This is a genomic window from Pantoea sp. CTOTU50773, from assembly GCF_032082325.1.
Taxonomy (GTDB): domain Bacteria; phylum Pseudomonadota; class Gammaproteobacteria; order Enterobacterales; family Enterobacteriaceae; genus Pantoea; species Pantoea communis.
This window is the reverse complement of sequence record NZ_DAMDQC010000011.1, coordinates 1-52,436: the sequence shown is the minus strand read 5'-3', so window position 1 is coordinate 52,436 and position 52,436 is coordinate 1. Positions and strand designations below refer to the sequence as shown.

Here is a 52,436-nt window from a genome sequence, read left to right as displayed (position 1 = left end):
ACTGGTTCCAGCCGTAGATAAAGGTGATCACGAACAGCGCCGCGAGGTTGGTTTTGGACAGTGGCAAAACGATGTCCCAGAAGAAGCGCATCGGGCTGGCGCCATCAATGCGCGCCGCTTCAATCAGCTCATCCGGCAACGACATAAAGAACTGGCGGAACAGGAAGGTCGCAGTTGCTGAAGCCATGAGCGGCAGGGTTAAGCCACTGTAGCTGTCGAGCATGTGCAGGTTTGAAATCACTTCTACCGTCGGAAAGATACGCACTTCCACCGGCAGCATCAGGGTGATGAAGATCAGCCAGAAGAACAGCGAGCGCAACGGGAAACGGAACCACACCAGTGCAAACGCGGAGAGCATCGACACCGCGATTTTACCCACCGTGATGCCGAGTGCCATGATCAGGCTGTTGAGCATCATCATGCCAAAGGCCGGACCGCTGCCGTTGACGCCCTGGGTCCAGATGCGCGAAATGTTGTCCCACAGATGTGTGCCGGGCACTAAGGTCATCGGCACCTGATACACCGCTTCGTTATCCAGCGTGGCGGCGACTATCGCCACGTACAGTGGGAACAGAATGGTCAGGACACCGAGCACCAGCAGGGTATGGCTGAAGATGTCCAGCCCGCGTCGATTCTCAATCATTGGTATTGCACCTTACGCTCGCTAAAGCGGAATTGCAGGATCGTCAGGCCAATCACCAGCAGCATCAGCACCACGGATTGCGCGGCAGAGGACGAGAGATCCAGACCGGTAAAGCCTTCGCGATAAATTTTGTAGATCAGCGTGGTAGTGGCCTGCACCGGACCGCCGCCGGTCGCGGCATCGATCACCGGGAAGGTGTCGAAGAAGGCATACACCAGGTTGACCACCAGCAGGAAGAAACTCACCGGGGTGATCAGCGGCAGTGACAGATTGAAGAAGCGACGCACCGGTCCAGCACCGTCTATCGCCGCCGCTTCCACCAGCGATTTGGGGATCGACTGCAGTGCGGCAAAGAAGAACAGGAAGTTGTAGCTCATCTGCTGCCAGATGGATGCCAGCACGATCAGGAACATCGCCTGACCGCTGTTTTGCGCGTAGTTCCAGTTATAGCCAATCTGGTTCAGCAGATGGCTGAACAGGCCGAGGCCAGGGTTGAACAGGAACATCCACAGCACGGCAGCGACCACCGGTGCAACGGCGTAAGGCAGCAGCAATAGCGTTTGGTACAGTTTTTTCAGACGCATCACGTAGTCGACCAGAGCCGCCAGCAGCAGCGAGAAGGTCATGCCGCACACCGTAACCAGTGCGCTGAATTCGATGGTGGTCCAGAAAGAGTCGAGGTAATAGCTGTCGCTGAACAGGCGTTTGAAGTTATCCAGCCCGACGAAGGTGCTGGAAATACCAAAGGGATCGATGCTTTGCAGCGAATACCACAGCGCTTCACCGGCCGGCCACAGGAAGAAAATAGCGGTAATCACCAGTTGTGGTGCCACCAGCAAATAGGGCAAAAAACGGGAGCGAAAAACAGGGCGTGATGAGGACATAGCAGACTCGCCAAAAGAGAAATCGGGGCTGACGCCATGCGCCAGCCCCGAGACAACGGAATTACTTCACTTGCTGTTCAAAACGACGCAGCAGTTCGTTTCCGCGCTTCACAGCGTTATCTAGTGCAGCTTGTGGCGCCTGTTTGCCCGTCCACACGCCTTCCAGCTCTTCGTCCACAATGGTACGAATCTGTGGCATGTTGCCCAGACGCATGCCTTTGGTGAACGGCAGTGGATCTTTGTTCAGCATCTGACGTGTGGCGATGTCTGCGCCTGGGTTCTTGTCATAGAAGCCCTGTTGCTTGGTCAGCTCATATGCAGCAGTGGTGATTGGCAGGTAACCGGTCTTCTGGTGCCATTCTGCGGCGATTTCTGGCTGAGCCAGGAACTTCATGAACTCGGCTACGCCCTTGTAGGTGTCGGCATCTTTGCCTTTCATCACCCACAGGCTTGCGCCGCCGATGATGGCGTTCTGCGGTGCGTTAGGCACAGTTGAGTCGTAAGGCATCATGCCAACGCCGAAGTTGAATTTCGCGTAATGCTTGATATCCGCCAGTGAACCGGATGAGGCCGTGGTGATGCCGCAGTCGCCGTTATAGAACTTCGCGGTGGATTCATCTTTACGACCGAAGTAGGTGAAATCACCCTTCTTGTTCATGTCTTCCAGCATCTGGATGTGGCGCACCTGAACCGGCTTGTTGAATTCCAATACCGCATCGGTACCGTCAAAGCCGTTGTTTTTGGTGGCAACCGGCAGTGCATGCCAGGCGCTGAAGTTTTCGATTTGAATCCAACCCTGCCAGCCGCTGGCGTAACCACAAGTCATGCCCGCTTTACGCAGTGCGTCGGCGTCTTTTGCCAGTTCCTGCCAGGTTTTAGGCGGCTGGTCTGGGTTCAGACCGGCTTTCTTGAAGGCATCTTTGTTGTAGTACAGCACTGGGGTTGAGCTGTTGAACGGCTGAGAGATCAGCTGGCCATTGCTGTCGCTGTAATAACCTGCAACCGCTGGCACGAACTGTTTTGGATCCATCTGCACGCCCGCGTCTTTAAACACGTCATGCACAGGCACGATAGCTTTTGAAGCCATCATGGTCGCCGTACCCACTTCGTAAACCTGCAGAATCGCCGGTGCTTTACCGGTACGCACAGCAGCGATACCCGCTGCCAGGCTCTGCTCGTAGTTACCTTTGTAAGTCGGTACGATTTTGTATTCTGGGTGAGCCTGGTTAAAACGTTGTGCCAGAGAATCGACTTCTTTGCCTAACTCGCCTTCCATTGAGTGCCAGAAAGGAATGTCAGTGGCAGCCAGCGCGTTACCACTGAGCGCCAGACCAAGCAAAACACTCATCAGGCGGGGACGAAGCGTAAAAGCGGACATAAGTTTTTTCCTGTGCTGTTAGGTACGCGCGATATCACGCATTTTTTTGTTCGCGAAGTAACATGACACGGGGAAATGACGGATTAATAACAGGTTTATGACGGGAATGTGACGGAGATTGCGCGTATTAGAAAGTTTAAAGTGGCACAAGTTATCTCAAACTTGAGCCACTGTTTAGACCGCCAGCGTTGCAGTCAGACCGCACCTTCTATCAGACCGTCGGCGGCGCAGCCAGATTGCGGGCGGACAGCGCGCAGCCACCGGAACGTACACGTAGTACGTGAGGATAGCGAGCACTGCCCAACCGCAAGCTGGCAAGTAAGCCAGGTCAGGCACCGAGGTAAGCGCTGCGTACCGCTTCGTTGGACAGCAACGCTTCACCACTGTCTTCCAGCACCACATGACCGTTCTCCAGCACGTAGCCGCGATCGGCGAGCTTCAGCGCCTGGTTGGCGTTTTGCTCCACCAGGAAAATGGTCATGCCCTCTTTACGCAACTGTTCAATCGTATCGAAAATCTGCTGAATAATAATCGGTGCTAAACCTAAAGAAGGTTCGTCGAGTAACAGCAAACGCGGCTGACTCATTAGCGCACGACCGATCGCCAGCATCTGCTGTTCACCACCGGACATGGTGCCCGCGCGCTGCACTTTACGTTCAGCCAGACGCGGGAACAGCTGATAAACCCGCTCAATGCGCTCCTGATACTGCTGGCGCGTGGCAAAGAAACCGCCCATCGCCAGGTTCTCTTCCACCGTCATCCGGGAAAACACGCGGCGGCCTTCCGGCACAATCGCAATCGCTTCACGCATGATTTTGGCGGTTTGCCAGTCAGTGATCTCTTTGCCGTCGAAGATAATAGTGCCACTGGTGGCACGCGGTTCACCGCACAGGGTGCCGAGCAACGTGGTTTTACCTGCGCCGTTAGCCCCAATCAGGGTGACAATTTCACCCTGACTGATGTGCAGGTTGATGTTGTGCAGTGCCTGAATCGGGCCGTAATGGGCACTCACCCCTTGCAACGTTAAAATTGGGTTTGCCATATTACGCCTCACCTAAATAAGCACGGATCACATCCGGATTGTTACGCACTTCTTCCGGCGTACCGTTAGCCAGCGGTGTGCCCTGGTTCACCACATAAATGCGGTCAGAAATGCCCATCACCAGCTTCATATCGTGTTCGATTAACAGTACCGAGACCTTATGCTCACCGCGCAGTTCGGCAATCAGTTCGTCCAGTTCGTGGGTTTCGCGTGGGTTAAGTCCTGCGGCAGGCTCATCCAGCATCAGGATTTCCGGACGCGTCACCATGCAGCGCGCAATCTCCAGACGACGCTGCTGGCCGTAAGCGAGGTTGCCCGCCTGGCGATTGGCCAGCTCCAGCAGGCCGATGCGATCCAGCCAGGTGGCAGCACGATCCAGCGCTTCACTCTCCCCGCGACGGAACGCCGGGGTTTTGAACAGGCCGGAGAACACGCCACTTTTCAGATGCTGATGCTGCGCGACCAGCAGGTTTTCAATCACCGTCATCTCACGGAACAGTCGCACGTGCTGGAAAGTACGCACGATGCCCATACGCGCAATCTTCTGGCCTGGCTGGCCCTGCAACTCCTGATCGCGCAGTTTGATGGTACCGCCGGTCGGCTTGTAAAAACCGGTCAGGCAGTTGAACACCGTGGTTTTACCGGCACCGTTCGGCCCGATCAGTGACACGATTTCCTGGGGATGCAGTTCCAGCGCCACATTGTTGACGGCCAACAGCCCGCCAAAGCGCATCATCAAGCCTTCAACGGCTAACAAAGGCTGACTCATGCCTGCTCTCCTTGTTTACTGCTTTTCAACTTCAGGTGTGGACGTTTCATCGGCAACAATCCTTGCGGACGCCAAATCATCATCAGCACCATCAAACCACCCAACACCAGCATGCTGTACTCGTTCAGATCACGCATCAATTCGCGCGACACCACCAGCAGCACGGCCGCGAGGATCACCGCAAACTGCGAACCCATGCCGCCCAGTACCACAATCGCCAGCACAAAGGCTGATTCGACGAAGGTGAAGGATTCCGGGCTAACAAAACCCTGACGTGCGGCAAACAGCGTGCCAGCAAAACCGGCGAACACGGCGCTGATGGTGAAAGCGGTCAGCTTGATGCGTGTTGGGCTGAGTCCCAATGAACGACAGGCGATCTCATCTTCACGCAGCGCTTCCCACGCGCGACCCAATGGCATACGCAGCAAACGGTTAATCACGAACAAGGTCAGCACCACCAGCAGCAGCGCCACCAGATAGAGGAAGATTACACGGTGGTTAGGATCGTACTGCAGGCCCGTTAGCTCATGGAAAGTAGTCCAGCCGCCTTCACTGACGCGACGCCCAAACTCAATGCCAAACAGGCTCGGTTTAGGGATCTGCGCAATACCGTTTGGACCACCAGTGATCGAAGTGCTGTTGAGCAGCAGAATACGCACGATTTCACCGAAGCCGAGCGTCACAATCGCCAGATAGTCACCGCGCAGGCGCAGTACCGGGAAGCCGAGCATCAGGCCAAACGCACCTGCGACAATCCCCGCCAGCGGCAGGCTTTCCCAGAAACCAAAACCGTAATAGTGATTGAGCAGCGCGAAGGTGTAAGCGCCGATGGCATAGAAACCACCGTAGCCCAGCACCAGCAAACCAGACAGGCCGACCACCACGTTGAGGCCGAGACCGAGCATCACGTAGATCAGCGTTAATGTGGCGATATCGACACTGCCGCGCGACACCAGAAACGGCCACAGCACCGCAGCAGCAATCAACAGCGCCATCACCAGCTTTTGCTTTGGCGTCGAACCATCGAAGCCCGGCAGCACAAAGCCTTTACCGCTGCGTTTGAACTTTCCATGGAACACCGGGCGCAGCAGCTGGAAGACAAAAACCACCGCACAGCCGATGAAAATCCAGTTCCAGCGCGCCGCGCCAGCGTTAGCCACCACCAGTTTGGTGCCATCAAGATCAAGACGGACGCCCATAAAGAAGGTGGCGAGAATCAGTAACATCACCGTTGAAATCACGGCGTTGACCAGACCGAGGCGTTTCATACTTTCTCTACCTCCGGACGGCCCAGAATGCCGGTAGGCATCACCAGCAGCACTACAATCAGCAGTGCGAATGACACCACATCTTTGTATTCAGTCGACAGATACGCCGAGGTCAGCGCTTCAGCGATACCGAGCACCAGACCACCAATCATCGCGCCCGGAATACTGCCGATGCCGCCCAGTACCGCAGCGGTAAACGCCTTCATCCCGGCCATAAAGCCGATGAACGGGTTAATAGAGCCGTAGAACTGGCCGAGCAGCACGCCCGCCACCGCCGCCATCGCCGCACCAATAATGAAGGTCAGTGAGATCACGCGGTCAGTGTTAATCCCCAGCAGACTGGCCATTTTCAGGTCTTCCGCACAGGCGCGGCAGGCGCGGCCCATACGTGAATAACGAATAAACAGCGTCAGAGCCAGCATCGACAGGAAGGTCACGACCCAAATCACCAGCTGCATGGTGGAGAGCGTGGCAGCAAAGCCGTTGCTCTCGCCCAGCGTCCACTGGCCGGTAATCAGGCTTGGCAACGCCAGATCGCGCGAACCTTGCGTCAGACTGACGTAGTTCTGCAGGAAGATCGACATCCCGATAGCCGAGATGAGGGCGATCAAACGCTTAGAGGAGCGCACGGGTTTGTACGCCACGCGCTCAATGCTCCAGCCGTAAGCGCTGGAGATGATCACCGCCATCACAAAACCGGCGGCGATCATCAGCCACGTGGTATCGATGCCCATCATCATCAGGGCGGCAATCACAATAAAGGAGACATAGCTGCCGATCATATACACCTCGCCATGGGCGAAGTTGATCATGCCGATGATGCCGTAAACCATGGTGTAACCAATGGCGATCAGCGCGTAAGTGCTCCCGAGGGTGACCCCGTTGAACATCTGCTGAATGAAATAGAGAAACTGCTCGGACATAGTGAGGACCTGCATGTGGACTAAAAATCCCCTCTCCCTTTTGGCAGAGGGTTAGGGTGAGGGAACAGGCGCGCGGGATCCCATCAAGACGGTACGCGCTGTCCCTCCCCCAGCCCTCTCCGGCAAAAGAGAGGGCCAAACTATTTAAGGTTGGGAATTACTTAACAGCGGTAGAGGAACCGTCTTTGTGCCATTTGAAGACACCAAATTCGAAGCCCTTCAGGTCGCCTTTCTGATCCCAGTTCAGGTTGCCCATCACCGTTGGAACCGCTGCGCCCTCTTTCAGGTTTTTAGCAATGGCATCTGGCTCAGCGCTCTTGCTACGTTCAATACCGGCCACCAGCGACTGAATGGCCGCATAGGTGGTCCAGACGAACGGACCGGTTGGATCTTTACGGTTAGACGCGGTATTGGCTTTGATGGCTTCAACAATCGCCTTGTTCTCTGGCAACTGGTCATAACGTTTCGGCAAGGTGACGTACAGGCCTTCAGATGCATCACCGGCGATGTTAGACAGTGAGGCGTTGCCTACACCTTCTGGACCCATGAAGCCAGCAGTCAGACCGGCTGCTTTTGCCTGACGCAGAATCTGGCCCAGCTCTGGGTAGTAGCCACCGTAGTAAACGAAATCGACGTTTTCTTTCTTCAGACGCGCAATCAGCGTAGAGAAATCTTTATCGCCCGCGGTGATACCTTCGAACAGCACCACATTGCCGCCTTTGGCTTTCAGGGTTTTCTGCACCGATTCGGCCAGTCCCTGACCGTACTGCTGCTTGTCATGCACCACAGCGATACGTTTTGGTTTGATCTCATTGAGAATGTAAGTTGCAGCGGTTGGACCCTGATCGGAATCCAGACCGGTAGTACGCAGCACATCCGCATAGCCACGCGCGGTCAGCTCTGGTGCGGTTGCCGCTGGGGTGATCATCAGAATGCCTTCATCGTTATAGATGTCGGAAGCAGGCTGAGTAGAAGAGGAGCACAGGTGGCCGATCACATACTTGATGCCGTCGTTAACCACTTTGTTGGCCACTGCAACCGCTTGTTTCGGGTCACAGGCGTCGTCATATTCCACGCCAACCAGTTTGTCACCGTTCACGCCACCTTTGGCGTTGATGTCCTTAATGGCTTGCGCTGCACCGGTGAACTGCATATCACCGTATTGTGCAACCGGACCAGTTGCTGCGCCAACGATGGCAATCTTGATATCTTTCGCCAGTGCCGCGTGGCTCAGCGCCAGCGCAACGCAACCCGCCAGTAATGCGCGTCCTTTACTCATTTTCATGCGAACTTCCCCATCTGTTGTGTCGTGTGTCGTTGTGTTTGGTTTATTTTCTGCCAGTCAAAGAGGAAAACTGATTCAAGAATAATGAGTTAGCGCTCTTTTCTGGCATTTATTGGTAATAAGGCTTTATTTTTCAGGTTATTAAACAGGAACTTTCTTCTGTAAATCAACTGACATATTCAGTATTAGTCGCGTTGCACAGCAGAATCATCTGGTTTTTATGGCCGGTTTTTAGCCAAAATGCCAGCGCGTTATGCTGGCTTTTTCAGCTAACATTGATGGCTTCCTCCACAATCCTGGCAAAGTGGCTGGCATTTGACCTATTTTCATCGCAAAAAAGTGACAGCACGCTGACTGTCTAAATTCGCTACACTATGGCCTTTCTGGCAGTACAGGTAAGGGTAATGAAGCTCACTATTCAGCGAATCACCGCACTCACGCCGCAGGATCGGTTGGATTTAGCTAAAGTCTGGTCGCAGATCGATATTTCGCAACTTGAGGCTGCATTAAGCGAGACGCAGCGCTTGTATGCGGCAAGGTTTAACGATCGTCTGTTGGGCGGGTTGCAGCTGGAGATTTGTGGCACGCAGGGGAAGATTTCACACCTCACCGTGCGCGAAGTGACGCGCCGCCGTGGAGTCGGGCAATATTTGCTGGAAGAGACTATCGCGCAGAATAGCGCGCTGGCAGATTGGTGGGTAGCCGATGACGGCGACGACGATCAGAGTGTGCGCGCGGCCTTTATGCAGGCCTGTGGTTTTCGCGCGCAGGCCGATGGCTGGGTGCGCTAATTATTGCGGACACGTAACGGCGCGATTTATCGCGCTGTCCTGAAGCGCCAGGGTTGGTGACTGATGCGCAATACATTGCGCGGCTACGGACTGCGGGCAAATAAAAAGGGCGACTATAAAGTCGCCCCGTTTTTCACCCGATGGTTATCAGGCTTCAATCGCCATACGCAGTTTCTTCATGGCGTTCTTTTCCAGCTGACGCACACGCTCTGCAGAGACGCCATATTTGTCGGCCAACTCCTGCAAAGTGGTTTTATTCTCATCATCCAGCCAACGGGCGCGGATGATGTGCTGGCTGCGCTCATCAAGGCTCAGCATGGCATCGCTCAGCTTATCAGCAGCGTGCGCATCCCAGTTATCCTCTTCAATGCCGTCGGCAAAGTCTGAGGTTTTATCCTGCAGATAGAGTACCGGTGCCATCGGCTTACCTTCGCCAGCTTCGTCATCCGAAGACATGTCGAAAGTCATATCCTGCGCGGCCATACGAGATTCCATCTCGAGGACATCTTTGCTGCTCACGCCCAACTCGCGCGCAACCATCTCCACTTCATCCTGATTAAACCAACCAAGACGCTGTTTGCTTTTACGCAGATTAAAGAACAGCTTGCGCTGGGCTTTCGTGGTCGCGACTTTCACAATACGCCAGTTACGCAGCACGTATTCGTGAATCTCTGCTTTGATCCAGTGCACGGCAAATGACACCAGACGCACGCCAACTTCAGGGTTGAAGCGACGCACCGCCTTCATCAGGCCGATGTTACCTTCCTGAATCAGGTCCGCCTGTGGCAGGCCGTAACCGGAGTAGTTACGAGCAATATGAACAACAAAGCGCAGGTGAGACAGGATCAGCGTCTTAGCTGCATCCAGATCGCCCTGGTAATGCAGTTTCTCCGCTAATGCCTTCTCCTCTTCTGCCGTTAATACCGGCCAGTTGTTGGCAGCCCGGACATAAGATTCCAGGTTACCCAGAGGCGCAATCGCTAAAGTTTGCATTTCTTTGGTCATTCAAACCCTCACAAATTCAATGGACTTGCTGCGCGGTATTTTGCGCAGACGTTACATTATGTCAACGTCGCGAAAAAACCAAAAGCAATCTGTGCTACTTGGACGACAAAGTTATCCACAAGTTCAATATTAGCAGTGAATATTTTACACACAGATGACGGCGGGGAAAATAGGAAGATTCCTCTGCTCCCAGATCGTCGGCAGCAGAGGAAGAGTATATCAAAAAACGTTGCTGTTGGTTACTGCGGCGTAAATCGGCGTAAATGTTGTACAGTGGCTAACCATGCGGCAACCCAGCCAATAATGGCGGCGATGAGCAGCAGTAGCAGCCCTTCGTCCCAGGAAAAACCTTCAAGAACAAAGGTGGTGCCAAACACCGTCGCCACCTGCGCTACGACTGATTGCAGACGCAGTACCAGCACTTCGGACAGCAGCAGTGAAAGCACTGCACCACTGAAACCTAACAGCGCGCCGCCATACAGGAACGGACGCAAGATAAAGCCGTCGGTGGCACCAATCAGCTTTTGCACGTTAATGGTATCGCGACGGGCAAAGATGCTCAGGCGCACGCTGTTACCAATCACCAGGAACACCGCCACCACCATCAGCAGACCAATCATCGAAGCAATTTGCCCTACCAGCCCGGTTAACGCCGCTAAACGGGCAAACCAGCTGTCATCCATGCGCACTTCATCCACACCCTGCACTTTCGACACGCGGTCGCGCAGGTTAGCCATAGTGTCTGAATTCTGGAAATTCAGTTTCGGCGTGATGATGGCCACGGCAGGCAGCGGGTTTTGCTCCAGCATGTCCATTGAACCGCCGAAACCAGACCAGTTGCGGAACTCATTCAGCGCTTCTTCACGGGTCAGATAGTTAACGTTATCCACGCCATCTAACTTTTTCAGCTCAGCAGCGACATTCTCAGCCGCCGTATCATCCAGCGCTTTATCCAGATACACCGTCAACTGCGGTGCCGGATACCACTGCGTCGCCGCCTGGCTGACGTTTTTCCACACCATATAGCAGACGCTCGGCAGCGTCAGCGAGATAGCAATCACCATCACGGTCAGCAGCGTGGCCAGCGGCTGACGCCACATATCCGAGAGCGTACCGCGCAGCGCATAGCGCCACTGCTCCTGCCAGCCGCCTTTCAGCGCCTTACTTTTTGAAGGCGCCTTCGCCGCCTTCGGCGCCGCTGGGCGCTTATTGCGTTTATTGACCATCATGGCCTCCGTGCAGGCGTCCCTGATTCAGCGTCATCAAGCGGTAATTGCGGCGGGCAATCAGCCCGGTGTCGTGCGTCGCCATTAAGACGGTCACACCAACACGATTGAACTCTTCAAACAGGCGCAGAATGTCTTCTGACAGGGCATCATCCAGATTACCGGTGGGTTCGTCCGCCAGCAGCACCGCAGGTTTGTTCACCACCGCGCGGGCAATACCCACACGTTGCTGTTCACCACCAGAAAGCTGGATCGGATAACTCTTCGCTTTGTCGAGCAAGCCGACTTTATCCAGCGCTGCCGATACACGGCGACGAATATCTTCACCACTGGCGCCGGAAATGATCAGTGGAATCGCCACGTTGTCATAGACCGAACGATCCATCAGCAAGTGGTGATCCTGGAAAATCATCCCGATCTGACGTCGCAGGAAAGGCACTTCGCTGCGACGCAGACGTGAAATATCGTGGCCGCTAAACCAGATTTGCCCGGCGCTCGGGCGCTCAATGCCACAAATCAGCTTCAGCAAGGTACTTTTCCCTGCACCGGAGTGGCCGGTCAGGAATGCCATTTCGCCGGGGCGAAGATGGAAATCCACTCCCTGCAGCGCCTGACGTCCTCCCAGGTATGCTTTACTGACCTCTTCAAAGCGAATCATCCCAATCATTCCTCTCGGGCAAACAGTGCCTCAATAAAGTCTGCGGCCTTAAACGGCCGTAAATCCTCGATGCCTTCCCCGACACCGATATAACGAATCGGAATACCAAACTGATCGGCAACCGAGAAGATCACACCACCTTTGGCGGTGCCGTCCAGCTTGGTCAGCGTGATCCCGGTCAGTCCTACCGCTTCATGGAACAGTTTGGCCTGGCTAACGGCGTTTTGCCCGGTGCTGGCATCGAGGGTTAACATCACTTCATGTGGTGCATCCTCATCCAGCTTTTTCATCACGCGGGTGATTTTTTTCAGCTCTTCCATCAGATGGGCTTTGTTCTGCAGGCGACCAGCGGTATCTGCAATGAGTACATCGACGTTGCGTGACTTCGCGGCCTGAATGGCGTCGAAGATAACGGAAGCCGAGTCAGCACCCGTATGCTGAGCCACCACAGGAATGTTGTTACGCTGACCCCAGACCTGAAGCTGTTCCACTGCTGCTGCACGGAAGGTATCACCCGCCGCCAACATCACTGATTTTCCCTGAGCCTGATATTGACGCGCCAGCTTACCGATAGTGGTGGTTTTACCCACGCCGTTGACGCCTACCATCAGGATAACAAACGGCGTTTTGCCGCCCACATCCAGTGGCTGATCAACCTTTTCCAGAATGCCGGCCATTTCACTTTTCAGCAGGCCGTAAAGTGCTTCAGCATCACGCAACTGCTTGCGGTTAGCCTGCTGCGTCAGATTGGTGATGATGCGGCGCGTGGTCTCTACACCCACATCAGCAATCAGCAACTGCTCTTCCAGCTCTTCAAACAGGTCATCATCGATTTTTTTGCCGCGGAACAGGCTAACAAAACCGGAACCGAGGTTTTCTCGGGTTTTGACCAGGCTGCGCTTGAGGCGAGCAAAGAAGCCCTCTTTGGTCGGACGATCCTGCTCCTGCGTGATCAGCGGCGCTGCGGCCAGCGGTAAATCGCTGACAGTATCCTGCGCTTCGGCTTCAGCGTCTTCCGCATAGGTTTCGGCCAACGCCAAGGCTTCAAGTTCTTCGTCGCTTAACGCGTCGTCTTCCGATTCAACGGCTGCTTCTTCGATTTCCGGCTCATGCTGCGCAACGAGTGGCTCAACAGCCGCTTCCTCGATCTCTGGCTCATGCTGCCCAACCACTGGCTCAACGACCGCTTCTTCGATCTCTGGCTCATGCTGCGCAATCACTGGCTCAACGACCGCTTCTTCGATTTCCGGCTCGTACTGCGCAACTACTGGCGCAACGGACGCTTCTTCGATCTCCGGCTCGTGCTGCGCAGCAGGCGCTTCAACAATCAGTTCTTCTGCCTGAGGCTCTTCTTCGACAGGTGCTACGTCCGGATGGATTTCCTCCTCCGGTAGCACTTCCTCTTCAATTGCCGTGATCGGCTTGGACACCACCGCTTCCGGCTGTGCCCGTTGTTCTTCGGCTACGTGCTCAGTGACGGCAACCGTCTCTTCCGCCTGCGCTTCGGCGCTTGCTAACGCGCTCTCTTCAGCGATCGGCTGTTGCGCCGCTTCGGCCGGTTGCTGCTCTTCCGCAGGCTGCTGCTTCTCTTCTTCTTTGCCAAAGCCTAGCCAGGAAAAAAAGCCACGTTTTTTCTCTTTTGCCATTGTGTAACCACACTCCTCGATGGCTTATTCCCGGTAGCACGCTGTTCCCAGGGGATAAAAAATTCAATTTTTTGTTCGTGAGCGGCGTAAAAATCAGGCAATTACGCGCCCCATATCAACTCAGTAGTCTAACACTTTCCAGCCAGCGCACCACAGCACCCTTTTTTACGTTTCTTCTGCCTGCCACGCCCGTTAAACTACGCAACAAATTATGACGAGTTGTGAGCAAAATGAGTAAATCCCCCCGCAGCAGCGGCGCTGCTGGCCAGATTCGTATCATTGGCGGACAGTGGCGCGGCCGCAAATTACCGGTGCCGGATAGCGCAGGCCTGCGCCCGACAACCGATCGCGTGCGTGAAACCCTGTTTAACTGGTTAGCGCCGGATATTCAGGAAGCGCGTTGTCTCGATTGCTTCGCCGGTAGCGGTGCGCTCGGCCTGGAAGCACTGTCACGCTATGCGGCGTCTGCTACGCTGCTTGAGATGGAACGTTCCGTTGCCCAGCAGCTGTCGCAGAATCTGCAAACCCTGCGTGCGACGCAAGGCAACGTCGTGCAGACCAATACGCTACAGTGGTTGAGCCAACCCGGAGAGCCGTTCGATGTGGTGTTTGTTGATCCACCATTCCGTAAAGGATTACTGCTGGAGACGCTGACGCTGCTGGAAAACAACGGCTGGCTGGCGGAGAACGCACTGATTTACGTCGAAAGCGAAGTGGAGCACGGCACGCCTGTGGCGCCCGCTAACTGGGACTTGTACCGCGAAAAAATTGCCGGTCAGGTGGCATATCGCCTTTATCAACGCCAACAGGAGACGCACGATGTGGCTTAATCTGGGACGATTACTGATGATTTGCGTCTGGGCATTTCTGCTGCTCAATCTGGTGCATCCTTTCCCGACACCGCTGCGCTACTTTGTGCATGTGGCGCTGTTCTTCATGGTGATCATGCACGGCTTGCAGCTGGTTCTGCTGCGCGCGACTCAGCCGAAAGAGGCGCCAAAACTCAGTGGCGTCACGCAAGCGAAGATTTTCTTTTTTGGTGTGTTTGAACTGCTGGCGTGGCAGAAAAAGCATTACCCGAAGATGTAACGATACGGGCCGCTGCAGCGGCCCGTTTTATTGCGCAGGCGTGAAACTGACAAAGCGACTGCCCTGCATTTTCAACTCTCCCTTCGCGCCCTTACCGATAGGATGATAGTCATCGGCGCTCACCACCACCTTGATATCACTCGCCCCATTGAGTGGATGAAACCAGGCTTCGTACTTCATATCTTCAGCCACAATCTATTCAAGCTGGCGCGAACGGCGATTGGGGGAAGGAAACTCACGTTTGGTTGTCACTTCTACGCTCAGGGAGCGAATCGGTGAAGCATCATTTACCGCGGTTTCACGGCGTTGCTTAATAAACTGACGGGTCGCCAATACGGCAATAATCGCCAGAACGATGAAAAAGATTAGCGGTGGTTTGCTCATGTTTTCTCTCGCACTTTGCGTTAATGTCGGAACAGTAAAAGACGACAAAGCATACAACCAGAGTTGACCGATTGTCACATTCGTCGCCGGTAACTTACACTGAGATCGCGATTTTGGGAAAATTCATGACTCTGAACAGCACGTTCAGAAAAGGGAGAAAACATGCTTTGGTCTTTCCTTGCCGTACTTTTTTCCGGTTGGCTGTACGTTGATGCTTCATACCGTGGCCCGCAGTGGCAACGCTGGCTGTTCAAACCTGTTACCTTGCTGTTGCTGGTCGCCTGGGCCTGGCAAGCGCCCACGCTCAATACCACCGATTACCTGATTCTGGCTGGCCTGGTTGCCACTCTGGTCGGCGATGCACTGACGTTACTGCCTCGCCAGCAAATGCTCTATGCGCTGGGTGCATTCTTCCTGTCACATCTGCTCTACACCATCAGCTTTGCTGCCCACATGACCATGAGTTTCTTCTGGCCGATTCCGGTCACGCTGCTGGTGATTGGGGTGGTGGTGATTGGCATTATCTGGTCGAAGCTGGAGGATTTGCGCTGGCCGATCTGTACCCTAATTGGGATGACGCTGGTGATGAACTGGATGGCGGCAGAGAATTACTTCTTCCGCCCGACGGATTACAGCTTCTCACTATTGGTTGGCGCCGGACTGCTGCTATTAGGCAACATTATCTGGTTTATCACCCATTATCGCCGCCGTTTCAGTGCCGATAGCGCCATTGTTGCCGCTTGCTATTTCGCCGGCCACTTTATGATTGTGCGTTCGCTGTGGCTGTATTGAAGAAAAGATGACCTTTTGCTTGACTCTGGAGTTGACTCCAGAGTGTAGCATTCGGGATGCGGGCAGTGGCCCGCATTGATACCGGAGGCTCTATGCACGCCCATTCTCATTCATGCCGTTGTGGAAAATCCCATAGCAAAACCCAGCCGCTGTGCGCCATTCGCAGTGTTTCACCTACGACGCTGAAAATCTCAGCCGCCCTCCCCGCCACACCAGAAAGTGGTTGCGGTTGCTGTGACAACGACAGCGGCAGTCCCGGCGGCGAAAGCGACGCCGAAAGCGACAGGCCCTCATCCACATCTCATCAATTCCGCTGGCAGATTGCCGGAATGGATTGCCCCAGCTGCGCGCGAAAAATTGAAAGTGCTGTACAACAGCTGGCGCAGGTGCGCACCGCTCGCGTGATTTTTGCCAGTGAAAAACTGGTGGTGGATGCCGACCAGGATATTCGCCCGGCCATCGAACAGGCCGTCAAAAATGTCGGTTTTACCCTGACCTCAAACGATCCGCAATCTCAGCCCGCACCGCAACGCCGCTGGCAGGAAAATGCCGGTTTGCTGTTACTGGCGCTGCTGATGCTTGCCAGTTGTCTGCTGAGCCAGGTTTCTCCGGTATGGGGCGATCGCCTGTTTGTGATGACCACGCTGATCGGCCTGGCTCCGATTGCATTCAGCGCGTGGAAACTGCTGCGAGGCGGTTCACCCTTCAGTATCGAAACCCTGATGACCCTTGCCGCCACCGGTGCGTTGGTGATTGGCGCACATGCTGAAGCCGCGATGGTGCTGTTGCTGTTCCAACTGGGTGAAAGGCTGGAGTCATTTGCAGCTTCTCGCGCACGACGCGGTGTGACGGCGTTAATGGCACTGCGCCCCGATACTGCTACGCGTTTGAAAGGCACGCAGCGCGAGCAGGTGGCGCTGGCTGACTTGCATCCTGGCGATACGATTGAAGTCGCGGCTGGCGGTCGTTTGCCGGCCGATGGCGAGCTGCTAAACCAGAGCGCCAGTTTTGATGAAAGTGCGCTGACGGGCGAGTCCGTGCCGGTTGCCCGTCAGCCGGGCGAAACGGTGATGGCGGGCGCCACTAGCGTGGATCGCCTGGTCACGCTGAAAGTCATCTCCGAACCTGGCCAGAGCGCGATTGATCGCATCCTACAGCTCATCGAAGAAGCTGAAAGCCACCGTGCACCGGTTGAGCGCTTTATCGATCGCTTCAGCCGCATTTATACGCCTGCCATTATGCTGCTGGCGCTGTTAGTGATGGTGCTGCCGCCACTGTTAGCGGGGGCAGCGTGGTTGCCGTGGATTTATAAAGGCCTGACGCTGCTGTTAATTGGTTGCCCTTGTGCGCTGGTGATTTCTACCCCCGCTGCAATCACCTCTGGCTTAGCGGCGGCCGCGCGACAGGGCGCCCTGATCAAAGGTGGCGCCGCGCTGGAACGTCTCAGCCGCATCCAGACCATCGCATTCGATAAAACCGGTACCCTCACACTGGGTAAACCGCAGGTGACCGAGGTCGAATCTTTCAGTGCGATGGAAGCAAATGCACTGCTGAGCATTGCGGCGGCAGTGGAGCAAGGTTCCAGCCATCCATTGGCGATCGCCATCGTGCGTGAGGCCGAAAAGCGCCAGCTCAGGCTACCGCGCGCCCGGCAGCAGCAAACGCTGGCTGGCAGCGGCATCCGTGCGCAGATTGATGGCGTGACCTATCAGCTGCTGGCTCCACGCGATGCCACCACGCTCACGACCGATCAGCAGCAGGCGATCGCGCAACGGGAAGCTCAAGGTAAAACCGTGGTGGTGCTGTTACAGGATGAGACCGTCATCGGCACCCTGGCGTTGCAGGATCAGCTACGCGAGGAAGCCGTCACGGCGCTGGCACAGTTGCAAGCGCTGGGCATTAATAGCCTGATGTTGACCGGTGATAACCCGCGTGCGGCGGCGTCGATGGCGACGCAACTCAACATCGATTATCGCGCCGGCTTGTTGCCTGCCGATAAAGTGGAGATGGTGCGCAAACTGGAGGAGCAGCAGCCGCTGGCCATGGTAGGCGATGGCATTAACGACGCCCCGGCGATGAAAGCGGCCACGATTGGCATTGCCATGGGCAGCGGCACCGATGTCGCGCTGGAAGCCGCCGACGCCGCGCTGACACAAAACCGTCTGGCAATTCTGCCACGCACTATCGCACTGGCCCGTCGCACGCGCGCCATCATCCGTCAAAACATCGCGATAGCGCTGGGGCTGAAAGGCATTTTCCTGATCACCACACTGCTCGGTTTCACCGGTCTGTGGCTGGCAGTGCTGGCAGATTCAGGTGCGACAGCGCTGGTCACAGCCAACGCTTTGCGATTGCTGCGACAGCGTTAAGCCGTGCCCTTCTGAATCAGATACTGGTACGGCAGCGTTTCCGTCTGCTGTGCCAGCAACTGATGTTCCATAAAGCGGCAAAAACCGGGAATATCACGCGTGGTGGCCGGATCATCGGCAATGATCAGTAAGGTTTCGCCCGCCTGCATGGTGCGCACGGTTTTGCGCACCATCATTACGGGCTCAGGGCAGCGCAGGCCAAGGGCATCAAGCTTGTGGTCCGGCGCAGAAAAGGGATCGCTCATGATTCTCTGTCTTCATTCAAGATGGGCGCTCATTCTAGCGCGCTAAATGGAGAGCGCAAGGCGATAACGATTGCGTTAAAATTAACCATTGCATTATTTGCGCAACGCGCTAAGATGCCGCCGTTTTTTTACCAAATTGCTTAATCCTCGAAATAATTCGCGTTTTAGCAAGGCGGCAAGTGCGTGTATCCCCAGGAGCTTACATAAGTAAGTGGCTGGGGTACGCGAACTTAGCCAACGAAGCGACAACGCGAAGTATGAAGAGGATTGTTGGGTTCCCTCACCCCATTACTCAAAAAGGTCTCACATGATTGATTTCTCTGCACGTCAGCGCATGCATGCGCTGTTTTGGCTTTCCCTATTCCATCTGCTGGTGATCACGTCCAGTAACTATCTGGTCCAGCTGCCGGTTTCCATCTTCGGCTTCCACACCACCTGGGGTGCCTTTAGCTTTCCATTTATCTTCCTCGCTACCGATCTCACCGTGCGCATCTTTGGCGCGCCGTTAGCCCGTCGTATTATTTTGGCGGTGATGATCCCGGCGCTGTTTATCTCTTACGTGGTGTCCTGTGTGTTTTACCAGGGCGAATGGCAAGGATGGGCATCGCTGGAACAGGTGAATCTGTTTGTCGCACGTATCGCCAGTGCCAGCTTTATGGCCTATGCGCTCGGTCAGATTCTGGATGTCCACGTTTTTAACCGTTTGCGTCGTTTACCGCAGTGGTGGATCGCCCCTGCTGCAGCCATGTTCCTCGGCAATATCAGCGATACGCTGGCCTTCTTTTTCATCGCCTTCTACAAGAGCCCGGACCCGTTCATGGCCGCGCATTGGGTGGAGATCGCACTGGTGGATTACAGCTTCAAAGTGCTGATCTGCATGATTTTCTTCCTGCCTGCTTACGGTGTGTTGCTGAACAGCCTGCTAAAACGTCTGGCAGAGCGCTCGACACAGCGTCAGATCAATTTCGGCTAATTGCACATAGACGAAACGCCGCAGCGCGCTAAGATTTCCTGACAAACCGGCGGTTGCTTTTGACCGCCGATTCCGTTTTTATACCGGGTAGAAAACACCTGACTGGAATCATCAAAGGGAGAAGAATGCGTAACTTAGTGAAATATGCGGGTATTGGTTTGTTGGTGTTAGGCCTTGCGGCCTGTGATCAGAAGAAAGAAGATGCGGCGGCAGGCAGCAACGGTGCCAGCGCCAGCCAGTCAGCCCAGACGGTGAACCTGATGGACGGCAAGCTGAGCTTCAGTCTGCCGGCGGGCATGTCTGATAAAAGCGGTAAACTCGGTTCTGAATCTACCAATATGCATGTGTACGCCGATGAAACCGGCCAGCGCGCAATTATTGTGATTGCGGGCGATCCGACCAACGAAGCGCTGGATGCCTTGTCACAGCGTCTGGAACAGCAGCAGCGCGGTCGCGATCCGCAGTTGCAGGTCGTTTCTAACAAAGCGGTGACGCTGAAAGATCAGCCCGCTCAGCAGTTGGATACCGTGATTTCGGCCAACAACCAAACCTCATGGTCTTCCGTGATTCTGGCAAAAGTGGATGGCAAACTGCTGACACTGCAGATCACTCTTCCAGCCGACAATCAGCAGCAGGCGCAGAGCGATGCTGATGCGATCGTGAAAAGCATCACTCTCAAGTAATGCTTTATAGGTGCGTATAAAAGCGCACCCTTCGAAAATCTCATCCATTGCGTTCAGGGTCGCCTTTAATGGCGACCCATTTCATACCTTACAATCTCACCGGCGAAATATGCCAAATCTCGTCCGCGTACTCCTGGATCGTCCTGTCTGCTGAGAAGTAGCCCATGTTGGCGATATTCAATGCCGCACGGCGCTGCCACTCATCCGGCTGACGATAAAGCTTGTCCACCTTATCCTGCGCATCCACATAGCTGCGATAATCGGCCAGCAGTTGATAGTGATCGCCGAAGTTCACCAGCGCATCAAACAGATTGCGATAGCGACCTGGCTCTCCCGGGCTGAATGCACCACTGGCAATTTGCGTTAGCGCCTGGTGCAGCTCGGCATCTTCCTCATAATATTTACGCGGGTTGTAGCCATCCTTGCGCAGCTGCTCGACCTGCGGCGTGGTGTTGCCGAAGATAAAGATATTTTCCGCACCCACATGCTCGCGCATCTCGACGTTCGCACCATCCAGCGTACCGATGGTCAACGCGCCATTGAGGGCAAACTTCATGTTACTGGTGCCGGACGCCTCGGTGCCTGCCGTAGAGATCTGCTCGGACAGATCCGCCGCCGGAATAATGATCTGCGCCAGGCTCACGCTGTAGTTAGGAATAAACACCACCTTCAGCTTGTTCTTCACCTGCGGATCGTTGTTGATCACGTTGGCAACATCGTTGATCAGATGGATGATGTGCTTCGCCACGTAATAGGCCGACGCCGCTTTACCGGCGAAGATATTCACGCGCGGCACCCAATCCGCGGTGGGATCGGCTTTGATGCGGTTATAACGGGTGATGACGTGCAGCACGTTAAGCAGCTGACGCTTATATTCATGGATACGTTTGATCTGCACATCGAACAGCGCATGCGGATCCAGCACAATATCCATGTTTTTCGCCACCCAATCCGCCAGACGTTTTTTGTTGGCGAATTTGGCGTCGGAAACTTGCTCGATAAAGGCCGGATAATCGATGTGTGGCGTCAGATCGCTCAGCTGACTGAGGTCGGTTCGCCAGGTGCGACCAATCGTCTCATCCAGCACATCAGAAAGCGCCGGGTTGGCCAGCGCCAGCCAGCGACGCGGCGTCACGCCGTTGGTTTTATTACAGAAACGCCCCGGGAACAGGCGCGCGAAATCAGCAAACAGCGACTGCACCATCAGATTGGAGTGCAGCTCTGAAACGCCATTCACCTTGTGGCTGACCACCACCGCCAGCCACGCCATGCGCACCTTGCGGCCGTTGTTTTCGTCGATGATCGAGATGCGTGACATCAAATCCCAATCATCCGGATAGTATTCCTGGATGGTTTTCAGGAAGTAATCGTTGATTTCGAAAACAATGCTGAGGTGGCGCGGCAGAATCTTGCCGAACATATCCACCGGCCAGGTTTCCAGCGCTTCACTCATCAATGTGTGGTTGGTGTACGAGAACACCTGGCAAGTGACCTCAAAAGCATCATCCCAGCTGAACTTGTGATCGTCGATCAACAAGCGCATCAATTCAGGGATGGCTAAAACCGGGTGGGTGTCATTGAGATGGATAGCAATTTTATCCGCCAGGTTGTCCCAGGTTTCATGCATTTGCCAGTGGCGATTCAAAATATCCTGCACCGTGGCGGAGACGAGGAAATACTCCTGACGCAAACGCAGTTCACGGCCTGAATCGGTGGAGTCATCCGGATAGAGCACGCGCGATACGTTCTCTGAATGGTTTTTATCTTCCACCGCCGCAAAGTAATCCCCCTGGTTAAACTTGCCGAGGTTGATCTCATTGCTGGCCTGCGCGCTCCACAAGCGCAGCGTGTTGGTGGCATCGGTGTCGAAACCCGGAATGATTTGATCGTAAGCCGCCGCGATAATCTCTTCGGTTTCCAGCCAACGAACGCGCGCACCTTCATGCTGCAGACGGCCACCGAAACGCACTTTGTAGCGCGTGTTAAAGCGCTGGAACTCCCACGGATTGCCGTATTCCAGCCAGTAATCCGGCGATTCACGCTGCTGACCGTCGACAATATTCTGCTTGAACATGCCGTAATCGTAGCGAATGCCGTAACCGCGTCCCGGCAAACCGAGGGTGGCGAGCGAGTCAAGGAAACACGCCGCTAAACGACCCAGGCCGCCATTGCCGAGCCCCGGATCGTTCTCTTCGTCCATCAGTTCGCTAAGGTCTAGCCCCATCTCCTCCAGCGCCTGATTGAGATCATCGTAGATACCCATCGCCAGCAATGCATTGCCCAGCGTGCGTCCCATCAGGAACTCCATCGACAGGTAGTAAACCTGACGCACATCCTGCGACAGCTGCGCACGGCTGGAGCGCAACCAACGTTCTACCATGCGATCGCGCACCGCCAGCAAGGCGGCGTTAAGCCACTCATGGTGATTGGCGATCGACGGGTCTTTACCAATAGTAAACATCAGTTTATAGGCGATTGAGTGCTTCAGTGCGTCAACCGTAAGCGTGGGTGAGGCATAGGTGAAAGGTGCATTCATATCCAGTATCCCAATCTCTGATTACAGCAAACGTTGATAAAGATCGCGGTAGGCTTGTGCGGCCACCTGCCAACTAAAATCCATCCCCATCGCCTGCCGCTGAACGTAGCGCCAGAGAGAAGGACGGGACCAGAGGACAAAAGCACGTCGAATCGCCCGCAGCAGCGACCAGGCGTTACTGTCTTCAAAACTGAAACCGCTTGCGACCCCGTCAGCGAGGTTCTCCAGCGAACTGTCCTGCACGGTATCTGCCAGCCCGCCGGTGCGGCGCACTAACGGCAATGTGCCATATTTCAAACCGTACAACTGAGTTAAGCCGCACGGTTCAAAACGGCTCGGCACCATAATCACATCGGCGCCACCGACAATGCGGTGTGAGAAGGCTTCGTGATAACCGATCTGTACGCCGACGCTGCCTGGATGTTCCGCCGCCGCAGCGAGGAAACCTTGTTGTAACTCTGCATCGCCCTGGCCCAACAGCACCAGCTGCCCGCCTTGCGCCAATAGCCCCGGTAACGCTTCCAGCACCAGATCCAGCCCTTTCTGTTTGGTCAAACGGCTGATGACACAAAATACCGGCACTTTGTCATCCACCTTCAGGCCCATGGCGATCTGTAGTTGGCGCTTGTTCTCCGCTTTGCTCTCCAGCGTTTCCCGGTCGTAACGCGCCGTCAGCAGCAGGTCGTGCGCCGGGTCCCAAATACCCGGGTCAACGCCATTCAGGATGCCACTCAGCCGCCCCTCTTTCAGACGCTGCTCTAGCAGCGCTTCCATGCCATAACCGAATTCTGGCCGGGTGATTTCCAGAGCATACGTCGGGCTGACTGCGGTTATATGATCGGCATAAAATAATCCCGCCTTGAGGTACGAAATTTGTCCGTAGAACTCCAGGCCATGCATGGTGAAGAAACTGCGCGGGATCTGGATCTCATCAAGATGACGCGAATTGAACAGCCCCTGATACGCGAGGTTGTGCACGGTAAACACCGTTTTTGCCGGGTGTCCACGGGCCGCGATGTAAGCACAGGTTAACCCCGCGTGCCAGTCATGCGCGTGCACCACATCGGGTTGCCAGTAGGTATCCAACCCGCTGGCCAGCTCGGCGCCCATCCAGCCCAGCAGCGCAAAACGCAGATAGTTATCCACGTAGGCAAACTGCGATGTGTCGTGATAAGGGCTGCCGGGACGCTCATACAATCCCGGCGCATCAATTAAATAAATGCCAACGCCATTGAATTGTCCAAATAATAAACGGACCGGGCCAGCAAAAGTATGCAATTCCGCAACGATCTCGGTGTCAGGAATCCCTTTACGCAGATCCGGATAAGCGGGAAGCAATACCCGCGCATCCGTACCACCCGCAATCTGAGCCTGAGGCAATGCGCCGACGACATCAGCCAACCCGCCGGTTTTCAGCAGCGGGAAAAGTTCTGAACAGACATGTAAAACCTGCATCCTGGACCCCTATTGTGTTATCGCGCGCGTTCCCCGCGGCGATTATGTGCTTGCTCGTTGCGTTCGTGGTCAGCCAGCCAATTTGGCCAGCATGGCGCGCGTCACCAAAACGATGCCTTCTTCTGAACGGTAAAAACGGCGGCTGTCTTCATCAGGGTTTTCACCAATCACCATGCCTTCCGGAATCACGCAGGCGCGATCGATCACGCAACGACGCAGACGACAGGAACGATTGATCACCACATCCGGTAACAGCACCGAAGAGTCGATATTGCAAAATGAGTTGATACGCACGCGCGGGAACAACACCGAATTCACCACCACGGAACCGGAGATAATGCAGCCGCCGGAAACCAGTGAATTCATCGTCATGCCATGGCTGCCCGAGCGATCCTGCACAAATTTGGCGGGCGGCAAGGGTTCCATATGCGTACGGATTGGCCAGTCGTGGTCGTACATATCCAGTTCCGGCGTGACCGAGGCCAGATCGAGATTAGCGCGCCAGTAAGCTTCCAGCGTTCCGACGTCACGCCAGTAAGGCTCAGCGTTTTCATCGTTCTGTACGCACGACAAGGTAAAGGAGTGCGCATAGGCTTCACCGCTGGCGACAATTTTTGGCAGCAAATCTTTGCCGAAATCGTGGCTCGATTCAGGGATCAGCAAATCCTCTTCCAATAGCTGGTAGAGGTAATCAGCGTTGAACACGTAGATTCCCATACTGGCTAACGCTTTGGTGTCATCACCCGGCATTGACGGTGGCTTCGGCGGTTTTTCCACAAAATCCACCACGTTGTTGTCCGCATCTACGGCCATCACACCAAATGCGGTGGCTTCCGCCAGCGGCACCGGTAAGCAGGCGATGGTGCACTTCGCGCCACGTTCAGCGTGATCGAGCAACATGCGCGAGTAATCCATTTTGTAGATATGATCCCCGGCGAGAATCACGATGTATTGCGCTCGATAGCGGCGAATGATGTCGAGGTTCTGCGAAACTGCATCGGCGGTACCGCGATACCAATGCTCGGTGGATGCACGCTGCTGCGCCGGCAGCAAATCGACAAATTCATTCATCTCTTCGTTGAATAACGACCAGCCACGCTGGATGTGCTGCGTTAACGTATGCGACTGATATTGGGTAATCACGCCGATGCGCCGAATACCCGAATTGATACAATTCGACAGCGCAAAGTCGATGATGCGGAACTTGCCGCCGAAATGAACGGCAGGTTTGGCACGTTTCGCGGTGAGATCTTTCAGACGCGTACCGCGCCCGCCAGCAAGGATCAACGCCACCGTTTGTGTAGGGAGCTGGCGCGCCAGCATCAGTGGATCTGTTCTATCTAACTTAACCATGTCTGACTCCTTATGATTGCTTTAGGAACACACACACGCCGTGTGCGGGCCCGTGCCAGACAGTTGTCAGGATGGGGTTATCTTCCCCGGCGAAAGGAGGAATGGCACGCCACTCTCCGTCTGGTAAGGCAAGGTCACTCACCGATTCCGTGGCGTTGATTGTTATTAACCAGCGGCTGGAGAGCAGGATCTGCATTCTGTGCGCCCCCTGTTCCCACTCCTCATTTCCCAGTGGTTTGCCGCTGGCATTGAACCACTGCACATTGCCATCGCCCTCCTGCCACCAGCGATCCGCTGTCAGTGCAGGAATGCGCTGACGCAGCCGGATTAACGCGGCAGTGAAGTCGACCAGTCCAAAATCATCCTGATGCCAGTGCAACCAGGTGAGTGGGTTGTCCTGACAGTACGCGTTATTGTTACCGTGCTGGCTGTGACCGCGTTCGTCCCCGGCCAGCAGCATCGGTGTACCTTGCGCCAACAGCAGCGTGGTCAGCAGAGCATGCACGCTACGCCGACGACGTTCGACAATATCGAAATTGACCTGTAGCCCCTCTTTGCCATGGTTGTGGCTGAAGTTGCTGCTACTGCCGTCACGATTGTCTTCGCCGTTGGCCTGATTGTGTTTATTGTTGAAGCTCACCACGTCGCGCAGCGTAAAACCGTCATGCGCGGTGATCAGATTGATACTGGCGTGCGGCAAGCGTCCCTCTCGCTGGAACACATCGCTGGAGGCGGCAAACCGCCGGGCAAATTCGCCATTATTGAGCTGGCCGTGCAGCCAGTAACGGCGCGCGGCATCGCGGAAATGGTCATTCCATTCCGCGAATCCTTCGGGAAAATTGCCCACCTGATAGCCGCCGGGGCCGATATCCCACGGTTCAGCAATCAATTTGACCTGTGACAGCACCGGACAGGCTTTAATGGCGATGAACAGCGGCGCATCCTGCCGATAGTCCGGCGTACGACCCAGCACGCTGGCGAGATCAAAACGGAAGCCATCGATATGGCAGTCCCGCACCCAATAGCGCAGCGCTTCTAATGCCCATTCCATCACCTGCGGATCGCTGAGATTGAGCGTGTTGCCGCAGCCGGTCCAGTTTTGATATTCGCCCTGCGCGTCGAGCCAGTAATAGCTGGCGTTATCCACGCCGCGCAATGAAATGTTGGGGCCAATCTCTTCCAACTCGGCAGTGTGGTTGAACACCACATCAAGGATCACTTCGATACCCGCCGCATGCAGCGCTTTCACCGCCTGCTGAAACTCCTGCAAGGGCGTTAAACCCTGCTCGCCGGAGGCATAGCGCGGATCCACCGCCCACAGCGCGAACGGGTTGTAACCCCAGTAATTGCTCAGCCCGAGTCGTAGCAGACGCGGCTCGCTGGCGAAGTGCGCTATCGGCAGCAGTTCCAGCGCGGTGATGCCGAGATGGCGTAAGTACTTCACCATAGCAGGATGGCCCAGTGCCGCATAAGTCCCGCGCAGCCTTTCCGGAATTTCCGGATGTTGCCGGGTTAAGCCACGCACGTGCGCCTCATACACCACCGTCTTGCCCCACGGCGTACGCAGTGGTTTCTCATCATCCCAGTCAAAATCTTCAGCGATCACCAGTGATTTGGGCGCAATGGCGGCGTTATCCTGCTCATCCGGCTGCTGCTCACCACCGCTAAAACGCGGATCGTCGGGAATATCCCCCACCACCGCTTTCGCGCAGGGATCCACCAGCAGTTTGGCGGGGTTAAAACGATGACCTTGCTGTGGTGCCCACGGACCGTGGACGCGATAGCCGTAACGCTGGCCGGGCTTTAATGCCGAAAAATAGCCGTGCCAGATATCCCCACTGCGCGCGGGTAGCGTAAAGCGACGCTCAACGCCGTGCGCGTCAAACAGGCACAGCTCCACCTGCTCGGCATGGCGGGAAAACAGCGTGAAGTTAACGCCGCGCCCATCGTAATGGGCGCCCAACGGCGTTGGCTGCCCGGGCTCCAGCATCAGTCGCCCTCCCGCACCAGCCAAATCGTGGCCAGCGGCGGCAAGGTCAGGCTCAGGGATTGCGCCCGACCGTGGCTCTCAATGTTATCGGTATGCACGATGCCGTGATTGCGGATATTACTGCCGTGATAATCCTGCTGATCGGTGTTCAGCACCTCACGCCAGCCGCCTTGTTGATTGACGCCAAAGCGGTAGTCGTGGCGCGCCACCGGCGTGAAGTTACTGGCAACGATGATTTCATTGCCGTCACGATCGCGGCGCACAAACACAAACACCGAGTTTTCATGATCGTCGACCACCAGCCATTCAAAGCCCTGCGCATCGAAATCAAGTTGATGTAATGGCGTGAAGTGTTTGTAGCTGTGGTTGAGATCGCGCACCAGACGCTGTACGCCGTTGTGCCAGTTGTCTTCGCCCTCCAGCAGATGCCAGTCGAGGCTCGAATCGTGGTTCCACTCACGCCCTTGCGCAAACTCGTTGCCCATAAACTGCAGCTTTTTACCGGGGAAGCCCCACATCCAGCCGTAATAGGCACGCAGGTTGGCAAACTTTTGCCACGCATCGCCGGGCATGCGATCAAGAATCGAGCGTTTACCGTGCACCACTTCATCGTGCGACAGCGGCAGCACGAAGTTTTCGGTGTAGTTATAAAGCATGCCAAACGTCATCAGGTTGTGATGATAGCGACGGTGCACCGGATCGAGTTTCATGTAGTCGAGCGTGTCGTGCATCCAGCCGAGGTTCCATTTGAACCAGAAGCCGAGGCCGCCATCTTCAGAAGGGCGTGTCACACCCGGATAGTCGGTGGACTCTTCTGCCACGCTGATGGTGCCCGGTGCCGCACGGCCCAGTGTGCGGTTGGTGTGGCGCAGGAAGGAAATCGCTTCAAGATTTTCACGCCCGCCAAAGTGGTTAGGGATCCATTCGCCCTCTTTGCGGCTGTAATCGCGGTAGATCATCGATGCCACGGCATCCACACGCAGGCCATCAATGCCAAAGCGCTCCATCCAATACAGCGCGTTGCCGGAGAGATAGTTACTGACTTCGCGGCGTCCAAAGTTGTAGATCAGTGTGTTCCAGTCCTGATGGTAGCCTTCACGCGGATCGCTGTGCTCATACAGTTCGGTGCCATCAAATTTCGCCAATCCGAAATCGTCACTGGGAAAGTGACCCGGCACCCAATCAAGCAACACATTAAGGCCGGCATCGTGCGCTGCGGCGATAAAGTGGCGGAACTCATCGCGGGTACCAAAGCGGCGCGTGGGTGCATACATGCCAAGAGGCTGATAGCCCCAGCTGCCATCAAACGGATGTTCGTTGATCGGCAGCAGTTCAATGTGGGTGAAGCCCATCTCTTTGACGTAAGGCACCAGCTGTTCGGCCAGCTCTTTGTAGCTCAGCCAGAAGTTGTTGTCGGTGTGGCGGCGCCAGGATCCCAGATGCACTTCGTAAATCGAGATCGGCTGATCAAAAGCATTGGCGGCTTTGCGCTGCGGCTGCATCTCCACCTTCGGCGGTAAACCGCAGATCATTGAGGCGGTTTGCGGGCGCATCTGTGCTTCAAAGGCAAACGGGTCGGCTTTGATGCGCATCTGCCCTGACGCATCAATAATTTCATATTTGTACAGCTGGCCATTCACCGCGCCCGGCACAAACAGCTCCCAGATACCCAGCTCACGGCGGAAGCGCATCGGGTGACGACGACCGTCCCAGAAATTGAATTCGCCTACCACAGAGACGCGACGTGCGTTCGGTGCCCACACCGAGAAACGGGTGCCGCTGACGCCATCGATGGTGGCGTTATGTGCACCTAACGTTTCATACGGGCGCAGATGCGTGCCTTCGCCGAGCAGCCAGGCATCCATTTCGGCCAGTAGAGGACCGAAGCGATAGGCATCATCGATCAGGTTTTGCTGGCCGTGCCAGGTGACCGCCAGCTGATAGCGAAACAGGTTTTTACGGCGTGGGATCACACCGCAGAAGAAGCCGCGTGAATCGAGGCATTTAAGCTGCGCGCATTTGCGTCCGGTGTTGGTTTCAATCACCCAGACTTCGGAGGCATCGGGCAGCAGCGCGCGCACTTCAAGGCCTTCGACAGTTTGGTGCATCCCCAAAAAAGAGAAGGGATCGGCATAATTCCCGGCAAAAAGGGCATTGATCGCCTGGCGATCGGGAAGCTCTGACATGACTTTCTTCCTATGATTTTGCGCAGGCGACCGGAGTGGACAACAATGCCGCCTCTGGTGCGCTGCTTTTCATTGAGCCATACGTACATCAGCAAGAGAGGACACCGTCCATGGGAGAAGATCTTTGCCGTGTACAACAACCATTCAGTTCGGAAAGCAAAAACAGTAAACAACCGGCACATCACTGTTAAATCATAGCTTGGGGCTGGCAGAAGCCAGGGGGGAAAGCAAAAAAATCTTGTCGGGCAAGCAAAAAGGGGAAGCGGATCACTTGTCAGGCGCAATTTGGGTTAAGTTTTGCAACCTGGTTGGCATAAAAAAGGCCGGGAAATCCCGGCCTGTCTGCTTTGTCGCTGCGCTTAGTCGATCAGCAAACGCAACATGCGGCGTAGCGGTTCAGCCGCGCCCCACAACAATTGGTCACCCACGGTAAAGGCGGAAAGGTATTCCGGCCCCATGTTCAGTTTGCGCAGACGGCCCACTGGCGTGGTCAGCGTACCGGTCACCGCTGCAGGGGTCAGTTCACGCATGGTGATTTCGCGGTCATTTGGCACCACTTTCACCCACTCGTTATGAGAAGCCAGCAGCTGTTCGATTTCGTTCAGCGGGATATCTTTTTTCAGCTTCAGGGTGAATGCCTGGCTGTGGCAGCGCAGTGCACCGACGCGCACACACAGACCATCCACTGGGATCACGCTGCTGGTGCGCAGAATCTTGTTGGTTTCTGCCTGGCCTTTCCACTCTTCGCGGCTCTGGCCATTATCCAGCTGCTTGTCGATCCATGGAATCAGGCTGCCCGCCAGCGGTACGCCGAAGTTGTCGGTCGGCAAAGTGCCTGAACGGGTGAAATCGGTGACGCTGCGTTCGATATCCAGAATCGCCGAAGCCGGATCCTGCAGGGATTTCGCCACGTGGTCGTGCAACATGCCCATCTGGGTCAGCAGTTCACGCATATGGCGCGCACCGCCGCCCGACGCAGCCTGATAAGTAGCGACAGAGGCCCACTCCACCAGATCGTTAGCGAACAGGCCGCCGAGTGACATCAGCATCGGGCTGACGGTACAGTTACCGCCGACGAAGGTTTTGATACCGTTGTCGAGGCCCTGACGAATCACATTGTGGTTAACCGGATCGAGAATGATGATGGCGTCATCTTTCATGCGCAGCGTCGAGGCCGCATCAATCCAGTAACCCTGCCAGCCGCTTTCACGCAGCTTAGGGTAAACTTCACTGGTGTAGTCACCGCCCTGGCAGGTGATAATGATATCCAGCGCCTTCAGCGCCTCGATATCAAAAGCATCCTGCAGCGCACCGGTCGACTTGCCGCCGAATGTCGGTGCTGCCTGACCAAGCTGAGACGTGGAGAAGAAGACCGGATTAATCACATCAAAATCGCGTTCTTCACTCATGCGTGACATCAGCACAGAGCCGACCATGCCACGCCAACCAATAAAGCCTACATTCTTCATTTTCTGTCCGTCCGGGGCGTTATCACTGTGCCCTTCGTGGTGCGAGGAAAAGACCAAGCGGAATATCCAGTTGATCTGCGTAATAATCAGGTTTACCTGCGACCTCCAACTCTACAAAATGCAGGCTTTCTGGCAAGTGAATTAATTCGATTGCGCCAACTTTTTCAGCAGTACAACTAATACTCCCCTCAATGAATCGAGGTACGGGCAGGCGGAAATTCGGAGTATCTCGATCGGCTACGCGAGTCAGCGCTCCGGAAGCCCATCGCCGCCAACGCACCTTAGTTGAAAAATGACGGGAACAAGGGATGGCTTTTACCTATGACTGAAATGATATCTGCGACCATATTGCTGCTGTTGATTATGGATCCGCTAGGCAACCTGCCGATTTTTATGTCGGTGCTTAAGCATCTCGAACCCAAGCGCCGGCGCGCGGTGCTAATACGTGAAATGCTGATCGCACTGATCATCATGCTGCTTTTCCTGTTTACCGGCGAACGTATTCTGGCGTTCCTGAATTTGCGCACCGAAACCGTCTCGATCTCCGGCGGCATCATCCTGTTCCTGATTGCCATTCGCATGATTTTTCCCTCTGGCGAAACCAGCACCAGCGGATTACCTGCAGGTGAAGAACCGTTTCTGGTGCCGCTGGCGATTCCGCTGGTCGCAGGCCCTTCGCTGTTAGCCACGCTGATGCTGCTGTCACATCAATATCCTAATCAGATGTCACATTTGGTTGGCGCATTGCTGATTGCCTGGGGCGTTACCGTGGTCATTCTGCTGATGTCAGGACTGTTTTTACGCCTGTTGGGCGACAAAGGCGTTAACGCGCTGGAGCGGTTGATGGGCTTGATTTTGATTATGCTGGCAACGCAGATGTTCCTGGATGGGATCCGCGCTTATCTAAAACTTTAGTAAATAGACAGCGGGCGGCACTTTGGCCGCCCGCTCGCAGGATTACTTCTGCTTCTTCTCAATCGGTTTGCCCGACCAGTAACCGGCCAGCAGCGAACCTGAAAGGTTGTGCAAAACCGAGAACGGCGAACCCGGCAAAGCGGCCAGTGGCGAGAAGTAGAGTTTGCCCAGCGTTGCCGCCAGACCGGAGTTCTGCATACCCACTTCCAGTGCCAGCGTGCGGCAGGTGGATTCGTCAAAGCCAAACAGCTTGCCGCCCCAGTAACCGCCCAGCAGGCCGATGGCGTTATGCAGGATCACCGCCGCAATCACCACCAGGCCGACAGAACCGATAAAGCCCTGAGAACCCGCTACCACTGCGCTGATAATCAGCAGAATGCAGACCATGGAAAATGCCGGCAGATAGGGCTCAACACGGCGCACCACGCTGTTCATTGAGTGGTGGATGATCAGACCCAGACCAATCGGGATAACCACGATTTTAATAATGCTGAGCAGCATGCCGATCACATCGACCTGAATGTGAGTATCGACATAGAAGCGCGTCAGTAGCGGCGTGGCGAAAACACCCACCAGCGCAGACACTGAAGAGATGGTCACGGACAGGGCCACATCGCCCTTCGCCAGATAGATCATCACGTTGGAGGCGGTGCCGCTGGCCACGCTGCCCACCAGGATCATCCCGGCTGAAAGGTCCGGCGGCATATGGAACAGTTTTGCCAGGCCCCAGGCGGCGAGTGGCATCACCAGATAGTGCAAAAAGGTGCCGGCGATAACCGGTGCCGGACGCGTCAGCACACGTTTGAAATCATCAATATTCAGAGTGACGCCCATGCCGAACATGATCAGCATTAGCAGGTAAGTGACCCACGGCCCAATACCGAGAAACGTCGAGGGTGAGTAATACGCCGCGACCGAGAGCAGCACGGCCCAGAGCGGGAACAGGCGGGTTAATTTGGCGAGCATGGAGAGACTTCCTTAGATATTTTTTAATTTATTTCATATGCCACAGATGAAGTGCCGCGCGGGGAACGACCACAGCGACGGACGCGGGATCATAACATTTCATTATCGTGACGTAAGGCGGGAAGTCGCTGGCAGGATAAAATGCGGATCGTCTGCGGCAAAGCAGGGAAAACGGCAATGATATCCGCTGCTTTTAAGGCGGTGGACGAGATATCGCACGCCTGTAGCCTGTTAAAGAAATAAAAAAGCCGGACGATGTCCGGCTCGTTTTCAGCATGTCTGGATTAACTGCCAAACAAGTTCTTATGCAGCGCGCGCACCACTTCTTCTGCGTCTGGCGTTGGTACCAGGAAGCACAGGTTATAGCTGCTGGCACCGTAGCAAATCATGCGCAGATTAAACGGCTCAAGGGCACCAAACACCTCTTTGCCAACGCCGCAGGCTTTCGACAGGTTGTTGCCGATAATCGCCACCAGCGCCAGGTTCTCTTCCACTTCCACGCGGCACAGTGAAGAGAGCTCAGTCAGCAGTGCTTGCGTCAACAAGCTTTCACCGGTGGTCGAAGAACCGGTGGTATCCAGCGTCAGCGCCACGCTCACTTCTGACGTGGTGACCAGATCGACGGAGATGTTATGGCGAGCCAGAATCGCGAACACTTCAGCCAGGAAGCCGTGCGCGTGCAGCATGTTCAGGCTGTGCAGCGTCATCAGCGTTTGCTTACGACGCAGTGCCAGCGCGCGGAACAGCGGTGGATTCTGGGTTTCATTGCACACGCGCGTGCCACCTGCAGCCGGATCTTTGCTCGAACCGACGAACACCGGAATGTCACTGCGCACAGCTGGCAGCAAGGTCGCTGGATGCAGCACTTTCGCGCCGAAGATCGCCATTTCCGCCGCTTCCTCGAAGGTGATCTCTTCGATGCGTTTCGCGGTGGGCACCACGCGTGGATCGGTGGTGTAGATACCGGCCACGTCGGTCCAGATATCCACACGCGATGCCTGCAGAGCTTCTCCCAACAGTGCTGCGGTATAGTCGCTGCCGCCACGTCCCAGCGTGGTGGTGCGCCCTTTGCCTTCGCTACCAATAAAGCCCTGAGTAACGACCAGTGCTTCTGCAACACGTGGAGCCAGTTGCGCGGTGGACAGCTCTTTCAGCGTGGCAACATCAGGCTCAGCACGACCAAAACGGTCGCTGGTGCGCATCACTTTACGCACATCAAACCATTCGGCATTGACCTGACGCTCACGCAGCACTTCAACGAACAGCAGGGTCGACATCAGCTCACCGTGGCTTACCAACTCATCGGTCAGCGCATGTGAGGTCGCCAGCGCAGTCGCTTCCGCCAGCATCAGGATGTTTTCCAGCATGCGATCAATCTCCTGGCGAATCACTTCAGGGGATTGCAGGCGATCAATGATGGCGTATTGAATGTTGCGAATTTCGTCCAGCAGGTGCGCGCGCTGCTCCAGTTCCCGGCCTTCAGCCAGAGAAACCAGCAGATTAGTCACGCCAGCAGACGCAGAGAGCACCACTAAACGGGTATTGGCATCAGAGAGCACAACATCCGCACTGCGGTTCATGGCATCAAAATCGGCAACGCTGGTGCCGCCAAATTTTGCCACGATCAGGTTTTGAGACATGTTACGAACCTCGTGTCAGATTAGCTTTCTCCCGTGGTTAAACGGAAGAGGTGATTTCAGCCTTGGCACAAGAGAAGAGCAGAATTGGACAGACAAGATCAGGAGATGAGTCACCAAAAGCACTTCACCTTGCGAAACGTCCGACTGCGGACGCTTCTGGTGACAACCCAGAGGATTCAGCCCCTGCAGCCGACAGGACAACACTCCGCGTGTTGTTCCATCTCGGCGTCGCACCCCATGATGTGTTGTCGTTGGATACGGATCCTCAAACACACTGCCTGGGCGACGCGCCTCTTCTGGCTTGCACCCAAAGGTGCAAGTCGCGGGCACAAAATACTGATTAATTTTGCTGCTGTCCAGCCTTGCAACACGTTGAAAATTCTTTTTTAGAATTACGCCAGCGCATCGCAGAACAAACGCTGGCAGCCACACCCGCCTAGAGTAGTCAACGGCGCGCAAAAACGCGGCTTTTTGCTGATGCGGCACAGGGAATTTTTTTGCCAGAACATCGACAATCACCGCCGGATTAACCTGAAACCTTGCGGCCACGGTCACAAATTTTTTCCCTTCGTTTGCAACTGTGGTCATACTGAAACCCGTTTGCAGTAGCGTATCAGCCACAAGAAATGCTTAGCACGCTGGGCCAGCAGGACGCGCCCGGCTGGAATGACGGTTCTTATTTCAACAAGAGTGTTGCCATGAAAAATATCAATCCGAAACAAACCGCAGCCTGGAAAGCGCTGCAGCAGCATTTTGACCAGATGAAATCGGTGCAGATCGCCGACCTGTTTAAAGATGATGCCGATCGTTTTGCGAAATTCTCTGCCACTTTCGACGATCAGATGCTGGTGGATTTCTCAAAAAACCGCATCACCCAGGAAACCCTCGATAAGTTACAGGCGCTGGCAAAAGAGACCGATCTGGCGGGCGCCATCAAATCCATGTTCTCTGGTGAGAAGATCAACCGCACCGAAGAGCGTGCCGTGCTGCACGTTGCTTTGCGTAATCGCAGCAACACGCCAATCATTGTTGATGGCAAAGATGTGATGCCAGAAGTGAATGCGGTGCTGGCGAAGATGAAAGGCTTCTCTGAGCGCATCATCAGCGGTGAGTGGAAAGGTTATACCGGCAAAGCGATCACCGACGTGGTGAACATCGGTATCGGCGGTTCGGATCTCGGTCCATTCATGGTGACTGAGGCGCTGCGCCCGTATAAAAATCACCTGAACATGCACTTTGTTTCTAACGTTGATGGCACACACATTGCCGAAACGCTGAAAGATCTCAGCCCGGAAACCACCCTGTTCCTCGTGGCGTCTAAAACCTTCACCACGCAGGAGACCATGACCAACGCCCACAGCGCGCGCGACTGGTTCCTGAAAACCGCGGGCGACCAGCAGCATGTCGCCAAACACTTTGCTGCGCTGTCGACCAACGGTAAAGCGGTGGGCGAGTTCGGTATCGATACCGACAATATGTTTGAGTTCTGGGACTGGGTCGGCGGTCGCTATTCACTGTGGTCAGCGATTGGCTTGTCGATCATCCTGTCAGTGGGCTTCGAGAACTTCGAACAGCTGCTGAGCGGCGCACATGCGATGGACAACCACTTCGCCAACACGCCAGCCGAACAAAACCTGCCGGTGCTGCTGGCACTGATCGGTATCTGGTACAACAACTTCTTTGGTGCCGAAACCGAAGCCATCCTGCCTTACGACCAGTACATGCACCGTTTTGCGGCGTACTTCCAGCAGGGCAACATGGAGTCCAACGGTAAATACGTGGATCGCGAAGGTAACCCGGTGGATTACCAGACCGGCCCAATTATTTGGGGCGAGCCAGGCACCAACGGCCAGCATGCGTTTTATCAGCTGATTCATCAGGGCACCAAACTGATCCCTTGCGACTTTATCGCCCCGGCGCAGACCCACAACGCACTGACCGATCACCATCCGAAACTGCTGTCGAACTTCTTCGCGCAGACCGAAGCGCTGGCGTTTGGTAAATCACGTGAGGTGGTCGAGAAAGAGTTTACCGATGCCGGTAAACCCGTTGAGTCTGTTGCCCACATCGTGCCGTTCAAGGTGTTCGAGGGTAACCGCCCAACCAACTCCATCCTGCTACGTGAAATCACCCCGTTCAGCCTGGGTGCACTGATTGCGCTGTACGAGCACAAGATCTTCACTCAGGGCGCGATTCTCAACATCTTCACCTTTGACCAATGGGGTGTTGAATTGGGTAAACAGCTGGCAAACCGTATTCTGCCAGAGCTGGAAAATGAATCGCAGATCAGCAGCCACGACAGTTCCACTAATGGCTTAATTAACCGCTATAAATCCTGGCGATAATTTTCCTGCCAATCTGAATAAGGCGGCTTAATTGCCGCCTTATTTCTATCAAACATGCAATAAACCTCGCAATTTTGTTATTCAGCGATCCCGTTACGGTTAGATAATTCTTAAAATGCGCTAAGGAAAATCGGAGTTTGTTTAAAATGAATAGCATGGCACTCATCAAAAAATGGATCTAATTCGCCCACCTAAAATAAGCATCTATTTGATTAATCTATCATTAAAATTAAAGCACACTCAGGAAAATCTGATTAATCCTATTCCGTACCATTTTTTAATGCAAAAGTGAAAAATGCTGCCGTGTCAGCCCCAACCACTCAAATATCCCGCTACCTGAAAAATATTCATTTAAAAAAAGCAGCTATCGCCAATTCGCCGTATTTATCACCAGAATAACCCCTGTTTTTCACCCTCTTTTACTGGCGATGAACTCTGGTAATTTGTTGCCCTATACTGAACGCGCCCGAAATTAGGGTACATCCTTCATTCATTTGTTTCTAAAAATGCAGGAAACGTTGTTATGAAAAAACTGATGGTTGCCGGTGCAGCCTTACTTTACGTTGCCGTTTCTTCCGCTGCGATTGCCGCACCGGAAGAAGCTGGTGCTGCAGCGGGCGCGCAGGCGGGAGCAATCTCGACCGGTGCCACGACCGCTGTGGGTATCGGCGCACTGGGCGCGTTAGTAGGACTCGGCATCGCTGCTGCTGGCGGCGGTGACGGCGCAAATACCGGCACAACAACGACCACCACAACGAGCACCACGCGTTGATGTAGCACCTTTAAACATAACCACACAGCCGTGTGGTTATTTTTTGCCTGGTTTTATTTTTGACAGGGATATACACAGTGCACCGACTCTCCTTGCTACTTTTCTGCCTGCTGCTGCAGGCCTGCACACAAACACAAAAAGGCCTGGAACAAACCGTGATGCTGGCCGTGAAAGGTCCGGATGATGTCACCGTCACCGATGAGCAGGTTGCCAGTCTCCCTTACGCCAGCCTGTATGCGCGCATCAATGAAGGACCGCGTATCTTCGTGGTACTTGGGTATGACGAAAACGGCCAGCTGAAATGGATCACCCAGGATAAAGCGATGCTGGTGATGCAGCATGGCAGGCTCGTCAAAACACTGGGGCTGGCCAGCAACCTTGATGAGGTCAGCAATCTGGCGCAGGATCCGCTCGCCGATGCGCTGCATCTGCAAAACAATGTCAGCTGGACCCGCGTGGTGCAGTGGCGCGAGAAAGAGAAAGTACGCGCTGCCACCGCCACTTCCACCTTTCAGCGCGGCGATGACACCGTGCTGAACATCGCCGGTGAGCGCGTGCCCTGCCGTATCTGGATCGAGACCGTGCGAATGGATGATGTCGGCGCAGAATGGCAAAACACCTTCTGGATCGATAACCGTGATGGCAGCGTTTTGCAGGCAAATCAAATGCTCGCCGCAGATGCCTTCCCAGTTGAAACCACTATTCTGAAGCCGGCAAAATCATGAAAATAATCTCCCCTCTGTTAACGGCCATCGCGCTGCTGACGGCCGGTTATGCGCAGGCAGATAGCCAGGTAACGGTGCATGACCAGCACAGCCAACACAGCCTGCAGATCGATCATGCACAGAATCTGGCGCAGCTGGTCACCAACCCGGCACTGCACACCTGGTGGCCCGGTACGGTGATCGCTGAACGTGGCGCAACGGCGGTGGCACAGCAACAACAGCAACAGCTGCTGGCTGATTTACGCACCTGGCAGGCCGAAAGCGGCGATGCGCTGGCAGCGACCATTGGCGCAGTGATCCACCAGCTCAGCACGATACAGGTCACCGGACGCCAGTTCACTGAACTCGATCCTGATTGGGTGCGCCTGCGTCCAGAAGCCAATCGCACGCTACAGGGCAGCTACGACCTCTACACGCTGCCTCAGCCTGACCAGGTGCTGATTCTCGGCGCGCTGGAACATCCCGGCAAAGCAAGCTGGCAACCTGGTCGCACCGTGCGTGATTACCTTGATACCCACGATCGCCTGTCAGGAGCCGAGCGCAGTTTCGCCACGGTGATCTCGCCTTCGGGCCAGATGCAGCAGGTGCCGGTCGCCTACTGGAATCAACGTCACGTGGAAGTGGCACCCGGCAGCATCATCTGGCTGGGCTTTACCTCGTGGAGCCTGCCGTGGGGAAAAGCTGATTTGAATGCGCGCATGCTTTCTGTTCTGACACACCGGATTCCAGACTGATGAAAAAACAATTACTTCTCAGCCTGTTGGCTGCTTCTGTCTCTGCGGCATGCCAGGTGCACGCGGAAACCTGGCCGGAACCCATCGGGCCATCACAATCGGATTTCGGCGGCGTGGGTTTGATGCAGACCCCCACGGCACGCATGGCGAAAGAGGGCGAATTCAGCCTGAACTTCCGCGATAACGATCAATATCGCTACTACTCTGCTTCGCTGCAGCTGTTCCCATGGCTGGAAACCACCGTGCGTTACACTGACGTGCGTACGCGCCGCTATAGCGCAGTAGAAGGCTTCAGTGGCGACCAAAGTTATAAAGACAAAGCCTTCGATGTGAAGCTGCGTCTGTGGCAGGAGAGCTACTGGCTGCCTGAAGTGGCAGTCGGATCGCGTGATTTGGGCGGTACCGGCCTGTTTGACAGTGAATATCTGGTGGCAACCAAAGCCTGGGGACCGTTTGATTTCACCATGGGCATCGGCTGGGGCTACCTCGGTAACAGCGGCAGTATCAAAAACCCGTTCTGCTCCTACAGCGATAGCTTCTGTAGCCGTACCGGCGGTGGCTCGGCGGGTTCTATCAATGGTTCCCAGATGTTCCACGGCCCGGCAGCACTGTTTGGCGGCGTGGAGTATCAAACCCCCTGGCAGCCGCTACGTCTGAAGCTGGAATATGAAGGCAATGACTATCAGGATGACTTTGCCGGACGTCTGGAACAGCGCAGCAAGGTCAACGTGGGAGCGATTTATCGCCTGACCGATTGGGCCGATATCAACGCCAGCTATGAGCGTGGCAACACCTATATGTTTGGCGTGACCGTGCGCACTAACTTCAACGATTTGCGCCAGTCGCACATTGATAGTGCCAAACCGGCTTATAACCCGCAGCCGCAGGGTGATCTGTTGCAACCGACGGTGGTAGCCAACCAGCTGACCGATCTGAAGTACAACGCCGGATTAAGCGGTCCGCGCATCCAGACCAAAGGCAGTACGCTGTATGTCTCTGGCGAACAGACGAAATACCGCGATACGCGCGAAGGCGTCGATCGTGCCAATCGCATCATCATGAACAACCTGCCGGCCGGCATTGATACCATAGATGTCACCGAGTCGCGTCTCAATATGCCGCAGGTGACCACCCGCACTGATGTCGCCAGTCTGCACAATGCGCTGAGCGGTTACCCGCTGGGTCATGAGCAGCCGCTGCAGCAGACGCGTGAGAATCCGGTCGATCCTGGCGAGACTGAACAAGGCTTCTTTATCCGCAAAGATCGCCTTCACTACAATCTGGCACCGGTGCTCAATCAGTCGGTTGGTGGGCCTGAGAGCTTCTACATGTACCAACTGGGCGTGATGGGCAGCGTTGATTACGCACTGACCGATCACCTGCTGGTTAGCGGCAGCCTGTTTGGTAACCTCGCCAATAATTACGACAAATTTAACTACAACGGCGCACCGGCTGACTCCACCCTGCCGCGCGTGCGTACCCATATTCGCGACTACGTCGAGAACAATGTCTACGTTAATGACCTGCAAGCCAACTACATGGGGTATCTCGGCAATGGCTTCTATGGCCAGGTGTACGGCGGTTATCTCGAAACCATGTACGGCGGCGTGGGTGGTGAAGTGTTGTATCGTCCGATAGACAGCAACTGGGCTTTTGGTGTTGATGCCAACTACGTGAAACAACGTGACTGGGACAACATGATGCAGTTCACCGACTACAAAGCGCCAACCGGACACTTCACCGCGTACTGGCGCCCATGGTTCATGCAGGACGTGCTGGTGAAAGCCAGCGTCGGTGAATATCTGGCGAAAGATAAAGGTGTGACGGTCGATGTGTCGAAGCGCTTCGACAGCGGTGTGATGGTCGGCTTCTACGCCACCAAAACCAACGTGTCCGCCGAAGCCTATGGCGAAGGCGACTTCACCAAAGGCTTCTATATCTCGATTCCAATGGATCTGTTTACCGTGACGCCAACCCGTGGCCGTGCGCAGGTGAATTGGGTGCCGCTAACGCGTGATGGCGGACAGATGCTGGGGCGTAAATATCAGCTGTATGACATGACCTCAGATCGTGATGCGCGGTTTAATTAACGACAAGTGTGGAAGGTTGAAACGGCGTTGACCTCCAGGCGCATACCTGGAGGTTTCGGGGCCTTGCCTGGTTGGGCCCCGACTGAATGCTCTGCGTATCCTTTTACGCCATCAGCCCATCAATCCGCGTCATAACCCAGATTCGGTGCCAGCCAGCGCTCAACCTCGCTGACACTCATTCCTTTACGCGCCGCGTAATCTTCCACCTGATCGCGCTGAATCTGCGCCACAGCGAAGTATTTGCTGTCCGGATGGCTGAAATACCAGCCGGATACTGCCGCACCCGGCCACATAGCAAAGGACTCCGTGAGCTTCATGCCAGTGTGCGTCTCCACATCCAGCAACTGCCAGATTTGCGCTTTCTCCGTGTGTTCCGGACAGGCCGGATAGCCCGGAGCAGGACGAATGCCCTGATAATTTTCGCGAATCAACTCTTCGTTACTCAGGTTCTCATGAGCGGCAAAGCCCCAAATCACCTTACGTACCCGCTCATGCAGATATTCGGCAAAAGCTTCTGCCAGACGATCTGCCAGCGCCTTGACCATGATCTTGTTGTAATCATCATGCTGCTGCTCATAGGCTTCGGCCAGCGCATCCTCTTCCAGTCCACCGGTGACAGCAAACGCGCCGAGATAATCGGCTTTACCGCTGGATTTCGGTGCGACAAAGTCAGCTAAGCAGTAGTTGGCGAAGTCGGTTTTCTCGGTCTGCTGACGTAAGTGATGGCTCACACCTATCACCTGATCGCGGTTTTCATCACGGTAGACTTCAATATCGTCTCCGACGCGGTTTGCCGGGAAAATACCGACTACGCCACGCGGATTGAGGGTGCCGGTTTCACTGAGCCTGTCCAACATGGCGTTGGCATCGGCAAACAGGCGTTTAGCCTCTTCACCCACCACTTCATCTTCGAGAATGCGCGGGTATTTCCCCGCCAGCGACCAGGTCATAAAGAACGGCGTCCAGTCGATGTAATTACGGAGGGTGTCGATGCTGGCTTCAACCGCGCTGACCCCAAGGCGATGCGCGACCGGCGGCGTATAGCTTTCCCAGTCGATGGCGTAATCGTTGTCGCGTGCGGTTTGCAGGCTGACCGGCGGCGTGCGTGGCTTCTTACGTGCGTGCTGAATGCGCACCGTGTCGTACTCTTTGCGCGTGCGGGCCATAAACTCCTCTTTAAGGCTTTCTGAGAGCAGTGAAGAGACAACACCCACGGTGCGTGAGGCGTTTTGCACATACACCGTTGGACCACTGTAGTTCTGCTCGATCTTCACTGCCGTATGCGCTTTCGACGTGGTCGCACCGCCAATCAGTAACGGGATGGTGAAGCCCTGGCGCTCCATCTCTTTCGCCACGTTGACCATCTCATCCAGCGAAGGCGTAATCAGCCCGGAAAGCCCAATGATATCGGCATTTTCAGCAATGGCGGTTTTCAAGATTTTGTCACTTGGCACCATCACGCCAAGATCGATAATTTCGTAGTTATTACACTGCAGCACCACGCCGACAATGTTTTTACCGATGTCATGCACATCGCCCTTCACCGTCGCCAGCACGATTTTACCGTTGCTGCGCCCGACTTCTTTGCTGGCTTCAATGTAAGGTTCGAGATAGGCCACCGCTTGCTTCATCACGCGCGCCGATTTCACTACCTGCGGCAGGAACATTTTGCCCTCGCCGAACAAATCGCCGACCACGTTCATGCCGGACATCAGCGGCCCTTCAATCACTTCAATGGGCCTTGCGGCAGCCTGACGCGCCTCCTCGGTGTCCAGCTCAATAAATTCAGTGATGCCTTTTACCAGCGAGTATTCCAGACGCTTGACCACGTCCCAACTGCGCCATTCGGCCTGCTGCTTCTCCTGCTCACCGTCGCTCTTGCTACCGCGATATTTCTCCGCCAGCTCCAGCAAACGCTCAGTGCCATCGTCACGACGGTTCAGCACCACGTCTTCCACCGCATCACGCAGTTCTGCGGGCAAGTCGTCATAGATCGCCAGCTGACCGGCGTTGACGATGCCCATATCCATCCCATTGCGAATCGCGTAATAGAGGAACACCGCGTGAATCGCCTCGCGCACTGGATCGTTACCACGGAACGAGAACGACACGTTAGACACGCCGCCGGAGATCATCGCATGCGGCAGCTCGCGCTTGATGTCTTCACAGGCGCCGATAAAGTCCATCGCATAGTTGTTATGCTCTTCAATACCGGTGGCGACTGCGAAGATGTTTGGGTCGAAAATGATGTCTTCTGGCGGGAAACCGACCTCTTCCGTCAGAATCTTGTAGGCGCGACGACAGATTTCGATTTTACGTGCGCGGGTATCCGCCTGGCCGACTTCATCAAACGCCATCACCACCATGGCGGCACCGTAGCGTCGCACTTTACGCGCGTGTTCGATAAACGGCTCAACGCCCTCTTTCATCGAAATTGAGTTAACGATGCCTTTGCCCTGAATGCACTGCAGCCCTTTCTCGATCACCTCCCACTTGGAGGAGTCGATCATGATCGGTACGCGCGCGATATCGGGTTCACCGGCAATCAGGTTGAGGAAGCGCACCATCGCAGCTTCCGCATCCAGCATGCCTTCGTCCATGTTGATATCGATAATTTGCGCGCCGCTTTCCACCTGCTGACGGGCCACATCCAACGCTTCGTTGTACTTCTCTTCTTTAATCAGACGCTTAAATTTGGCCGAACCCGTGACGTTGGTGCGTTCACCGACGTTCACAAACAGCGAATCAGCGTGAATATTCAGGGGTTCCAGACCGGACAGACGGCAGGCAACAGGGATTTCAGGCAGCTGGCGGGGGGCAACACCCTCAACCGCCGCCGCCATCGCCGCGATATGTTCCGGCGTGGTACCGCAGCAGCCGCCGATGATATTCAGGAAACCGGCTCGCGCCCATTCGCCGATCTGTTCAGCCATGGTTGCCGCATCTAAATCGTATTCACCAAACGCATTCGGCAAACCGGCGTTAGGGTGAGCAGTGACATAGCCTTCCGCAATGCGGGATAGCTCCTGCACGTACTGGCGTAGCTCGTCTGGACCGAGCGCACAGTTCAGGCCAAACGACAGCGGCTCGGCGTGACGCAGTGAGTTGTAGAAACCTTCTGTGGTCTGGCCGGAGAGTGTGCGACCCGAGGCATCGGTAATGGTACCGGAGATCATCACCGGCAGCTTCACGCCCATCGCTTCCATCTCGACCTGCACCGCGTAAATCGCCGCCTTGGCATTCAGGGTATCGAACACCGTCTCAATCATGATCAGGTCTGAGCCACCCTCAATCAGCGCATGCGTTGATTCGCGGTAGGCTTCCACCAGCTGATTGAAGGTGACGTTTCGGAAGGCAGGATCATTCACATCCGGCGAGATGGAGCAGGTGCGGTTGGTGGGGCCGAGCACGCCCGCAACATAGCGCGGTTGGTCAGGTGTTTTTACCGTCCATGCATCCGCACTGGCGCGCGCCAGTTTTGCCGCTTCAAAGTTAATCTCCGCTGACAAAGCTTCCATCGCGTAATCTGCCATCGCAATGGTGGTGGAGTTGAAGGTGTTGGTTTCCAGAATATCTGCGCCAGCGGCAAGATAAGCATCATGAATTTCGCGAATAACGTCCGGTTTGGTGAGCACTAACAGGTCGTTATTGCCTTTCAAATCGGAGGGCCAGTCGGCAAAACGGCTGCCACGAAAATCGGCTTCGCTGAGTTTATAACTCTGAATCATGGTGCCCATGCCACCGTCCAAAATCATAATCCGCTGTGCCAGTTGCTGATGCAGCATTTCTGTTTTATTGCTCACTCTCGCCCCGTCCACGTCATTGCGTTGGCTAATATGCCAGCCAAACATACTGGCATAACTTTCCGGTGAGCAAAAGTCACGACAGATGAGACATTTTCAGCCTGAAAGCATTACAGATCCGACCAGTAAAGCAGCGTTTGCATTCATACGCCCAAAAACGAAAATGGTTTCCAGCATTGATGCGATTGTGGAGACGTTATGGCAACCCCAGTACCGGCGAAACGTGGAAAAAAACCACGTGCCGCAGCAGCCACCAGCGCCCCGGCAGGTGGACAAGTTCAATCCCTGACGCGCGGTTTGCGTTTACTTGAACTGATCGCCGAATCTCACGGCAGCGTTGCCCTGACCGAGCTGGCACAACAGGCCGGATTACCTAACTCCACCACGCACCGCTTGCTGACCACCATGCAGCAGCAGGGATTTGTGCATCAGGTTGGTGATCTGGGCTTCTGGACCATCGGCTCACATGCCTTTGTGGTCGGCAGCAGTTTTCTTCAGAGCCGCAATCTGCTGGCGATTGTGCATCCCATCCTGCGTAAACTGATGGAAGATGCCGGAGAGACAGTGAATCTGGCGGTGCTGGATCTCAGCGACTATCAGGCAGTGATTATCGACCAGGTGCAGTGTACGCAGCTGATGCGTATGTCGGCACCGATTGGCGGTAAGCTACCGATGCACGCGTCTGGCGCAGGCAAAGCATTTCTCGCCCATCTCAGCGATGAGCAGGTGACCGCGCTGTTGCATCAGAAAGGATTGCACCACTACACACCGAAAACTTTGATGTCTCCGCACAGCCTGAAAGAGAATCTGGCGCTGATTCGCAAGATGGGCTTCTCACATGATGATGAAGAGCACGCGCTGGGCCTGCGCTGCGTGGCGGCACCCATCTATGATGAGCACGGCGAGCCTTTTGCCGCCATCTCGATTTCCGGCCCGATAGCACGCATGACCGACGACCGTGTGACCGAACTGGGCGCGCTGGTGATCCGTGCCGCCAGGCTGGTCACGCAGACCTATTCTGGCCGCTAAGCGGCCACTGATGCATAGCGCGCGCTGAAACGCTGTCCGGCGCGCCAGGCGATCACTTCTTCGATATGCCCTTCCCGGATGCGCGTTTGCAGCGCGCGCCACCAACCCGGATCAAACAGCTGCGGGTGCAGCGCGAGCAATAACTTACCGGTGCCCGGCTCGCTGCACAGCGCATAGCGGAAGGTTTCGGGGAACACATCATCCGGCCCAACGCTGTACCACGGCTCGGCTTGCAGCTCATCCTCTTCGTAACGTGCTGGCGGCACATCGCGGAACTGCAGTTCGGTCATAGGCCGAATTTCATCGTAGTCGTAAAACACCACGCGACCGTGACGCGTCATGCCGAAGTTTTTAAATAGCATGTCGCCGGGGAAAATGTTCGCTGCCGCCAACTGGCAAATCGCATCGCCATATTCGCCAATCGCGTGCTGACGCTGTTCTGGTGTGGCCTGCGCCAGCCACAAATTTAGTGGCTCCATACGACGCTCCAGCCACAGATGACGGATAATCAGCACATCTTCACGCAGTTCCATCTTCTCCGGAATGTCGCGTTGAAATTCCTCCATCAGCGCTGCCGGGATACGTGCGCGCGGTATCGCGAAGTACTCAAACTCTTGTGTATCGGCCATGCGTCCCACACGGTCGTGCTCTTTAACCATGCGATAGCAGTCACGCACCTGCGCATCAGTGACCTCTTTCTGCGGCGCGAAGCGATCTTTAATCACCTTAAATACGCGATCAAATCCGGGCAGCGTAAACACCAGCATCACCATGCCGCGGATGCCGGGCGCGACGGTGAACTCTTCGTCGCTGTGTGACAGATAATGCAGGTATTCGCGGTAGCATTCGGTTTTGCCGTGTTTCTGGCAGCCGATGGCCATGTAGCGTTCGGCGAGGGTTTTACCCGGCAGAATCGGTTGCAGCCAGGCAACCAACGCTGCGGGCACCGGTGCATACACCATAAAATAGGCGCGTGCGAAGCCAAAGACGATGCTGGCGTCGTCGCTGTCGGTTAAGCAGGTATCGATCCACAAGCGTCCCGCCTCATCGCGCTGGATGGGCAGCAAGCAAGGCACCATGCCATCACTCAACTGCAATCGCGCCACGATCCAGGCGGTTTTATTGCGGTAGAACAGTTCACCGGCGACATCCAGCGTGGCGGTGGCCAGTTGAGCGGGGCTGAACTGTTCATGCAAGTGGCGGACGATCCAGCCGATATCGCGGGTGATATCCTGCCAGGGCAAGCGCAAAGGAATATCGTTCAGAACCTGCCTTAATACTTCATGCCAGCTGCCTTGTGGACGGTACAGCCGCGACAATGGACGTTGTGCCATCGGCGCGGCGACATAGGGCTGCGACGGGAAGATAAACAGCCGATTGGGATCGAGATGGCTGTGCCCCTGCAAGCGACAATAGACGGAATTAAAGAAGCTTTCGGCAATTTCATGGCGCGGATAACCGGGTAGCAGCGTCTCATAGTGGCTTTTTACCCGCAGCCAGAACGCTTCATCCCAGTTTGACACATCATTGAGGATGCGCAGTTGGTTGGTCACCAATCCAACATGGTGATCGTAAAGATGGATACGCGCTTTCATTGCCTGCTGCACGGCATGCCAGTCGGCCTGCTCGAAGCGCTGCTGGGCGCCTGCGGTGATATCCAGAAAGCGGCCATACTGCGCGTCGAAACCTTGCAGAATGGTGTGGGCGATCAGAGATTCTCTCGGTGTCATCGGCAACGCTCCGGCAAAGGGAGCCCATCCATGGGCCAGGCGTGATGAAAGTCCGCGATGCGGTTTTAGTCGGCATCAATGGCGACCCTACGAATGGGTCGTGCAATTTTCGTAGGGTACGCATGCAGACTGATCAGAACTGCGCAGCTTCTGTCGAACCGGTCAGTGCGGTCACGGAAGACTGGCCGCCCTGAATCACGTTGGTGATGCGATCAAAATAGCCGGTGCCCACTTCCTGCTGATGCGAGGAGAAGGTGTAGCCTTTTTCGCGCGCGGCAAATTCCGGCTGCTGCACTTTCTCAACGTAATGGCGCATCCCTTCACCCTGCGCATACGCGTGTGCCAGATCGAACATGTTGAACCACATGCTATGAATGCCGGCCAGCGTAATGAACTGGAAGCGATAGCCCATATCGCTTAATGCCTGCTGGAAACGGGCGATGGTGCGATCGTCGAGATTCTTCTTCCAGTTGAATGACGGCGAGCAGTTGTAGGCCAGCAACTTGTCCGGATACTGCGCGTGAATCGCGTCGGCAAAACGTTGCGCCAGTTCGAGATCCGGCGTCGAGGTTTCGCACCACAATACATCTGCGTACGGCGCATACGACAAGCCACGGCTGATCGCCTGCTCAATACCGGCGCGAGTACGGAAGAACCCTTCAGCGGTACGTTGCCCGGTGATAAACGGCGCATCGCGCTCGTCACAGTCGGAGGTAATCAAGTCAGCGGCATCCGCATCGGTGCGTGCCAGCAATATCGTCGGCACACCCATGACATCAGCTGCCAGCCGCGCAGCCACTAGTTTCTGAATCGCTTCCTGAGTGGGCACTAACACTTTGCCACCCATATGGCCACACTTCTTCACCGAGGCCAGCTGATCTTCAAAGTGCACTGCACCGGCACCTGCCTGAATCATCGATTTCATCAGCTCGAAGGCATTGAGCACGCCACCAAACCCCGCTTCTGCATCCGCCACAATCGGCAGGAAGTAGTCAATAAAGCCTTCATCTTCTGGCGACAGACCATTCGCCCACTGAATCTGGTCGGCGCGCTGGAAGCTCTGATTGATACGCTCGACCACATTCGGCACCGAGTTCGCCGGATAGAGCGACTGATCGGGATACATCTGCCCGGCCATATTCGCATCCGCAGCCACCTGCCAGCCGGAGAGATAGATCGCCTCTATTCCGGCTTTGGCTTGCTGTATTGCCTGCCCGCCGGTTAAGGCGCCGAGGCTGTTGATATACCCTTTGGTGGACTCACCATTGAGCAACGACCACAGTTTATTCGCCCCGCGCTCTGCCAGCGTGCAGGCCGGATTCACTGAGCCACGCAGGTTGATAACATCTTCCGCGCTATAGGGGCGGGTAATGCCCTGCCAGCGCGCGTCGTTCCAGCTCGATTCCAGTTGTTTGATCTGTTGGTGACGATTCATAGCGTTATCTCCAGGTTCATGGCAGCAGGCGGTAGCCCGGCAGAGTAAGGAAAGAAACCAGTTCGTTATCCGTGGTGATTTGCGCCATCAGCGCGGCGGCATCGGCAAAGCGTCCGCTACGGAAGCGCTCCTCGCCCAGCGTTTGTTGCAGGGCCAGCATCTCTTCATCGAGTAGCCGCTCAAACAGTTCGGCGGTCACCAGTTGGCCATCGCTGAGGATCTGCTTGTGATGAATCCACTGCCAGATGGAGGTGCGGGCAATTTCTGCCGTGGCGGCATCCTCCATCAACCCATCAATCGGCACGCAGCCGTTACCCCCAATCCACGCCTCAAGGTACTGCAACGCCACGCGAATGTTGGCGCGCATACCCACTTCAGTGCGCAGACCCCGACATGGCCGCAGCAGACGTTCGGCGGTGATGGGTGCATCCTGATCGCGACTGACCTGCAGCTGATTAGGCTGATTGCCGAGCTGACGGTCGAATTCAGCCATGGCGATATCGGCCAGTCCCGGATGCGCGACCCAGGTGCCGTCATGGCCGTTACCGGCTTCACGCGCTTTGTCTTCTTGTACTTTCTGCATCACCCACGCATTACGCTCGGCATCTTTGCTCGGAATCAGCGCGGACATGCCGCCCATCGCCAGTGCGCCGCGGCGGTGGCAGGTTTTGATCAGCAACCGTGAATAGGCATCGAGGAAGGGCTGATCCATACTGATTTGCTGGCGGTCCGGCAGAATGCGATCGCCGTGCTGTGCCAGGGTTTTGATGTAGCTGAAGATGTAATCCCAGCGACCACAGTTCAGGCCCACCACGTGATCGCGCAGCTCCCACAAGATCTCATCCATCTGGAATACCGCTGGCAGCGTTTCGATCAATACCGTGGCTTTGATGGTGCCGCGCGGCAGATCAAAGCGATCCTCGCTAAAGCGGAAGATCTCACGCCACCACGCCACTTCAGATGCATGCTCGGTTTTTGGCAGATAAAACCAGGGGCCATGCCCCTTTTCCAGCAGTGCCTCAACGTTGTGGAACAGGTAGAGCGCAAAATCAAACAGCCCGCCGGGAATGGCCCGATCGCGCCACTCAACGTGTTTTTCATTCAGATGCAGCCCACGTACACGACACATCAGCAGAGCAGGATCGGATTTCAGCTGGTAGATCTTGCCCGCTTCACTGGTGAAGTTCAGCGTGCCGTTGACCGCATCACGCAGTGTCAGCTGGCCATCCATCAATTTCTGCCAGGTGGGTGCCAGCGAATCCTCGAAATCGGCCATGAAGACGTTGACGTTCGCATTCAGCGCGTTGATCACCATTTTGCGATCCGGCGGGCCGGTGATCTCGACGCGACGATCGCGCAGCAATTGGGGAATCGGGCGAACCTGCCAGTCACGTTCACGAATGGAAGTGGTTTCCGAATCAAAGTCAGGTAAGGCACCCTGATCGTAACGATGCTGGCGCTGCTGACGTGCTTTTAACAGGCGCTCACGTTCCGGTGCAAAACGCACGACCAGTGTGTGCAGGAAGTCGATGGCTTGCGGGGTGAGCAGCTGCTTTTCCGCGTAGGTAAGGGGCTGAGTGAAGGTCAGCGTATTGTGGATAACCGAATCTGTCATGCGGGCTGCTCCTGTTATGATCCGTCCCCATTTACGGGGATCCGGGTGTAGTGTGATTTTTAACCGGCAAGATCAGAGCATAATGATTTTTATCTTATTTTCAAAAACTATTTCCATTTTTATATTTAAACTGCCTTATTATACTGATAAATATGTAATTTAAACTCTCAAATTAAAGGCAATGGATTCCACAAGCTTGCGCAAGGCAAAAAAAATGCCGCGACAGCACGAGGCTGTCACGGCACATTTAACGAGAAAAGCGAGCTTTGCTTTAGTCGAGTGTGGGGTTCATATGACGCAGATCGAACGGTGTAATCTGGTAAACGTAATAGTTTAGCCAGTTTGAGAACAACAGATTACCGTGGCTGCGCCAGGTGGCACGCGGTGGCAGTTCAGGATTGTCTTGTGGGAAGTAGTTAAATGGTACTTCCGGATGCAGCCCGGCATCATAATCACGATGGTATTCACCGGATAACGTCAGCGCATCGTATTCAGGATGGCCAGTTACAAACGCCAGGCGCTTGTCTTTGCTCGCCATCAGGTAAGCCCCGGTGGCGTCAGATTCGGCAAACAACTCGAGATCGGTATAGTCGCGAATTAACTGGCTCGGGAAATCAGCATAACGCGAATGCGGCGCGAGGAAATTGTCGTCAAATCCACGGGTTAACAAAGCATGCGGATGCAGGATTTGATGTTCATACACGCCTGAAAGTTTGTTCTGACGCGTTTGCTTTGGAATGCCGTACAGAATGTTCAGCGCGGCTTGTACCGCCCAACAGACAAACAGCGTGGATGTGACGTGTTCTTTCGCCCAGTGCAGCACACGCTGAATCTGCGGCCAGTATGCCACGTCATTGAAATCCACCAATCCCAGCGGGGCACCCGTAACGATCAGACCATCGAAATTATCGTGCTCAATATCTTCGAAGTTGCAGTAAAAGTTATTGAGATGCTCGCTCGGCGTATTGCGTGACTCACGGCTGTCGATGCGCAGTAGCTGTATGTCGATCTGCAGTGGCGAGTTGGAGAGTAAGCGTAAGAACTGATTTTCCGTTTCGATCTTTTTTGGCATCAGGTTGAGGATCAGTACTTTTAGCGGGCGAATCTCCTGAACACTGGCGCGCGATGAGGCCATGACAAACACGTTCTCATTACGCAAAAAATTCACTGCCGGTAATTCGTCGGGGATTCTGATTGGCATAGCTAACTGACCTCTTACTGATAACCGTATAAACGTTTAGACATCCAGATGCCCGAGGTTAGCCTGGCATCCGCTGAATGTCGAGTCTTCATGCGGATTATGAAAATGTTTCAGTTTAAAGCGGGATTTGGAGGTCTGATCCGCCTATTTATGCTACATCTTTGCGCGACCAACGCGGTGTTCTATGCGTTTTTTGCATATAGATGAGGTGTAATGACAGTGTTTGAGAGGAAAAATGGGGGATTTTACGGAGCACTTCAATCTTTTTTCGCAGCGCATTTAGCGGTATTTTGGCGATCTTCGTGGCTGTTAGCATTGATTTCGCCGATCTGCAGACGTAAAAAACCCTGAACTTTCGTTCAGGGTTTCTTCACTTATTTGATGCCTGGCAGTT

Annotated in this window: 40 protein-coding genes, 1 pseudogene and 1 riboswitch; of the genes and pseudogenes, 14 read left to right on the top strand and 27 right to left on the bottom strand. The window is 55.1% G+C overall.

What is annotated here, in order from left to right; all coding sequences use genetic code 11:
* From ugpE to RT340_RS03275, 8 genes are all read right to left on the bottom strand, one after another.
* A partial coding sequence (gene ugpE / locus RT340_RS03310; protein ID WP_313374071.1) for a sn-glycerol-3-phosphate ABC transporter permease UgpE occupies positions 1–643 on the bottom strand: 643 nt, incomplete at its 3' end.
* The gene (gene ugpA / locus RT340_RS03305) at positions 640–1,527 is read right to left on the bottom strand and encodes a sn-glycerol-3-phosphate ABC transporter permease UgpA (RefSeq protein ID WP_313374069.1); all 888 of its coding nucleotides are present in this window, start codon (positions 1,525–1,527) and stop codon (positions 640–642) included. The genes ugpA and ugpE, both read right to left, overlap by 4 nt.
* Positions 1,528–1,588: 61 nt before the next feature.
* The gene (gene ugpB, locus RT340_RS03300) at positions 1,589–2,905 is read right to left on the bottom strand and encodes a sn-glycerol-3-phosphate ABC transporter substrate-binding protein UgpB (RefSeq protein ID WP_034827028.1); all 1,317 of its coding nucleotides are present in this window, start codon (positions 2,903–2,905) and stop codon (positions 1,589–1,591) included.
* 328 nt (positions 2,906–3,233) lie between these two features.
* Positions 3,234–3,947, bottom strand: coding sequence for a high-affinity branched-chain amino acid ABC transporter ATP-binding protein LivF (gene livF / locus RT340_RS03295; RefSeq protein ID WP_034827030.1), 714 nt, complete (start codon positions 3,945–3,947; stop codon positions 3,234–3,236).
* A 1-nt stretch (position 3,948) separates the two neighbouring features.
* The gene (gene livG / locus RT340_RS03290; protein WP_034827032.1) at positions 3,949–4,716 is read right to left on the bottom strand and encodes a high-affinity branched-chain amino acid ABC transporter ATP-binding protein LivG; all 768 of its coding nucleotides are present in this window, start codon (positions 4,714–4,716) and stop codon (positions 3,949–3,951) included.
* A complete protein-coding gene (locus tag RT340_RS03285; protein WP_313374066.1) occupies positions 4,713–5,984 on the bottom strand; it encodes a high-affinity branched-chain amino acid ABC transporter permease LivM in 1,272 nt (423 codons plus the stop codon). Before RT340_RS03285 ends, livG begins: the two co-directional genes overlap by 4 nt.
* Complete coding sequence (gene livH / locus RT340_RS03280) at positions 5,981–6,907, bottom strand: high-affinity branched-chain amino acid ABC transporter permease LivH (protein ID WP_034827036.1); 927 nt, start codon at positions 6,905–6,907, stop codon at positions 5,981–5,983. Before livH ends, RT340_RS03285 begins: the two co-directional genes overlap by 4 nt.
* A gap of 157 nt (positions 6,908–7,064) precedes the next feature.
* Positions 7,065–8,192 (bottom strand): branched-chain amino acid ABC transporter substrate-binding protein, encoded by a 1,128-nt coding sequence (locus RT340_RS03275; RefSeq protein ID WP_045815772.1) that lies wholly within the window; start codon positions 8,190–8,192, stop codon positions 7,065–7,067.
* 404 nt (positions 8,193–8,596) lie between these two features.
* Between RT340_RS03275 and panM the strand changes: the two genes are divergently transcribed.
* Complete coding sequence (panM, locus tag RT340_RS03270) at positions 8,597–8,983, top strand: aspartate 1-decarboxylase autocleavage activator PanM (protein WP_097118923.1); 387 nt, start codon at positions 8,597–8,599, stop codon at positions 8,981–8,983.
* Positions 8,984–9,130: 147 nt separating this feature from the next.
* Here panM and rpoH read toward each other — a convergent pair whose 3' ends face one another.
* The 4 genes from rpoH to ftsY form a co-directional block, all read right to left on the bottom strand.
* Positions 9,131–9,988: an RNA polymerase sigma factor RpoH gene (rpoH, locus tag RT340_RS03265; RefSeq protein WP_034827057.1), complete on the bottom strand. Its 858-nt coding sequence runs from the start codon at positions 9,986–9,988 to the stop codon at positions 9,131–9,133.
* Between the two features lie 239 nt (positions 9,989–10,227).
* A complete protein-coding gene (ftsX, locus tag RT340_RS03260; protein WP_058960044.1) occupies positions 10,228–11,214 on the bottom strand; it encodes a permease-like cell division protein FtsX in 987 nt (328 codons plus the stop codon).
* The gene (ftsE, locus tag RT340_RS03255) at positions 11,204–11,872 is read right to left on the bottom strand and encodes a cell division ATP-binding protein FtsE (RefSeq protein WP_034827061.1); all 669 of its coding nucleotides are present in this window, start codon (positions 11,870–11,872) and stop codon (positions 11,204–11,206) included. Before ftsE ends, ftsX begins: the two co-directional genes overlap by 11 nt.
* 5 nt (positions 11,873–11,877) lie before the next feature.
* Positions 11,878–13,518 carry a signal recognition particle-docking protein FtsY gene (gene ftsY, locus RT340_RS03250; RefSeq protein ID WP_313374058.1) on the bottom strand — a complete coding sequence of 547 codons (1,641 nt, stop codon included), beginning with the start codon at positions 13,516–13,518 and terminating at the stop codon, positions 11,878–11,880.
* 230 nt (positions 13,519–13,748) lie between these two features.
* Between ftsY and rsmD the strand changes: the two genes are divergently transcribed.
* Both rsmD and RT340_RS03240 read left to right on the top strand, forming a co-directional pair.
* Positions 13,749–14,348, top strand: a complete 600-nt coding sequence (gene rsmD, locus RT340_RS03245; protein WP_058960042.1) for a 16S rRNA (guanine(966)-N(2))-methyltransferase — start codon at positions 13,749–13,751, stop codon at positions 14,346–14,348.
* Entirely contained in the window at positions 14,338–14,607 is a 270-nt protein-coding gene (locus RT340_RS03240) for a DUF1145 family protein (protein WP_034827067.1), read from the top strand. Before rsmD ends, RT340_RS03240 begins: the two co-directional genes overlap by 11 nt.
* Positions 14,608–14,634: 27 nt before the next feature.
* Here the strand turns inward: RT340_RS03240 and RT340_RS03235 are convergent.
* A pseudogene (locus RT340_RS03235) lies at positions 14,635–14,991 on the bottom strand (DUF2500 domain-containing protein).
* 162 nt (positions 14,992–15,153) lie between these two features.
* Between RT340_RS03235 and RT340_RS03230 the strand changes: the two are divergent.
* Both RT340_RS03230 and RT340_RS03225 read left to right on the top strand, forming a co-directional pair.
* Positions 15,154–15,783 (top strand): lysoplasmalogenase, encoded by a 630-nt coding sequence (locus RT340_RS03230; protein WP_034827077.1) that lies wholly within the window; start codon positions 15,154–15,156, stop codon positions 15,781–15,783.
* A gap of 92 nt (positions 15,784–15,875) precedes the next feature.
* A complete protein-coding gene (locus tag RT340_RS03225; RefSeq protein ID WP_313374054.1) occupies positions 15,876–18,152 on the top strand; it encodes a zinc/cadmium/mercury/lead-transporting ATPase in 2,277 nt (758 codons plus the stop codon).
* Here the strand turns inward: RT340_RS03225 and tusA are convergent.
* Positions 18,149–18,397 (bottom strand): sulfurtransferase TusA, encoded by a 249-nt coding sequence (gene tusA, locus RT340_RS03220; protein ID WP_034827082.1) that lies wholly within the window; start codon positions 18,395–18,397, stop codon positions 18,149–18,151. The genes RT340_RS03225 and tusA overlap by 4 nt on opposite strands.
* Positions 18,398–18,704: 307 nt before the next feature.
* On the opposite strand from tusA, the gene RT340_RS03215 reads away from it, so the two are divergent.
* Positions 18,705–19,370 carry a 7-cyano-7-deazaguanine/7-aminomethyl-7-deazaguanine transporter gene (locus RT340_RS03215; protein WP_034827083.1) on the top strand — a complete coding sequence of 222 codons (666 nt, stop codon included), beginning with the start codon at positions 18,705–18,707 and terminating at the stop codon, positions 19,368–19,370.
* 125 nt (positions 19,371–19,495) lie between these two features.
* The gene (locus RT340_RS03210) at positions 19,496–20,053 is read left to right on the top strand and encodes a DcrB family lipoprotein (protein WP_034827084.1); all 558 of its coding nucleotides are present in this window, start codon (positions 19,496–19,498) and stop codon (positions 20,051–20,053) included.
* Between the two features lie 88 nt (positions 20,054–20,141).
* Here RT340_RS03210 and glgP read toward each other — a convergent pair whose 3' ends face one another.
* The 6 genes from glgP to asd all read right to left on the bottom strand — a co-directional run bounded on the left by glgP (position 20,142) and on the right by asd (position 31,042).
* A complete protein-coding gene (gene glgP / locus RT340_RS03205) occupies positions 20,142–22,589 on the bottom strand; it encodes a glycogen phosphorylase (protein ID WP_097118918.1) in 2,448 nt (815 codons plus the stop codon).
* A gap of 21 nt (positions 22,590–22,610) precedes the next feature.
* On the bottom strand, positions 22,611–24,044 hold the full coding sequence (gene glgA, locus RT340_RS03200; RefSeq protein ID WP_097118917.1) for a glycogen synthase GlgA: 1,434 nt from the start codon (positions 24,042–24,044) through the stop codon (positions 22,611–22,613).
* Positions 24,045–24,113: 69 nt separating this feature from the next.
* The gene (gene glgC / locus RT340_RS03195; protein WP_034827087.1) at positions 24,114–25,397 is read right to left on the bottom strand and encodes a glucose-1-phosphate adenylyltransferase; all 1,284 of its coding nucleotides are present in this window, start codon (positions 25,395–25,397) and stop codon (positions 24,114–24,116) included.
* Positions 25,398–25,407: 10 nt separating this feature from the next.
* Positions 25,408–27,387 carry a glycogen debranching protein GlgX gene (gene glgX / locus RT340_RS03190; RefSeq protein ID WP_097118915.1) on the bottom strand — a complete coding sequence of 660 codons (1,980 nt, stop codon included), beginning with the start codon at positions 27,385–27,387 and terminating at the stop codon, positions 25,408–25,410.
* Positions 27,387–29,573, bottom strand: coding sequence for a 1,4-alpha-glucan branching enzyme (gene glgB, locus RT340_RS03185; protein ID WP_160834056.1), 2,187 nt, complete (start codon positions 29,571–29,573; stop codon positions 27,387–27,389). The genes glgX and glgB overlap by 1 nt, the downstream gene beginning before the upstream one ends.
* 359 nt (positions 29,574–29,932) lie before the next feature.
* Positions 29,933–31,042 carry an aspartate-semialdehyde dehydrogenase gene (gene asd, locus RT340_RS03180; protein ID WP_313374047.1) on the bottom strand — a complete coding sequence of 370 codons (1,110 nt, stop codon included), beginning with the start codon at positions 31,040–31,042 and terminating at the stop codon, positions 29,933–29,935.
* Positions 31,043–31,363: 321 nt separating this feature from the next.
* On the opposite strand from asd, the gene RT340_RS03175 reads away from it, so the two are divergent.
* Positions 31,364–31,957, top strand: coding sequence for a YhgN family NAAT transporter (locus RT340_RS03175; protein WP_034827091.1), 594 nt, complete (start codon positions 31,364–31,366; stop codon positions 31,955–31,957).
* 42 nt (positions 31,958–31,999) lie between these two features.
* Here the strand turns inward: RT340_RS03175 and panS are convergent, their stop codons facing one another.
* Positions 32,000–32,923 carry a ketopantoate/pantoate/pantothenate transporter PanS gene (gene panS / locus RT340_RS03170; protein ID WP_313374044.1) on the bottom strand — a complete coding sequence of 308 codons (924 nt, stop codon included), beginning with the start codon at positions 32,921–32,923 and terminating at the stop codon, positions 32,000–32,002.
* Between the two features lie 284 nt (positions 32,924–33,207).
* Positions 33,208–34,563, bottom strand: coding sequence for a lysine-sensitive aspartokinase 3 (gene lysC / locus RT340_RS03165; protein WP_034827106.1), 1,356 nt, complete (start codon positions 34,561–34,563; stop codon positions 33,208–33,210).
* A 109-nt stretch (positions 34,564–34,672) separates the two neighbouring features.
* Positions 34,673–34,867, bottom strand: a riboswitch (Lysine riboswitch).
* 394 nt (positions 34,868–35,261) lie between these two features.
* Here lysC and pgi point away from each other — a divergent pair.
* The 5 genes from pgi to RT340_RS03140 all read left to right on the top strand — a co-directional run bounded on the left by pgi (position 35,262) and on the right by RT340_RS03140 (position 41,229).
* Positions 35,262–36,908: a glucose-6-phosphate isomerase gene (pgi, locus tag RT340_RS03160; RefSeq protein WP_313374042.1), complete on the top strand. Its 1,647-nt coding sequence runs from the start codon at positions 35,262–35,264 to the stop codon at positions 36,906–36,908.
* A gap of 523 nt (positions 36,909–37,431) precedes the next feature.
* Positions 37,432–37,680 (top strand): exopolysaccharide production protein YjbE, encoded by a 249-nt coding sequence (yjbE, locus tag RT340_RS03155; protein WP_034827112.1) that lies wholly within the window; start codon positions 37,432–37,434, stop codon positions 37,678–37,680.
* A gap of 77 nt (positions 37,681–37,757) precedes the next feature.
* Positions 37,758–38,405: a YjbF family lipoprotein gene (locus tag RT340_RS03150; RefSeq protein ID WP_313374039.1), complete on the top strand. Its 648-nt coding sequence runs from the start codon at positions 37,758–37,760 to the stop codon at positions 38,403–38,405.
* Positions 38,402–39,139: a capsule biosynthesis GfcC family protein gene (locus tag RT340_RS03145; RefSeq protein ID WP_097118909.1), complete on the top strand. Its 738-nt coding sequence runs from the start codon at positions 38,402–38,404 to the stop codon at positions 39,137–39,139. Before RT340_RS03150 ends, RT340_RS03145 begins: the two co-directional genes overlap by 4 nt.
* The gene (locus RT340_RS03140; RefSeq protein ID WP_313374036.1) at positions 39,139–41,229 is read left to right on the top strand and encodes a YjbH domain-containing protein; all 2,091 of its coding nucleotides are present in this window, start codon (positions 39,139–39,141) and stop codon (positions 41,227–41,229) included. Before RT340_RS03145 ends, RT340_RS03140 begins: the two co-directional genes overlap by 1 nt.
* Positions 41,230–41,348: 119 nt before the next feature.
* On the opposite strand, the gene metH is transcribed toward RT340_RS03140, so the two are convergent.
* On the bottom strand, positions 41,349–45,032 hold the full coding sequence (gene metH, locus RT340_RS03135; RefSeq protein WP_313374035.1) for a methionine synthase: 3,684 nt from the start codon (positions 45,030–45,032) through the stop codon (positions 41,349–41,351).
* Positions 45,033–45,230: 198 nt separating this feature from the next.
* Between metH and iclR the strand changes: the two genes are divergently transcribed.
* The gene (gene iclR, locus RT340_RS03130; protein WP_211729059.1) at positions 45,231–46,061 is read left to right on the top strand and encodes a glyoxylate bypass operon transcriptional repressor IclR; all 831 of its coding nucleotides are present in this window, start codon (positions 45,231–45,233) and stop codon (positions 46,059–46,061) included.
* On the opposite strand, the gene aceK is transcribed toward iclR, so the two are convergent.
* The 4 genes from aceK to metA form a co-directional block, all read right to left on the bottom strand.
* A complete protein-coding gene (gene aceK, locus RT340_RS03125; protein WP_313374033.1) occupies positions 46,058–47,791 on the bottom strand; it encodes a bifunctional isocitrate dehydrogenase kinase/phosphatase in 1,734 nt (577 codons plus the stop codon). The two genes, iclR and aceK, sit on opposite strands and share 4 nt — an antisense overlap.
* Before the next feature lie 133 nt (positions 47,792–47,924).
* The gene (gene aceA, locus RT340_RS03120) at positions 47,925–49,226 is read right to left on the bottom strand and encodes an isocitrate lyase (RefSeq protein WP_313374031.1); all 1,302 of its coding nucleotides are present in this window, start codon (positions 49,224–49,226) and stop codon (positions 47,925–47,927) included.
* A 16-nt stretch (positions 49,227–49,242) separates the two neighbouring features.
* Positions 49,243–50,841: a malate synthase A gene (gene aceB / locus RT340_RS03115; RefSeq protein WP_313374029.1), complete on the bottom strand. Its 1,599-nt coding sequence runs from the start codon at positions 50,839–50,841 to the stop codon at positions 49,243–49,245.
* Positions 50,842–51,112: 271 nt separating this feature from the next.
* Positions 51,113–52,042 carry a homoserine O-succinyltransferase gene (metA, locus tag RT340_RS03110; protein ID WP_034827128.1) on the bottom strand — a complete coding sequence of 310 codons (930 nt, stop codon included), beginning with the start codon at positions 52,040–52,042 and terminating at the stop codon, positions 51,113–51,115.
* Positions 52,043–52,436: the final 394 nt, after the last annotated feature.

Coding starts and splice junctions, on each gene's coding strand:
- glgC (WP_034827087.1), bottom strand. CDS start 25,397: ATGGTTAAGTTAGATAGAACAGATCCACTGATGCTGGCGCGCCAGCTC.
- RT340_RS03140 (WP_313374036.1), top strand. CDS start 39,139: ATGAAAAAACAATTACTTCTCAGCCTGTTGGCTGCTTCTGTCTCTGCG.
- panS (WP_313374044.1), bottom strand. CDS start 32,923: ATGCTCGCCAAATTAACCCGCCTGTTCCCGCTCTGGGCCGTGCTGCTC.
- iclR (WP_211729059.1), top strand. CDS start 45,231: ATGGCAACCCCAGTACCGGCGAAACGTGGAAAAAAACCACGTGCCGCA.
- RT340_RS03210 (WP_034827084.1), top strand. CDS start 19,496: ATGCGTAACTTAGTGAAATATGCGGGTATTGGTTTGTTGGTGTTAGGC.
- ftsX (WP_058960044.1), bottom strand. CDS start 11,214: ATGGTCAATAAACGCAATAAGCGCCCAGCGGCGCCGAAGGCGGCGAAG.
- glgP (WP_097118918.1), bottom strand. CDS start 22,589: ATGAATGCACCTTTCACCTATGCCTCACCCACGCTTACGGTTGACGCA.
- glgX (WP_097118915.1), bottom strand. CDS start 27,387: ATGCTGGAGCCCGGGCAGCCAACGCCGTTGGGCGCCCATTACGATGGG.
- RT340_RS03175 (WP_034827091.1), top strand. CDS start 31,364: ATGACTGAAATGATATCTGCGACCATATTGCTGCTGTTGATTATGGAT.
- lysC (WP_034827106.1), bottom strand. CDS start 34,563: ATGTCTCAAAACCTGATCGTGGCAAAATTTGGCGGCACCAGCGTTGCC.
- ftsE (WP_034827061.1), bottom strand. CDS start 11,872: ATGATTCGCTTTGAAGAGGTCAGTAAAGCATACCTGGGAGGACGTCAG.
- livH (WP_034827036.1), bottom strand. CDS start 6,907: ATGTCCGAGCAGTTTCTCTATTTCATTCAGCAGATGTTCAACGGGGTC.
- RT340_RS03230 (WP_034827077.1), top strand. CDS start 15,154: ATGCTTTGGTCTTTCCTTGCCGTACTTTTTTCCGGTTGGCTGTACGTT.
- tusA (WP_034827082.1), bottom strand. CDS start 18,397: ATGAGCGATCCCTTTTCTGCGCCGGACCACAAGCTTGATGCCCTTGGC.
- panM (WP_097118923.1), top strand. CDS start 8,597: ATGAAGCTCACTATTCAGCGAATCACCGCACTCACGCCGCAGGATCGG.
- ugpA (WP_313374069.1), bottom strand. CDS start 1,527: ATGTCCTCATCACGCCCTGTTTTTCGCTCCCGTTTTTTGCCCTATTTG.
- ugpB (WP_034827028.1), bottom strand. CDS start 2,905: ATGTCCGCTTTTACGCTTCGTCCCCGCCTGATGAGTGTTTTGCTTGGT.
- livG (WP_034827032.1), bottom strand. CDS start 4,716: ATGAGTCAGCCTTTGTTAGCCGTTGAAGGCTTGATGATGCGCTTTGGC.
- livF (WP_034827030.1), bottom strand. CDS start 3,947: ATGGCAAACCCAATTTTAACGTTGCAAGGGGTGAGTGCCCATTACGGC.
- glgA (WP_097118917.1), bottom strand. CDS start 24,044: ATGCAGGTTTTACATGTCTGTTCAGAACTTTTCCCGCTGCTGAAAACC.
- aceA (WP_313374031.1), bottom strand. CDS start 49,226: ATGAATCGTCACCAACAGATCAAACAACTGGAATCGAGCTGGAACGAC.
- RT340_RS03285 (WP_313374066.1), bottom strand. CDS start 5,984: ATGAAACGCCTCGGTCTGGTCAACGCCGTGATTTCAACGGTGATGTTA.
- RT340_RS03240 (WP_034827067.1), top strand. CDS start 14,338: ATGTGGCTTAATCTGGGACGATTACTGATGATTTGCGTCTGGGCATTT.
- yjbE (WP_034827112.1), top strand. CDS start 37,432: ATGAAAAAACTGATGGTTGCCGGTGCAGCCTTACTTTACGTTGCCGTT.
- RT340_RS03145 (WP_097118909.1), top strand. CDS start 38,402: ATGAAAATAATCTCCCCTCTGTTAACGGCCATCGCGCTGCTGACGGCC.
- ftsY (WP_313374058.1), bottom strand. CDS start 13,518: ATGGCAAAAGAGAAAAAACGTGGCTTTTTTTCCTGGCTAGGCTTTGGC.
- metA (WP_034827128.1), bottom strand. CDS start 52,042: ATGCCAATCAGAATCCCCGACGAATTACCGGCAGTGAATTTTTTGCGT.
- asd (WP_313374047.1), bottom strand. CDS start 31,042: ATGAAGAATGTAGGCTTTATTGGTTGGCGTGGCATGGTCGGCTCTGTG.
- aceB (WP_313374029.1), bottom strand. CDS start 50,841: ATGACAGATTCGGTTATCCACAATACGCTGACCTTCACTCAGCCCCTT.
- pgi (WP_313374042.1), top strand. CDS start 35,262: ATGAAAAATATCAATCCGAAACAAACCGCAGCCTGGAAAGCGCTGCAG.
- RT340_RS03215 (WP_034827083.1), top strand. CDS start 18,705: ATGATTGATTTCTCTGCACGTCAGCGCATGCATGCGCTGTTTTGGCTT.
- rpoH (WP_034827057.1), bottom strand. CDS start 9,988: ATGACCAAAGAAATGCAAACTTTAGCGATTGCGCCTCTGGGTAACCTG.
- RT340_RS03275 (WP_045815772.1), bottom strand. CDS start 8,192: ATGAAAATGAGTAAAGGACGCGCATTACTGGCGGGTTGCGTTGCGCTG.
- RT340_RS03225 (WP_313374054.1), top strand. CDS start 15,876: ATGCACGCCCATTCTCATTCATGCCGTTGTGGAAAATCCCATAGCAAA.
- rsmD (WP_058960042.1), top strand. CDS start 13,749: ATGAGTAAATCCCCCCGCAGCAGCGGCGCTGCTGGCCAGATTCGTATC.
- aceK (WP_313374033.1), bottom strand. CDS start 47,791: ATGACACCGAGAGAATCTCTGATCGCCCACACCATTCTGCAAGGTTTC.
- glgB (WP_160834056.1), bottom strand. CDS start 29,573: ATGTCAGAGCTTCCCGATCGCCAGGCGATCAATGCCCTTTTTGCCGGG.